Here is a 57,671-nt window from a genome sequence, read left to right as displayed (position 1 = left end):
ACCGTTCTTCTCACGGATAACAAATTGTTGTGGGAAAGGCGGTTTACCCTTTAGAGCAAAGTAAGAAAATATAAACGCAGCTAGTGGGAAGAATGCAGTAACCGCAAGAGCAGCTCTCCATCCATAATGAACCAAAACAATTGGTGCATAAAGATTAATAACTGTTAATCCAAATGAAGTACAAGTATTAAAAATACCAGTTGCAGTGGCTCGCTTCTTAACATCGAACCATTCCGTGATGATTCCCAAACATGCTGACAAATCAGGCCCACTGACAAGCCCTAAGGCCAATCGAAGAATTAATCCATCCCAGTAGCCATGCATGAATACCATTGCAGTCATAACAACCAAGTTCCCTAAAACAGCTGCTAACAGCATTTTCCGATAACCAAACTTATCAGCCAACATACCACCAGGCAGTACAGTGATCGCATATCCAATGTAAAAAGCCGTAACGTATGTGTTACCTTGTTGAACAGTAAAGTGCAGTGAATCGATTGCTGATGGCATAATTGTCGACCAAGACAATCGAGTAATAAAACTAATTAAAAATGCTAGCCAGATTCCGGCTAAGATCATCATTTGTTTTCCAGTCCATTTACTGGATATCGCTTTCATATGATCTTCCATGATTAAGCCTCCCTATAGTTGCTTCCTATTCTTTCCCTAACTTCAAAACAATTTTTCTAACATCTGCTGACTTTCCATCAACCATCCCATTTGTCCGATGCGGTTCATGCATCCCGATCAGTACAAAATCTCCAGCATGTAAAATGACTTTATTATAATGGCTTGGTTCCTTAACATACTGAATATCACGATCCGAATTGTACTCAGTGACAGGGACAAATGCTGTATCAGGAGATACGTCAATCTGTTCTTCCCCACTAACGATGTAGTGTAAATCCAAGCGCTTTTCATGAATTTCAAACTGGAAATTATTGATATCTTCTGTTCGATATTCCAATGTTTGGCAGTAGAATGATTCGCCGGATTGATGACTTCGTCCTAACGGAGTTGTTGTTAGGTCAGTCGTGTTGAGGAAATTAACCGCCTCCAATATTCTCGAATAATCAGAAGCATCAAAGCCCTTGAGGTTTACAAATAGCATTTTTTCAAATCCTCCTAGAAACAAATCAGAGCTTCATCAGCTAACGTAGTTTCCGTTAAACGGTTAACATTATGGCTAATGTTACTCAGTGAACAATAAGTGTAAAATGAGGTCGAACACTTGATATATAGGCCTATATCAGCAGAAATGATTATTAGCTAATTTTATTTTTTCTTACTTAACCGCTTAACCATTTTCTACAATTATGATTGTATGCGTTTTCTTTCGTGAGGTCAAGGCTTTGTTCAATAATTTTCAAGAGATTTTTCTAATTTTATAAATAAAAAGGCCTATATTTACCATTAAATCAGTAAATATAGACCTCAATATACTCATAAAACTTTTTGCTTTAATACCAAAACAATTGCCAGCAATTTCAGTTGCCAAGCATAAAAATAATTACATTCACGCTAATGACACAATCCGTACCGGCTGATCAACTAAATACGTAGGTACTTGGTTCGTTAAGCTATCCACATCAAACGCTCCCCAGAGAGCTCCACATGTCCTCACGCCGGCAGATTGACCCATCTGAATATCGTACTTAGCATCCCCAATCATCATGCTCTCATCTTTCTTTAGATCATACTTTTTAAGAAGCAATACGATGCCATCAGGAGCAGGCTTATAGTTGGTCACCAAATCATAGCCGACAATGTCATCGAAATATTGTCGAATATTCAAATGCTTTAAGTTTCTGTCTAACTCATCGGTTTTCTTGCTTGATACCACGTATAACTTTTTGTCAGCGGATTTTAGTTGTGACAGCATATCTAATATTCCGGGAAATAGTTTTGTATTTGCATCCTCTACCTCGGAATAGATTGATAAGAACTTATTCGTCAATTTCATAATTTTATCATCGGATAATGGCTCTTTAGCCATCTTTTTAAAAGATATTTTGGCTGGAATACCAATATACCCCGAAATTGTATCAGAGTCCGGAACGGTCAAATTCATGGATTTAAACGCCTCTTTAGTAGCAATCACTGAGGAATCGCCACTGTCGGCCAACGTCTTATCAAAGTCGAAAAAGTAATTGTTAATCATTTTCTTCACCTCTATCTGTACAAGAATCATCTTCAACTATTAGTTTATTCTAAAAAAGAGAACCTGCCAAGGCAGGTCCTCTTTGACTATCTGATTAACGATTATTCGTGTTCCGCATGTGACTTTGACTTTGCATTGTTTTGACCATAGTATGCGTTCTTACCATGCTTACGGTAGTAATGCTTGTCAAGCAAGTATTGTGGGACATGGGTTTCATCACGAGTTAATTGCAATGCGTGATAACTGATTTCAGCTGAAACTTCCAATACCTTGGCGTTGTAAACAGCCTTGTCAGCTGTTGGACCCCAAGCAAATGGGCCATGTTGGCTAACCAAGACAGCTGGAACAGCATCTGGGTCAACACCGCGACGTTCGAATTCGTCAACGATGACTTTACCAGTGTTTAATTCGTATGCTTCTTCAATCTGCTTCTTAGTCAAAGCAGGGGCACACGGAATGTCACCGTAGAAGGTGTCGGCATGAGTCGTACTTACAGCTGGAATATCCATCTTGGCTGCAGCAAATGAAACGGCCCAAGGTGAATGAGTATGCACAATTCCACCGATATTAGGAAAATGATTGTACAGGTAAGTATGAGTTGGGGTATCGCTTGATGGGTTCATATCCCCTTCAACAACTTTACCGTCTAAATCAACAACCACCATGTCTGATGGCTTCATCTTGTCGTATTCAACACCGGAAGGCTTGATAACGAATAAGCCCTTGTCACGGTCGATTGCGGAAACATTACCCCAAGTGAATGTAACTAAACCAAGTTGAGGTAAACGCATATTGGCGTCATAAACTTCTTGCTTAAGATCTTCTAACAATGCACTATCCTCCAATTATTTAGCAATAGGTTCCTGTTCAATACCAACTTCAGCAAAAATATCATCAAAGAATTTCTTTGCTTCTTTGACCTTAGCCAAAGGATCATCAGACTTCTCTGACCACATTTCAATGGTATATGCTCCATTATATCCCAGGCGTTTAAGAGTCTGCAAGCAGCCTTTAAAATCAACTGTTCCTTCTCCAAATGGAACATCTCGGAATTGGCCCTTAGAGGTTTCAGTCACAGGCGTTGTATCTTTCAAGTGAACAGCAGCAATGTTGTCGATGTTTGTTTCAAGTTCACGGCCAACATTATTTTCTGGCCATGCGGTCAGATTACCTAAATCAGGGTACGCCTGAAGCCATGGGCTGTGAATTTGAGTTTTGATCTCGGCAATTTTAGTTAATGAATTAATGAACGGATCGTCCATTGTCTCAATATCCAACATAACTTCTTTTTTCGCAGCAATTTCAACAGCTTTTTTGAGGTTTTCCATGAACCATTCACGTGATTGAATAGTCTTTGGCTCATAATAAACATCATATCCAGCAAGCTGAATATTTCTAATACCAAGGTCGCTAGCAAGATCAACTGCCTTTGTCAGCATCTCTAATGAATTTTCACGGACAGCGGGATCTGCAGACCCAAGTGGAAATCGACGGTGCCCACTGAGCATTAAGGTGTGAATTCTAACCCCTGTTTGCCAGCTAGCATCTCTTAGTTCCTCACGCTGTTCTTTTGTCCAATCAAGTCGAGCCAATCTTTCATCACTTTCATCGACCGAAAATTCAATAAAGTTAAATCCTAAATCCTTGGCAGTCTGCAAAGTTTCCTTCCAAGATTTATTCTTGGGGAGTGCTTTTTCATAAATTCCTAATGAGTTCATAACTGACCTATCCTTTCCTGCATATTTCTAAGTTTTGCCCATCCATGATCAAGAGTATGAAGCAAATCAAGATAAACGTCATACTTTTGAGTATAAATTTTGTACTGTTGTTCATCAGGTTCAACCCGGTCTTTCAGTTGTGACATATGCTTTACTGCTTCATCGATATTTGCATATAATCCGGTGCCGACTGCTGATGCCATAGCTCCACCGAGGCCACCAAGTTCAGACCCCTTAACTGTCTCAATCGGTAGGCCCAAAGCGTCAGCAAACATCTGAACCCAGGCTTTAGAATTGGTACCGCCACCAGAAATTCGAATTGCCTTTGGCTTGTGACCGGCTACTTTGAGCAGTTTCTCAATGTGGTAACGATGAGCAAAGATAATTCCCTCATACACGGAACGAATCATTGCTGACTTGGTAGTGCTGCTTTGAATGCCAATGAAGCTACCTTCGGCATCCGGCGCCACATTAGACCCATAAAGAAAGGGGAAGAAAATAGTTTTTGTAAACGTTGCATCTGTATGATCCAAAAACTCTTCTAAGACATCATAAATTGAACGAGAGTGTGCAGTTGCATTCTTAATCTCTTCACTCATCAATGTTTTGATCATAATGTCCAAGTTTCCAGCAGAAGTGGCACTTGAAGCTTCCACTAAATTGGAACCGGTTGGATAGATAGAATTCATCAAGCCACTATCCTGATCTGCTCTAGTTTTAGAAGGGAACACATTGATGTTCCAAGTTCCAACAATCGAACTGAAATAATCATCATTTAAGACACCTGTTGCTAGTGAACAAGCATCAATATCAAACATCCCCGCATAAACTGGGGTACCCTCTTTTAAACCAGTTTCTTTAGCTGCCTGAGGAGTAACTCCACCACAAAAATCACTAAATTTTTTCAAAGATGGCATTTTGTCAAACATTTCAGGAATACCAAAGAAATCAAATAATTCTTTTGAGTATGCCTGCTTATCCAAGTCGACAAAGTTATTTCCAGATGCATCCCCATATTCTTGATTGACATTATCCGTTAACCGGAATCGAATATAGTCCTTAGCAGCAAGAATTGTGCCAATTTGATCATAATCTTGACGTTTGTGATCCTTCAACCAGCGCAAAAGTACTGGAGACTGAGTTTCCATCACATGCTGATGGCTGATAGGATAAATATCTGAAACTTTGTTCTCAAACCTCTCAGCAAGTGATAAAGCTCTTGAGTCAGTTGAAAGGATTCCATGCATGAAAATTTTATGGTCTTTATCTAGTGCGTACAAACCTTTGCCGTGTCCAACACAAGAAATCCCAGCAATCTCGTCATTGGTGATACCAGACTTTGCAATTACCTTGTTGATTGCATTGCTAATTGAACCCCATGATTCATTGAGGTCAATCTCATGAAATCCAGCCTGTTCTTCAATCCGAGGAGTTGGAAAAGCAACTGATCCCATTTGATCTCCGTGATCATTAAAGATTATTGCCTTGGTGTTTGTACCACCATTATCAATTGTTAAAAAATATTTTGTCATTTTAAAATTCCCCGCCTTTTTGCTTAGAAGTCGGTAATGTGATAAATGGCTACCTCATTATGCTCCCGGTTTGCGGACAACAGATATAGTTCATTGTCTTTTGAAAATACCGTGACGTTACTTGGTCCGACTTGCTTATCAATCGTTTGAGTCGTAATTTCACCATCTTTGCTGCTAATCAGTTCCAACTCTTGTGATCCTTGACGCCAACCAAAGATGAAGTACTGTTTATCACCAATACTACCGCCCCAAATTGCGTGGCCAAATGGAGAATTAGGATCGCTGTAATAGATAGATTCAAATCGGTCGTCATAAATTCGAATGTGTGGACCATGGAATCCTTCAATGGCTAAATACTCTGGATGTCCATCACCATTAATATCTGCGGATGCAATATCGCTAGTCTCCTCATTGGAGAATTTAGTCATCATCCAGTCACTATCACGAGTCGGATAGTCTAGACGGAAAACGCCGTCAGCAGAGGTAATCAATGAATACCCATCCATATTCTTGTAGCCATGATTCTTAGTCAAGCGAATATCCAGGGCACGAAGATTTTCAACTTCTTCCTTTTGATCGTTGTAGTCTCCAACCCAAACCTTACCCGGATCAGTCCAATCATCAGTATTTTTCTTTGAGTTAGCAATTGAGCAACCAACAAACCAAAGGCCTTCACCGTGAGGAATAATATCAAACCGATGGACATATGGAAAATCACCAACTACAGATTGATCCCATCCTTCACCGTTAAAGGTTTCTTTAACAATTCGACACTTGGCAGAATTAAACCCAGGATAAAATCTTTGAGTAGCTAAAAAATTCATCGTACCTGGAATTCGAACCAAAGTCATTGTTCCACCTACGTCAGGCCAAACTGTGATTCGTTTAAAGTTGTCATTAAGATCATATGCATAGCAAGGTTGGTTTTCCTCGGATGCAACAATGATATAGTCATGATCATCGTCAGTTAGGCGCATAATTGCGTAGCAATGATCCAGTGTGTCAGAAAAAGTTTTCGTGAATTTCATTTCAGAAGTCCTTCCTTTATTTCAGTTTTCAAATATTTATGTTAACCGATTAACTTAAGATTATCAAAACTTATTTTTGCCATTATGGACAACAGCAATTGTCGTCAGCATATTTTCAAAAAGACGGCAATGAAAAATGATAAATATGGTTAACCGGTTAACTTGATTCTTTTCTTATTGTATTCGCTTTCACAATAGATGTCAATTTCCATTATAAGACCGCATACTAGTATGAGGCACGTATCTTTTCAGTTGTCGGAACTTCAATTAATCTAGGCTCGGCTTCAGTCTTGGAATTAAGTTTATCCAAGAGTATTTCAACTGCCTTTGTACCAATGGCATATGAATCTTGGTGAATACAACTGATGCCGGGCTTCATAATACTCATCCAATCCAAGTCCTCATAACTTCCAACTCCATAATCGATAGGGTACTCCAGTCCAAGAAATTCCATCGCAGCTAACAACCGAATTAGGACACGACCATTCATTGTAAAGAATCCAACCTTTTTTCCAACATTGTCTTCCATAATTTCTGTCAGCTGGTCAACAAACTCACTTGTATCACCAGTATTATGGACTGAGAGATAATGCGTCCCAGATGTATAGCCGGTTGCTTCAAGAAATCCATTATATCTGTTCCAACGGGTACTCACATTTTTTAACGGCCAACTTACGTAATACAATGTGTCATATTCTTCATCCAGCATCTTCGAAACAAACCTTTTGACAGACTCAAAGTTGTCAGTAACAACTGTATCAACTTTAATTTGACTTGCTTGCCGATCAATCATCACAGCATCACGATTCGTAATTGTCTTAAAAATAGGGCTATCACCTTCAACCGGGTCAATGATCAATCCAGAAACCTGCTGATTCTGCAGCTTCGAAATATTGTCAGTCTCACGTGAGGCATCACTGCTGGCATTTGTAAAGAGAACTCTGTACCCATGCTTTCCGCATTCCTCATAAATTCCGGATAAGACAGTTGATGTAAATGGGTTGGTAATATCTGCAACTGAAACACCAATGGTTTTGTTGTCATTTGTCGCTAACCCCCGAGCGACACTACTTGGCACATAATTGGTATTACGAATCATTTCTGCAATTTTGCGTTGGGTTACTGGAGACATCTTGGTAAGATTACCATTCAGGTAATTAGAGACTGTTGCTGTGGAAACACCAACCAGCTTTGCAATGTCTTTAATTGTCATTTTTTCCATTGATATTCCCCCATCATCCGTATCAAATGATACATACCTATTATATATCAAAAGGCATTGAAGCCACGTCTCGTTTGAGCGTACTTCAATGCCTTCAGAACTGTAGCATTAAACTAATCCATATATTTAGCTACTTTGTTAACCATGTTCTTTGCTTTGCCGTCCTTCAGCAATGAAATCAGGTTGCCAGATGCTTCTTCAGCAATGGCGATACGAGCTTCCAATGTCCCAGTACCAGCATGTGGTGACATAATGACGTTGTCTAATTCACGTAATGATTCAGGAACATCTGGTTCAGTTTCATATACGTCTAATCCAGCACCAGCAATTGTGTGGTTCTTCAAGGCATCAATCAAATCGTCCTGCTTAATTAACGAACCACGGGCAGCGTTGATGATGTATGCAGTATCTTTCATTTGCTTGAAAACATCACTATTGAACTTGCCTTCAGTTGATGGCAATGATGGTGCATGAAGTGTAATGACATCTGATTCTTTAACCAGAGTATCAAAGTCAACATATTTAACATTGAGCTTCTTTTCAAGGTCTGCATCCAAATGATGAGCATCGTTATAGATAACTTTCATGCCAAGTACTTGAGCAAATTCACCAACAGTGCTTCCGATACGACCCATTCCAAAGACACCCAAGGTCTTGCCACCTAAACTCATACCCATATATTTAGGTTCACTAACATCAACCCAGTTACCTGAACGGACAATCTTGTCGTATTCGTGTAAGTGACGAACAGTTGCTAACATTAAAGCAATTGTCATTTCAGCAGTTGGAATACGTACACCCTGAGGGGCGTTTGCAACCACAATGCCTTTTTCTTGAGCATAATCGATATCAATATGATCAAAACCAACACCGTTGGCAGTAATAATCTTCAAGTTGGTTCCGGCATCGATCAATTCCTTATCGGCCTTTAAGCCCATCAAAAGCAAGCCATCATATTCATGCAGATGTTCCAACACCCACTCACGTGAAAATGGTTTATCAGGAGAATATGTTACATCAAATGTGTTTTGTAATTCAGTGAGCCCTTGTTCTGGGATGATACCAGTTACTAATACTTTTGCTTTAGCCATGAAATATCTATTCCTTTCTTAGTTAAAATCCAGTAAAATCAAACAATTAATCTTTCATTGCGGGATCGTCAGCTTCTTTAACTGCCTTAATAGCAGAATCTTTGAAGTAAACTTTCATCGCGTTGTTATACATGACATCTTCCAACTCAGAGTCAGAGAAGATCTGTGATTCTTCAAGCCAAGTTGAGAGATTCTTGTATGAGTTGAATGTTGATGACCATGGAGAATCAGTACCCCAAATAATACGACCGGCACCCAAAATGTCTTTAGCCAACGATACATCCTTTTGGCAACGTGGGAACGGGAATTCAGTCTCACCTTCAATATCTTGAATAGCTGAAATGTCAGTGTAGATATTCTTGTAAGGTGCCCATTGCTCTAATGCATTTTGCAAACGATCCAAATGATCAGCGTTAGGGAATGACAGGTGACAAACCACGAAGTCTAAGCGAGGATACATCTTTGCTAAGTTAGCAATTGCTTCTGGCTGGTAACTAAATTGTGAAAAATCACCATAATCAACAGTTACAGTAAAGCCAGGATAATCACTTAGGAAGTGGAAAATTCTACCAATTCGAGGATCAGTGTCAAGACGGAATGGTGTTGTGAAGTGATAACCATGCATCCCTCCACCTTGGCTAATTTCAAACTTCATTGCACGGAATCCAAGGTCTTCAACATGACGCTTTACGATCTTCATATAAAATTCACTAAATGGATCTACTGAAAATGCTCCAATAAATTTGTCAGGGTATTTCTTAATAGATTGATATGAATAATAGTTTTGATAACCGTTCAAACTGCCTTGGAGTAATACGGCTTTATCAATTCCGTTTTCATCCATGACCTTTAAAGCTGATTCAGCAGTGAAATCATCATCGCCCCAGCCATCGGGAATCAGTTTGATAACAGTACCATCGTCCCAAATTGTACGACCTTTGCCAAGTGGTGTCATACGGCCTTTTCCGTTAAAACCAGCAACCGAACGAACTAAATGCAAGTGTCCATCAATTTTTTTCATAATAATAAGCCTCCAAAACTTATATTTACTAACTCAATCAAATAATCCACTAGTCACCGTAGGTAATCTTATCTTTACTACCTTCAAACCCGGCATTCTTTTCAGACATCTTCTTGAGGTAAACCCAAATTTGTGAACGACGAGTTCTGAGAAGCACAGCAAAGGCAATATAGGCAACAATAGTGATCCCAATCCAAATTGGACTTTGACTAATCCATGCAGCAAAGATCAAAGCATTCAAAGGACGAGCCATTAAGTTGAAACTAGTAATTAAAACAATACCTGCTGGAATTGCAACTCCATAGTGTGAAATTGCGCCAGTGTAAATGGTACCAAGCCAGCTGCTTGCGTACAGACCCATACTGAACCAAACAATACCATTGCAGATTACTTTCAGAATATTTCCTCGAGTAACAGCAACAATTGATTCAACCATGAATGGGATGGAGATTAAGTCGACAACTGGCAAGGTCTTGTTTCCTGGGAGCAGGAAAGCAATAACTACCATAATAGGAATCAGTAAAACTCCGGAAATGATTGTGGCTGGTTCACCGTAACCAACACCATCATCAACAGCAAGGAACCAACGCTTCTTGTCATGAATGGCTTCCTCTTCCTCTTCTTCTTCAGACTTTGTGCTGATCTTACGACGCTTATCGATCTCTTCAGCAAGTGGTGAGAATGCTTTTGCAAAGACACCAGTTACCAATGGGAAGATGGTCATAACAGCAGCAAGCTGAATAGCGAAAGTTAAGATTTGACCCCAAGCAGCTAATGTTCCCAGCTTGCCTAAATTACCAAGTACACCGATGATGACACCGAGGATTGCACCTAAAGTGGTCGGCTCACCAAATGCCCCAAGCTTGTTCTTGAAGTATTCAGGTGTCATCTTAACTTTATTTAAACCGAGTAAATTCCAAAGTGGATCCAATAAAATAGCTGGAACGGCTTGTTCCATGTTGTGAATGGAACAAACAGTCGCATTTTTAACGCCATAATAACTAGACCAACGATCAGCCTGCATTTCTGCAATAACCAAAGTGTAGAGGAGCATAAATGACGACAGCGCAAGTGAAAGCCAGAAGTTATGAGTTACATAGAAACAAAGAGTTCCCCAAATCATAAATCCAAAGTTATTCCAAAGGTTTGATGGCATAAAAATCTTTGTAATTCCGGTGAAAAATAATACCAATTCCAAAATAAGCCCGAATACAAAGAAACTCAAACCAACACTTGATCCAAAGGAAGCTAACGAGCCTGCCTGCCAACCAATATCAACAATCGGCAGGTGAATGCCAGTTCCGTTAACCATTTGCTTAATAATCTTAGTAACAACTGGTGTAAACGATGAAATAATCCAAGTAAAACCTGTTAGTCCAACACCTGCGTAGAAGGCACTCATCATTGCAGTCCGAACTCGAACTCTTAAGAACAAAGCAACAATGAAAATCATGATTGGAACAACTACGCTGGCACCGAATGTTTGGAAAATATCATTAAATGTCTGTAACATATTTTTATCTTCCTTTCCAAACTTATCAGCAAACGCTTACAAACGATACGGAAAACGGAGCCTTTAATGTTTAATTTAATGCCATAATTTCATTCAAGTCGTGCTCAATCTCAGCAGATGGAGCAGCATACTCAAAGCCATACTCGTTCACATTAAATTTACTGATTAAAGACTTAATATCAATTTCACCTTTATCTAAAGAAGTTGCAGACTTACTGTTACCAGTTCCAGACTTGTTCTTTAGATGAAGATACTTCGTCACAGAAGCAAGTTGTTCCGCAGCCGTATTAGGCTCCGATTCAGTCCAATACCAGTTAGCAGTGTCAAAACAGAATCCGATCGGTAACTTCGACTTATCAACCAGCTTGAAGAACGCCACAATGTTTTCTAATTCACTTTCTTCAAGTGTTTGATTGTTCTCGACATTGAATTCAAACTCACCATTAGCAGAAATCTTTGCCTTTAGGTCATCTGCAAAGGTTGATGAAATATTATCCACATTTCCAACATTCATCTTCAAATGTGAGGACCCAAGCGCCTTCATTTCACTAATATATCGATCAATATCCGGATTCACTTGCCCCTTTTTGATGAGTGGATCATTAACACTGTAGTACACGCCAATAGCGACCGAATCAGCAGCCTGTTTGATCTTTTCCAATTCAGCAGTACTACCATCCAAAAACTCGTTCCGAATCTCTACAAAGTTAAACCCTGAATTCTTTGCTTTTGAAACCAAATCGGCTTGAGATACCCCCTCATCCAACTGGTCTTTAAAAGCAATTGTATTCAATATATAATGGTTCAAATTCACACCTCCCCTTAATTGATAAATTAGGTTTACCGTTTAACTAATTGAGACAACAGGAATTTCAAAAAGTCCCTAAAAGTCAAGATTAGTCAGACAAAATAAATGGAAAAATAGTTAATCGGTTAACTTAATTTTCAACACAATTGTATGCGATTTCATTCCCAAAGTCAACGAATTAGTCCATTTGTTTTATTCTTATTTTTTGGGTTGAATGTAATTTTTATACACCACTCATCATAGCGATTTGAACAACGCTTAGATTTACACTCATCATATTTTAATGTAAACTATTGAGTAATTTGAAAGAGGAGGAATCCAAAATGAAAAACGGAACTCATATCATTAAGTTAGATAACGGCTACAGCTTATGGACACACACCTGGAACTCTGGTGGCAAAGATCAAATGCTTTGCCTTCACGGTGGCCCTGGGGATACCCATGAAGTGTATGAACAGTTTGGTTCCGAGCTGAAGGATATGGGCATTGAAGTAAACACCTACGATCAGCTTGGATCCTGGTATTCAGATACTCCGGATTGGGATGATCCTGATGTCCGGAAAAAATATCTAAATGAAGACTATTATGTGAACGAAATTGATGAAGTCCGTCAAAAGTTAGGACTTGATAAAATATATCTAGCTGGTCACTCTTGGGGCGGCATGATCGCCATGATGTATGCCCGAAAACATCCTGAGCATCTAAAGGGTCTAATTATCATTAGTATGATTGATAACATTGCTGACTACGGTAAAAGAATGAAGGATATTCGTGAAAAAGAATTCAGTCCTGCCCAGATTGCTTACATGAATGACATTGAGCAACGCGAAGACTTTTCCGATCCAACTTATCGAAAATATATTAAGTATCTGTACAACCAGTATATTCATCGACGTCAGCCAGCTGCCCAAGCACATGTCACGGACATTCAATCTAAGCCGGTGTATAACCATTTTCAAGGCGACAACGAATTTGTGATCACCGGTGATTTGGGAACTTGGGATTATTCTGAAGAAATCAAAAAAATCAATGTCCCAACCCAGCTATTATTCGCGGATCATGAAACCATGCCATTAGAGACCGCCAAACAAATGGCCAAAGACTTTCCTCATGCCCGTCTAGCTGTCACTCCAGACGGCGGTCATAACCACATGGTTGATAACCCAGCCGTTTTCTTCACCAATTTGAGAAATTATTTTAAAGATGTGCGAGCTGGGAAATTTTAAATTCAAAAGGAGACCAAATGTATGGAAAAAGATAATCCAAATTCCACTGCAAAACTATCTGACTTTGGCTATAAGCAACAACTGGAACGTTCCTTAACGTTAAAAGATTTAATTATTTACGGCTTAATTTTTATGGTGCCGATTGCGCCATTTGGAATTTACGGTTCAGTGGTTTCATCATCTCAAGGGATGATTGCCTTAACTTACCTAATTGGGATGGTTGCCATGTTCTTCACGGCAATTAGTTACGGCCAGATGTCTCAAGCCTTCCCAATCGCTGGATCTGTTTACGCCTATGCTCAACGTGGAATTAATAAAAGTGTCGGTTTTCTCGCCGGTTGGATGATTATTCTTGATTATATTTTTGTGCCATCATTGCTATATGTAATTTCTGCCAATTCAATTAAATCGTTACTTCCGGGAATTCCTGTGTGGATTTGGCTAGTATTGTTCATCGCCTTAAACACAATTATTAATGTCCTAGGGATTGAGTTTACTGCGCGGACAAATATTGTATTCTTAGTGGGTGAGATATTAGTTTTACTGATCTTCATGGCCTTCGGGCTTTGGGGGATTACTCATGGTGTTGGTGATGGGTTTACGATCAAACCATTTTTTGATGCTTCGCACTTCAACATGAATTTCGTCCTGACAGCAGTGTCAGTGGCGGTCTTGAGTTTCTTAGGCTTTGACGGTATCAGTACCCTGGCAGAAGAAACCAAGGGTGGCAACAAAACCGTTGGTCGGGCAATTTTATGGGCATTAATGATTGTTGGTGTCTTATTCATCGCTCAAACCTACATCGCCAGTTTGATCATGCCTGACTACAATTCATTTAAGGACTTAGATACTGCCTTCTACGAAATTGCATTTAAAGTCGGTGGACCATTCTTGCAATACCTCACGACAATTGCGACCATCCTTGCTTGGGGGATCGCAAACGCACTTGCTGCTCAAGCTGCCATTTCCAGAATTCTCTTTGGGATGGCACGAGATAAAACTTTGCCGCAGATTTTAGCGAAGGTTCACCCCAAGTTCAAAACACCCTATGTCAGCACTTACCTTGTTGGTGGCATTTCATTAGTCGTTGGTCTAATCTTTATGGATAATGTTGGTGTTTTATCCTCAATTGTTAACTGTGGTGCTTTGACCGCCTTCTTAGTGATCCATGTATCGGTGGTTTATTATTATGTAATTAAGAACGGATCACATCATTATTGGAAACATTTGGTTTCGCCGATTGTTGGATTCATCATCATTGGCTTTGTTATGATCAATCTTGATCCATTGGCTAAAGAGATCGGAATCACTTGGTTGATAATTGGGATTGTTTACTACACCATTTTGAGAATGACGCAGAGAAATACCAATTTGGATTTGTAATTTTACCTTTTTACATCCCCAAATAGCAACATAGCGGTTTATGGGAAAGTCCCATAAACCGCTATTTATTATGAAAAATATACACACGCTACTCCAAACTCTCACTAACAATCGAATCAACAACTTCCTCAATCGCCCCAACCAAAGGACTATCAGGAGAAATCCCAGTCTCAGAAAACCGCGTTTCCCACCAGTTTCGTCTAATGTTTTGAATAACCGGAATCACTTTCTTGCCGGCATCCGTCAAGTTCAACATCATGGATTTCCCACTCCCGGCAGTTTTAGTCAGATAACCCAACTCCTGCATTTTTTTAATTTCACGGGTGGCCAATCCTTTGTCGATCACCAACGATTTGGCGACTTGGTTTTGATTAATTGGCGAGCTGTCGTTGATCGTTAACAAAATGCACGCCGCGGTTGGATTCAAGTCCTGCTCCTTGAACAGCTCACCGGTATCTTTATAGTATTGCCGATGCAAAATTGAAATGTCTTGTGCGAGGTAACCGATATCTTTCAAAATAATTTTCCTTTCGCATTCTTAAATCTTAACGTCAGATTAGCATTTTTTAGTTGACAATTCAACACGATGCCATTATCTTTATACGTAAGTTGAATTGTCAACACACAAAAATGAAGAGGTGTCACTTATATGACAGATAAAAAACGTGGTTCACAGGCTTTAATTCAATCGATGATTAACCAGCAAATTAAATATGTATTTGGCATCCCCGGCGCCAAAGTTGATCAACTATTTGAAGACCTTCAATATAGTGACCAACCCGAAGCACCCAAGCTAATCGTGACCCGCCACGAGCAAAACGCCGCCTTCATTGCGGCCGGCATTGGTCGTTTAACAGGCAAGCCCGGTGTGGTGGCAACCACCTCAGGCCCCGGCGTTTCCAACTTGGTCACGGCCCTCATGACGGCAACCGCTGAAGGCGATCCGGTCATCGGACTTGGCGGCCAGGTTCCCCGTGACGACCTCGCCCGACTCACTCACCAAAGCATCCCCAGCAAAGAACTGATGAGTGTCGCCACCAAAAGCAGCGTGGAAGTTCAGGATCCGGAAAACCTGTCCGAAGTCTTCACAAACGCCTATAACACGGCTATCTCAGGCAAACCGGGCGCTTCATTTATCTCACTGCCGGCTGATGTCTTAAGCGGTGAAGTCACTCGTCCAGAAATGCGACCGCTACAACCAGCGGAGCCTGCTCAAACTGCCACCAAGACCCTCGACAAAGTAATTAAGATGCTCCAGCACGCCAAACTCCCAGTAATTTTAGCCGGCATGCGAGCCTCTTCAGAAGGAGTCACCAATGCGCTGCACCAACTACTGGCAAAGGTTTCACTACCAGTCGTAGAAACCTATCAAGGTGCCGGTGTCATTTCCCATGAATTTGAAAAAAACTACTTTGGCCGCGTTGGCCTGTTCAGAAATCAAATTGGCGATACGTTACTGAAACAAAGCGATTTAGTCATTGCAATCGGCTATGATCCGGTGGAATACGAAGCCCGGAACTGGAATGTTGAACATAATGACCAAATTATCAACATTGATGCCATTGCCCCAGAGCTGACCGTTGATTATCAGCCGAATGTGGTTATCGAATCAGACATCGCTGGCACCTTATCGGCCTTAACCGATGCCTTGCCAGAGGATTATCGGCTTGCTCAATCAGCTGTGGATCAATTAGCCAAGTTACGGGAAGAATTTGATGGTCAAAGCGACGTTGAAATCAACGCTAAACCAGGCACCATGCATCCACTTGATATTGTGAATACGCTTCAGAAAAAGGTCGATGATGACACCACCGTGACAGTCGATATTGGCAGTCATTACATCTGGATGGCCCGCCATTTCCGTATCTACAAGCCTCGTCATCTATTATTTAGTAATGGCATGCAGACCCTGGGCGTTTCACTGCCATGGGCAATCGCGGCCAAGTTGACTCGACCAAACGAGAAAGTCATTTCCGTGTCTGGTGATGGCGGCTTCCTCTTCTCAGGCCAGGAACTTGAGACTGCGGTTCGTCTGAAATTAAACATCGTTCAGTTGATTTGGAACGACGGCTATTACGACATGGTTAAATTCCAAGAAGAAGCCAAGTATGGCAAGAATGCTGGTGTTAAATTCGGTCCGGTGGATTACGTCAAGTACGCAGAAAGCTTTGGTGCTAAAGGGCTCCGCGCCACCAACGCTGATGAGCTGGCAACTGCCCTTGATCAAGCACAAAAAGAAGCCGGCCCGGTCATCATCGACATTCCGGTCGACTACAGTGATAACATTGAGTTGAAGTCAGCATTATTAAAAGATATTTTAAACTAGAAATAAGGAAGTCTTATAATGGGAAAATTTACAACTTTGTATCAGCACGGCACTCTGGCGTTACTGGTCCCCGGCTTGTTGAAAGGCACGCTGACGATGGGTAACCTTCTCAAACACGGTGATACCGGCATCGGAACTGGTGAAGGACTTGATGGTGAGTTAATCATATTAGATGGCAAGCCCTACCAAGTTGATAGTAACGGCAATGTTAATCTGGTTTCAGATTCGTTCATCATGCCATTTGCAAATATTCACTACGCGCAGTATTCACCATTAGTGGAACTGGAGAATGTCGGCCAAGATGAATTGGAAAAACAAATCATTTCCTTAACCCATGCTGCCAACACCTTCTTCTCAATCAAAATTACCGGCAGTTTCTCAAATGTCAAAACGCGAGCAGTGAAGAAATCTGTCCCACCATTTCACACTTTGGCAGAAACCGCCCGCAATCAGAGTATTTTCACGCGAGATCAGGTAGAGGGAACGTTGATTAGTTACTATTCACCTGAACTGTTTGATGGTGCCGCAGTTGCGGGATTCCACAACCACTTTCTGGCAGACGACCACCGGTTTGGCGGCCACTTGTTGGATTTCCATTTAGATAAGGGCGAGGTTTCTTATCAGTTATTTGATACATTTGAACAGCACTTGCCTGTCAGCAATAGTGAATATATGAGCCATGATTTTTCGCGTGATAATATTGCGAATGATATTCATAATGCGGAAGGGTAAACTCGGAATTGATCGGTTACTAGTGATAGATTTTTCTATCACCGGTAACCGTTTTTTCGTATTAAAAAAGAATCAGATTTCTCCAATTCAACGGTTTTAATACATATTCTGCTATTAATCTTACACAAACTGCAATTCAATCGGCACCGCATGCTTCAAGGTCTCATGAACGGTGCAGTCCTTAACCACCGAGCGCATAAACGCCTTGTGCGCCGCCTCATCTAAATTCGTTTCGGCTTCAATCTGAACCACAATTTTGGTCACTGCCGAACGGCCATCTTGATACTGAGTGGTTTCCCCGGTCGTCTTGGTATTGAACTTCTTAATCTGGATTTCAGGGTGCTTCCTTGCGATATCGTTAGCGGTAATGGCCATGCAGCTACCAACCGCTGACAGCAAATACTGCACAGGATTCGGGCCAGCATCCGTTCCATGACCTGCGATTGGCTCATCGACGATAAATTGATGAATGCCTGTTTGGGTGTCGACTTGGGCGCCAACTTTTCTGAGCTTTGATTTCACAATATATTTTCCCATAGTGAACTTCCTTTACTTAAACTTAGAGCCTTGTTTGCACTATTATAGCTGATTTGTAACTGCTTTTGTTGCAAAAGAAGCCCCGATCAGCTATTTCTAGTCAATCGAGGCTTCACAAGTATTTATTTAAATTCGTTTACTTTTCAGCTTCTCCACTCCCTGGTGTCTCCTCACCTTTCTTAACGGTGTAAGATTTGGCACCGGTACCGGCCAAACTACCGCCTTGGGCAATCAGATACTCAGGCCGGATTGGTTTGTCTTCGAGGAAGTCCTCCAAGATTTCACGAGTTCCAGCTGCGTATCGGGCTTGCGCGGACAGCGTGGTTCCGGACATATGTGGGGTCATGGCTTCGTGAGGCATGGTTCGCCATGGATGGTCAGCAGGTGCTGGCTGTGGGTACCAAACATCCCCAGAGTAACCACCGATCTGGCCGGATTCCAATGCACGAACAATCGCGTCTCGATCGACTTCTTCACCACGACTGTTGTTGACGATGTAGGCGCCACGTTTCATCGTAGCAAGCACTTCATCGTTGAACAGATGGTATGTTTGAGCATGAAGAGGTGCTGCCAAGACAACCGCATCAACGACTTTCACCATGTCGTGAACGTCAGGATAGTAGGTTAATCCCAACTCATTTTCAACTTCGTCTGGCAATTGATGACGTTGGTTATAGACTAATTTAACGTCAAACGGTTTCAATCGCTCGAGGACGGCACGGCCAATTCGGCCCGCACCAATGACACCAACCGTCATCCCTTCGATGTCATAGGCTCGGGAAGCGGCGTCAGCGATGTTCCAGCCACCTTCTTTGATGATGTCATGTGCGGGAATAAAGTTCCGGACTAACGCCAGCAGCTGCATGACTTCAGCCTCGGCCACACTAACACTGTTGCTGTATGTGATCTCGGCGACGGTGACGTTGTGCTCGTTGGCTGCGTTCAAATCAACGTGATCGGAACCGATTCCAGCGGTGATGGCTAATTTCAGATTCTTGGCCTTATCCAGTAAATCCTTGGTCAAATAAGCAGGCCAGAATGGTTGGGAAATGACAACATCGGCGGTTGGAAGTTCCTTTTCAAATACAGAGTCGGGGCCTTCCTTGTCCGAGGTCACAACGAACTCCACACCTTTGGATTCAAGAAATTTCTTGAGTCCCAGGCCACCGGAAACACTGCCGAGTAACTCGCCCGGAGTGAAGTCAATCGCTTCAGGAGTTGGAACGGTTGAGCCGTCTGGGTAGTGCGTAATCTTAGGAACGTCATCTCTCACATACTTTGGTGGGAAACCATCTTTAGGATCTGGATAGAGAACTGCTAATACTTTTGTCATGATTATTTGGTCCTTTCATAAACGACCGATCTAAATTTCCATAAACTTCTTGTCTTTATACTCAGGATCTGGATATTTATAGAATCCTTCGCCCGACTCAACACCAAGCTTGCCTTCATCCATCATCTTCTTAAATGCATCGGCAAGTGGCTGTAAAGCTGGATTTTTCTGAGCGCTCGCATTCGTGATGTTGTAGGCGGTCCGAATCCCAACTGCATCCAAAATACCGAATGGTCCCCATGGTGCACCGGTAGCAGCCATCCAGGTACGGTCAATCATCTTGGGATCTGCGATACCTTTCAGCCAGAGCATTCCTGCCGCAGCGTTTAATGGCATCAATAATGAGTTCAGAATGTATCCGGGTTGTTCCTTCTTGAGCTGAATTGGTACCATGCCAATATGGCGGGCATACTCAACGATTTCTTGATAGATAGCCGGATCGGTTTCAGGTGAACCCATGATTTCAGCAGTATTGTTCAGCCAAACCTGGTTCGAGAAATGCATATTCAGAAATTGTTTTGGCCGACCAGTATCCGCCGCAAACATGCTGGGTACCAACGTTGATGAATTACTGGTAAAAATCGCGTTGCTTGGTGCCAGCTTGCTGAGTTTCTTGTAGAAATCATGCTTGATATCTGGATTCTCAGGAATCGCCTCGATGACCAAATCTGCATCTTTAACAGCACCTGCAAGATCATCGGTGAATTGCAATCTTGAAATTCCAGCATTAAATTCCTCGTCCGTAGCGGCGATGTCGTGACGATAAGCATGTCGAAGTCCCTTGATTCGCTCCTCTGCTTTGTCAACGGCTTCTTGGCTAATATCGTAAACAGTCACATCAAAACCTTTAAACGCACTCTGAAATGCAATCTGACTGCCCAAGACCCCACTACCTGCAACAGTCACCTTTCGAATTGCCATAAATTACTCCCCCTCAGGATAAATGTAAACGGTTACAGTTCGAAGCAACTTTATTATCGCAGGTTCCTTGTGAAATGCAACGAAAGGGGCTTGGTATTTTGGTGTTTGTGGATGAGCAAGGAATAGGCCCATAATTGCTGGGATAACAGTAATTATGGGCCCTTAATTTGTGAAGCATATCAATCGTTCTCATGAGCATTCTTCGAGAACTGACTAGAAAGATCGTCCTTCGAATATCCATTTTTCAAAACGGCAAAAAATTCATATCCGCCGTTGCGATAACCATTAATTTCAAATGTATCAATCATGTATAAGAACGGCGGCTTACCCTCACTGATTTGAATTTTGTCGATCGCGCCCAAGACGTCGAACTTCACGCCATCTTTATCGAGCTGCTTCATGGGGATGCTGTCGAAAATGCTGACTACCATGTTATCCAACCTTTCTTGTGAAATACTTGTGTGGTTAATAACCGATTTTACATCAAGATATCTTAAAACTTATGTCATCAACTACAAAATTAAACAAATATATTTCCCAATATTGCAACACATTTGTCATGACATCAATAGCATCATTTCACTGCTATTTCTAACTAAAAGTGATCTGAACAGAATTCTGAAGTTCAGCCAAAGAGTCGATCAAAACTGCTTGATCTTCTAGGTTTCCGATATACAAATTATTGTTATGTTTTTGAAGTCGTCGTTTCATTCCTTCTGATGGGAAAAAAACGTAACGATATTCTTTCTCAATCTCAAATTTCCGATCTTTAACTAAGTTAACTGTTGATATTGCCGATTTCATCCGAGGCTCACCAGGATTTACTTTTTGGGCCAACAACTCTGCATCAATAGCTCGAACATCGCTATAAACCACTGGCCCTTCCAAGTGTTCAGATCCAGACTCAGCAACTATTTTCTCCAGTTTCTTCAAAATTCGACTGTGAATAACATTATAATCTTTGAATAGTACAATTTGTTTGGGGTAATTAGTATCCGACATCAATGACTCATAAAGTCCTTTAATCACTTCGGGTTTAATAAACTCGTTAGTTTCTATACCCGGCCTTAATTGAGTTGTGCAAAATATATTTGCTGGTCGAAAGAAATGAAGCTTTTTTGGAAAATTCACAGTATTTTTGAATATTCCTTTGGTATTGATGAACGGATCGTAGTCCCCTTCTAGTCGATCTCCAATTCCAGAGTTTTTGCCACTATTCTCAATTTCTTGATATTGAACAGTTGTTCCAAAATGTAATTCTCCAACCTTCAGGAATTGATGTAAATGTCGCTTATCAACTAGTTTAATAATCAGTGAATTTGATGACATAATATTATCCTCCAAATAGGCAAGCTGGACTATCAACAAATGATCAATAGACTAAGTCATCAATCCTTCGGTAGTTACTAACCAGATCACGCCTTATTAACATCCTAAAAATAAGTTACTCTCCTGATTCGATCATATTATCAAAATTAAAAATATACACAATAAATTGAGCAATTTCCCCAAAAACATCCATGCGTAGCTCGCCAATTTTTTCGATATTTCGCTTTGGTGAAAGAAAATCAATTGATCTCATCTGAATGGCATTCACTTGGCCATTGATTCCATTCTTCTCATGCACATCAAAAAAACCTGGGCGATTTCGGATTGTACTTGTAATCGGACAAATTTGAATGAAGCCAGTTTTTTTATTGTATTCAGTTGAGCTCACGACTAATGCTGGTCGTCTCTTTTGAATTTCCCTACCTTCTTGTGGATCAAAAGTTGCCCATATTAAATCAGCCTGTTCAGGGGTATAACCATGATATGAGTACTCAAATTCTGTCATATTTCTTCCCGTCCTGTAGTATGGTCGTCAAATTCTTCACTGTTGTGTTCAAAATGAACATTTTCATCTGTAAACGGATTTTTCATCTTGGGAATGTAAGTAAATGAACCATCTTTTCCTTTTACGGCAATCACTTCGGTACCGGACTTAATACCAAACTTTTTAGGGACGGTGACCACAAGCGAATTGCCTTGTTCTCTGACTTTCATAACTTATCCCTCCAATGTATTCACGATGTATTCATTTATATTATATCACGACTTTTGCATTTATGGTTTACAAATGTTTTTTAACAGTATCACAAGAAAAGGTACAGCTCACACTATTCAACTAGTAGAAGCTGCACCTTGATTACGGATGTATAATTAAAAATTCTCAATATTTAAACGTATCGTTATCATCATTATCCCCATAATTCCAGCCATCAATAAAGCCATTGTCGTAGCTGGAGTCACCATCACTGTCCCAGAAACTCGTGTGTTTGGGACCATGATAATTGTGCCGATGACGCAACCACAGGAAGATTCCCAAGAGAATGATCGCCAGAATAACGATGGCCGTCATCTGCGAAAAATCCAACCCAGGTTCGACATCTTTTATGGCAACATATTTATTCGTGAAATGGTACAGGTGGTTAAATGAGCTCATAACGTTATCCGCACTGGTATCCGTGTAATTGAATTGATGCGTCAGAAAAAAGCTGTGGAGCGTTCCATCTGCAATTTCCCCGATCGAGGACAATAATGGCAGCACCGAGTATTTGTAATTGGGATCGACAAAGATAATATTGACCTTGTTTGTCGCGTCATTATTTTTCTGGACACTTTCATAATCATCCGATGAGTATGAAGTATGAGTGTACTTGCTAACCAAAGCATCGTGCAAACCCACGCCTTCCTGCTGCAGATTGGCAAAGTTGAACCCCAGTTCTTTTAAGGAGTCCCAATCCATATAATAATCGCCATTATTGAGATCATCATTTTTCATATCAGTCGAAATAAACCAAATCTGCTGCTTATTAGGCTTGGAAGCCAGTTGCTCGTTAGCATCAGTAATCGCCTGCTTTTGGCTCTCGCTAAGAATTCCCAACTGATCGTCAATTACCGGTGTTATGTCGTAGTCTGCGAATGTGGGCTTGATCAACATCAACATGCCAAATATAACCGAAATGACAAGTAAAATCGGGCGGATCAGCTTACTATTAGTGTGTCGCGCGATCATGGCTAAAGAACTCCCCTCAGTAGTTTATTGGATATGATTTAATAATACCGCTATCGTGGGGAAATAACTATGTGGTTATTGAGAAATGAAAATATTACTTCTTTTGAATAAATCAATAATTTTCTGATTATCCTTGTGCTCACCCTATTCACATAGTTTGCCTTTTCTAGTATAATTATATTTCGTAGAGAAGTTAAGGCGGTGGCTATTTCCTGAAAAAGGGGTGGTGCTTATGGTGTTAAACCGATAAAGCTCACAAATCCTAATGAAAGGAGTAGCCTAAGTGTCCATTTCGGACGCTTTACAACTAGCAATTGGGACTGGTCTGTTGATCATTAACCTGATTGTCTTAGTTGTTGAGTTGATTAAAAATCAGCAAAAAAAATAGCCGCCTTAGCTCTGACCAGCTAGCGGTTATTTTATAACCTGTTCATATGTCACCGTCTTATGCGGCTCTGCAAGGAGAAGCTCTGTTAACCCAGAGCTTCTCTTTTTCTGTCATTATTATAACATGCATGGTAGGGATTGACGAACACATATAATCAAGAAGTCAAAACCAGAATGATATGGTTTCGCCACTTTAATTAATACCTATAAAACATCCCACCATGATACAACCGATTATGAGTCACATACCGCCAAGTATCCGTTGTGTAGTGCTGATACTTCATATCAAACATCTTGAATTTGTATGTATGATGACCGACATACTTGTACTTCAACCGGTTATATCCCTGACCAAATTTACCCCCCGGCGTGTATGAATTATACATATCAATCTCAGATTTCCGAATGTGGAACCAGACCTTGTGAGTACTATCTCGCCAATTACCACGGAGTGCCTTTGGTGTCCCCCGATGCCAAGTAGCAGCGTTGGCAGATGAACTTGTAGAAACTAAGCCGATCCCTAAGCCTATCAAAAGTGTTGCAGTCGTTGCAATGGCCTTTACTTTCATCATAAAATCCTCCCTATCGGTGTTCTTACACATTAATTATACTGCCAGTTCAGAAAATGTACGTAAAATCTTCGCATCCCAGTCGAGATGAAAAGGCTATAATTAAATCGTAAATATTTGAAGGGAGTATGACTCATGAAGAACTTTAAACTAGGATTAGCGTTAATTTCATTGGGATTTGGAATGTTGTTTTTCGCACCACACCAAGCAAATGCCATGATCACGCACACGACGCCACGGGCGATGCGGGGAACTTGGTACGGTTATAGCAAGGATTATGGATTTTGGGAGAAAATTCATGTGACCCGACATTCATATCGATACTCAAGTGAAGGCCAAGGATACAGCTTAAAAGGTCGTAAATTATCAGTTGTTTACGGGCGAAGTCATCGGCATACAATAGTGACGTTTCAGCTGACTGGTCATGTTGCTGCCACCGATTCTTATCACTTCGGCAAGGCTAAGGTAAACGGCCACTATCATACCGCCTTAATTCAAGACGGTACAATTGCCATGTTCCATTCCAAAGTCAAACACTATTACATTCCTCGAGGATACCGATTCATTTAATCTCAAAGTAACAAATCGTAAAAAAGATCAGATAACAATCTGATCTCACAATTCCAAACAAAATTTTCTCAACTCAACCAAGAATCAAACCAAAACTTCTTCTTGGTAATAATGTCCTGCGCCAATTTGGCCAGGGCTTTTTCTTTTGTGTAAAATGCATCCCCATCAACCTTCTGATGGAATTCTGCGGTCAAACTCGCGAGTTCATCTTTGTCGGTGAATACCCATTTCAAGGCGTCCAGCTCTTCTAAAATCATCACTAAACTAATGGCATCTTGGCTGATCTTTGCGGCGCCAATCTGCTTTTGCAAATAATCTCGAACCTGCTTGCGGGCGGCATCCTTTGGCAGATAGATAATATGCGTATCCAAATTTGTTTTAACCGACTTTTTTTCCACCAAACCATCAGCCAGCAACTCCGCGCCAACACCGTCATAAATCTGGTTGGCAATGTCCCAGCTGGTGATAATCTCCAACTGCTTCTGCAGGTCATGCCCCTGTTTGATTTCATCAATCAGCTCTGACTTGAAAACACCAAAGTAGTCCGGTAACTCGGCAAATTTTTGCTCGTCTTTTACTGAAATGGCATCCCCAATTCCCAGAATGCCTTGATCCACCAAATCAAACAAAGCTGCCAAGACAAAATAAGCCTGAGCAGTAAATCGCGTCCGCAGCATGGGCTTCTTGCCGATTCTCTCGGTTAACAATAAATAATTTTTCGCAGTGGTTAGTTGCACGGTGTTACCTCCTCTAACCTAATAAGTTCTACCAACAATCTTACCTTTCCAAAGCTTGATTTTAAAGCACTTCGCCCCTCCAAACACAATTAACCGCTTTCATTCAACACCTTGCAAAATAATGATGATATACTCACCGTATCAAATGCACGAGGGGGAATTTCAATGGGCTCGCATCATCATCACGCCATATATACGCTACTGTTCACGCTATTATTTGTCTTTGTTGGTATCCAACCAGTCCACGCTGCGCCAAAAGTTCGACCGGTAATTTCTGATGAATTGCATCTACTCAACCATGACCAGATTAATGAAATTAAACAAATTAACCGTACTTTGATGAAAGCCAAAAATCCGCAGCAATTATGGGTGGTCACGTCGAATGTGCCTGCTAAAAAAATTGAGGGTGATTATCCAGATTATGAGTCCATTGAAGACTCTGGATTTTCATTAAACAGTTTAAATGATGATGCTAGCGGGGATGGAAGCTACTTCACTCACAAATTCATCAAATATGATGAGGATGAAAATTGGCCAACCAGACAAACTATCCAATACCAAGTAAATATGATTATTGTTGATCCAAATCTTAAGTATCATGTTATGCCATTATTATCATACTCAGTAACTCAATCAATTGGCGACATTCGAAACTACATCCTAACCAAACAGATAAATTTTAATGAAGTCTCAGGTTCAAATACAATGCAAACTGTTAACGTTATTGCTGGACACATTGAAAAACATTTTTCAAATTCTGAGCAAATCAATCCTGGAATGTCGTGGGACGATTTGACTTTTCGAATCATTTTCGCCCTTATTGTCATTTGGATTATCCTCCACATCCGGTACCGCAGAAAGCATCCCAAACGAATTTGGATTGAGGATCCGGATGAACCCCGGCGTGATGACAATTACGACAGTGGCTACCTTGATGGCCACTACATCGGCCTCCACGAAGATGATGATCGTGACGACCACTAACAAAATAGGATTCGCCACAACTTGGTCAATCCAAATTGTAACGGATCCTTTTTAATTTGCTTTAATTTGAGGAAAGGTCTGCTTCAGCGTTAGCCGTCGCAAATTTTTCCACCCTTGCCATAAAATCCGCAAATAATGCATCTTGCTTCTCGTCGGTCCGGAACATGGCTTCAGGATGCCATTGAACACCGATAATCAAGTCATCCTCCTTGCTTTCAACGCCTTCAATCACACCGTCTTTGGCAAGCGCAGAAATGTTGAGCTGAGAAGAAACTGCCTTGACCGCCTCATGATGATGGCTGTTAACCAAAGTCGTGTCATCACGCCCGATGATTTTGGCCAGGTAAGAATCCGGCGTCACAGAAATCGTGTGGGTACCTTGTGGCATCGGCGCTTTCTGGTAGTGCTGGAGAGTTGGCCGATTGCGCTGACTGTATAGGTCTTGGTAAAGCGTGCCGCCAAGGGCAACGTTTAACACCTGAACCCCACGACAAATACCAAAAATCGGTTTGTGCTTGGCGACTGCCAGTTTGACCAGTTCAATTTCACTGGCGTCCAAAAACGCATCGGTGTCGCCTAAATTAGGTACCGGTTCCTCCCCATAAAACTTCGGGGCAACGTCCGGTCCACCTGGCAGTAATAAACCGTCGATCACATCCACATATTGTGCCATTAATTCTGGATTTCGTGTTGGGATGAGGACGGGGATGCCGCCGTGTTTGATGACGCCGGCAACTTCGTCGTTGTTGACAGTGTTGCGATCCAAGTTTTTAATAACTCTGATTTCAGCGGGAATTCCAATTGTATAATGTTTGCCCATGGCGATCACTCCTCGTAAATTTGTTGTTGCAAAAATACTAGCACTGAATCATGGAAATGACCACTACTTAACCTGAACCAACTGATTAACCAACGGTGGGTCTACGTTTCTTAATTGAATTTTCTTGACAAAAAACCGCGGAACAAGTCCACGGTTTCAAACAAAATCAATTTTAATAAGCTGTCCAACCGCCATCTACCGGCAATACAGCACCATTTACATAACGGGCTTCATCGGAAACCAAGAACAGGGCAGTGTTTGCGATTTCTTCTGCGGTTCCGGGTTCAGGTGAGGCACCCATCCCTTGGGATTGACGCTCAAAGCCAAATTTATCAACGTTTTTACCCATTGATTCAGCAATGTTGGTCTTGATCCCACCAGGAGCGATCGCATTAACTCGGATCCCATCATTTTGGTACATATAGGCGGTGTTCTTGGTCAAACCAACAACCGCATGCTTGGAAGCTGTGTAGGCGACTCCGGCACGGCCACCATTTGTTCCACCAACGGAAGCAATGTTCAAAATGACTCCTTGCTTCTTCGGCAAGAATTCTTTGATTGCGGCACGAGTTGAATACATCACGCTGTCTGTGTTGACCGCAAAGACTTTCTTCCACATCTCATCGGTCAAATTGCCAACTGGCGCCATGTTGTCCATGATTCCGGCATTATTAACGACAATATCAAGTTTGCCAAACTCATCATTGGCGAGCTTGAACATTGCCTGAATATCGTCTTCCTCGGAAACATCCGTCTTAATGGCAACAGCCTTGCCACCATCTTTGGCAATATCAGCAACGACTTCATCAACCCGATCCTTGTTCAAATCTGCAGCAACAACGCTTGCACCTTCAGCGGTAAACAACTTGGCCATTGCGGCGCCCATTCCTGAACCGGCACCAGTAATAATGGCTACTTTATCCTTTAAACGATCTGTCATGAAAAAGCCTCCCTTTCTTGCATAAAACGCTTACGACCTCATTATATCTGGTCGGAGATGGGGGTGTAAAAGAAAGGCGTTTGAAATTTACTTTCATAATACGGACCACGCAATGTACAAAATCATCAAAGTTTAGTTAGACAGCCTCATTTATGATACGGACTCCCCTCATTAATCATAAATGCCCGGTAGATCTGCTCGCTCAACACCAATCTCATCAACTGGTGGGGTAAGGTGAATCTGCCAAATGAAATCTGGGTATCGGCACGATCGAGAACGTGCTTCGACAGCCCCAGCGAACCACCAATCACGAAGGTAATATCGGAATGACCATAAGTGGTCAAGTCCGCAATCTCCTTCGCGAACTCTTCTGAAGATCGCTCCTTACCTAGGATTGCGAGTGCATACACGTACTCGCGATCCTTTATTTTGTCCAGGATTCGCGCACCCTCTTTATCCATCACCTCATCCATTTCAGCTTGGCTGAGAGATTCGGGTGCCTTCTCATCGGGAACTTCCACAATCTGAAACTTGCAAAAACGCGACAATCGCTTTGCGTATTCCGCAATCCCCTGCTTAAAATACTTTTCCTTGAGTTTACCAACAACGACCAATTTGATATTCACTATGTAATTTCCTCCAAAAGTTTGATGATCCTGTGTAAAAAACGGTGCTTATGAACAAGTTGTCCACAGAGTTATCCACAGGTTTATGCACCTAATCAATTTTTTGATGACCCGCATTATTTTAAAAATTGTCAAGCCTCAAAAATGTTATCCACAGAACTGTGGACAACATGTGTTCGCAATCTTTCACCGCAAACCCTATTATATCAGTCTTTGTTACGACGAACAAACCCCTTTTTAATGACAAAAAAAGTTATCCACAATTTCTGTGGATAACTTCGCGATTTCGGGGGATAACTATTCAACGTTATTCTACCAATGGATAACAGAACCTTGTGGATTGTCCACAGAGTTATCCACAGCCAAAATGTGGATAGTTTATCAAATCTTTACATCCGCTGAATCTTTTAAATAAAACCGGGGTTGTCGTTCGTATTTATATTATGTGTACGGTACAAGTTCCATGTATTTGGTAAGGTCGTTCGTAAACAGTGATGCGGTCCAATGTTTGCGGACAAATCGTACCAATTTTCATGATCTTACATGATATAACCCGAACAAATCTAGTTTAAAGATTGGAGAATGAGTGATGACAGTTAAATTGATCAATAATGATGGGGAGCTGATATTGCCGATCCCTGGGGATATTTGCCCGAAGCATGAGGCTTATACCGTGTTTCAGACTCAGGATGGTGTTATCTTGTACATTCCTTTGAATACAATCTAACCACAAATCGAAAAAAGTACCCAACAACAAACAATGTGTCGGGTACTTACCTAATCAATTCGTATTAAACCTACTTTGCAGTAGCATTATTATACAATTCCTGTAGTGAACTAACAGCATAGTTTTTGGCATCTAGGTTAATTTTATGCCCATCACTACTGCTGCTTCTTAACGTAATGTCTTTACCAGTAGTGCCAATCGTGACATTACCATCCTTATCAAATAGTGGAGTCGTACCAATTGCAACGCCTTTGTCATTTTCTTTGGCTGTAATTGTCATCTTATAAACCCAAACGTTCTTGCCTTGCCACTTAGAATTAAATATCGAACCAGACGTACCATTTAAATCATCAGCCCCAAAATGAGTTCCACCAAACAGGTAAGGAGGCTTATCATCTTGTGCCGCATAATAAATCGTAGCCAATCCTTGATCTTTTAATGCCTGATTAAATTTAGCAACAGAAACAACGTCACCTGCATACCCATTAAGATTTGAATCTGCAACTAATGCTTTACTAAAGTTTGTATCACTGTCGCGTTTGCCGTTTGAATTTTCAAAATAGTTAACGGGTTCATCCTTGGTAGTAATAATTTCCCAAGCTTGGTCAAAGAAACTAAATTTTGAAGCCAAGGCCTTCACTGGAATCTTAGCAACAATCAACTTAACACTTTGACCATAAGCAGCCTTATTCAACGCAGCCAAATTGGCCTTAAGTTGATCAGCGGTGAGGTCAGTAGTGTAGTATCCCTTAATACCAGCAGCTGCCAATAATGTATCATAGGCTGCCTTTAAAGTATCAGAGTTGGTCGAAGTTGGATCACCTTTGCTGGCAGCTTTAATCGTATCTAAAGCAGTCTTATCAGCAGTAGCTTTCGTCAATGTGGTTGAACCAACAGGGTTTCCAGATTGATCAACAAACGACAACTGAACCTGATTATCCTTAATTGGATTTACAGCAACCGTCTTAATGGAAACTTGGTTACCGAATGTAGTTTGCGCAATTAATGCTTGTTGGTCCGTCGTCAATGTGTTGTTGGCACTTAATGCAAAACCAGTACCTTTCAAAGCATCAACTAATTTTGCCTGAATGGCAGATGAATCAGCTGCGGCCAATGTCCAAGTTGAACCATTCTGGGTTCCAAGAGGTTGACCATTCACAGCGTTAGCATTTGTGTAATCAACGTAATTGATCACATTACCGCTTGGGTCAGTTAAGACAATCCGAACGGCCTTATTAATAGTTGGTTTAACAACTGAGATGGTGACACTTGATCCAAAAGTCCCTTGAGCAATCGCTGCCATTTGGCCTTGAGTCAAGGTAAAGCCGGTGTATCCGCGTGATGAAAGTGCTGAAGCAATCTGTGATTGGATAGCACTAGAATCATTTGAATCCAACTTCCAAGTACCGTTGACGTTGGAACCTAATGTGGCACCTTTGGTAGCGCCATTCTTGGCGTAATCAACGGAGGTAATTGAAGCACCAGTAGCTGAATCAACTAAATTAATGCGAACAGCGTTGTCAGCAATTGGTGAGTTAACATTCGTTGCGGCCTTCAAGCCGGAATATAAAATCCAGCCATCAGCACCGGAGTTACCATTATTAATCGCATAGATGTGAACCCATTGATCGCCTTCACGCGTTCTGGTTCCGGTTTGGTCAATCTTGTAGGTCACATTTGCGTATGGCGTCGAGTCAGTTACCTGACGACCAATCTTATATTGTGTCCAAGCTGGCTGCTTGTATGTAACCGTTTGGTTGTCATTAGCAGTTCCTGGATTAGCAAACTGGAAAGTTCCAGTCGTCATATCATTTGAAAGTGACCCTTGCTGAAAGGTTTGATAAGATTTCAAACCACCGGCAAAGTTAGATCTACTCTTGCCACCGTAAATCCAACCGCGGTCCTTACCATCGAAGGTAACAACCTTGTAATAAACCTTACCGCGGTTAGTTCGGGCAACTCGATATGCACGGACATTTTTGGCGGATCTGGTAGATTTGGCAAGATCCTTCAACGTGAGCGTTGTGGCAACTTTCTTAGCACTCTTCAGTGAAGAAGCCTTGGTCCACAGCGCAGCCTTCCCAGTGAAGGCAACGTTTCTTGATGAAGCGTCCGTCCGTAACTTGACGTTCGAAGTAACTCTTACCCGTGACTTTGCCGAGGCAGTTGCGGATTGCGATATCCCAACTGCAGCAAAGAATCCGAGTGCAGCCATCGAAACAACGACTGATTCCTTAATATGAATTCTCATGTGCATTTCCCCTTTGGTGAATTTGTACTACATCCCCAATTGTATCTCATTCGTGAATTAATTAACATTACACGAATATTAAGTATTACACTTATGTTAAGTAAGCGAACCCACCCAAATCATCTCCAGATATAAAAATAACCCCCGTTCATCACTGAACGAAGGTTATCTGTTTAATCATCACTATTTAGTTGCTTCACTCAAAACTTTGCTGGTTGCTTTTTCGTTCAATGTAATTGAACCAGTCTTCTTGTCACCCTTGTGGTAGTAAGTTACAGAAATCTTGTCACCAATCTTGTGTTTGTATAAGATATCACGCAATTGACTTTGTTGGGTGATCTTAGTGCCATCCAACTCGGTAATGACATCGTATTTGGCCAATCCAGCCCGCTTAGCAGGTGAATTCGAGTTAACATTGAGAACGACTGCACCTTGGGTCACACTCTTAGGCAGCTTCAAAATAGAGCGTTGCTGCTGCTCGGAAATGTTCGACAAGTCTGTGTAGCCAATTCCCAATGCTGGACGGATTACTTGACCGTTCTTGATCAATTGATTGATGATCATAACCACTTCGTTACTTGGAATTGCAAAGCCCATTCCTTCAACACTGGTACCTTGTTGATCAGAAGCCAACTTCATCGAGTTGATTCCAACAACTTGGCCCGCGAAGTTGATTAATGGACCACCTGAGTTACCAGGGTTAATGGCGGCATCAGTTTGAATAACCGTTGCGTTACCAATTTGGGCACCGCTTTCTGAGGTTTGTGGCACTTCCCGTTTCTTAGCGGAAATGATTCCTTGGGTCACTGAAGTTGCGTACTGAGAACCAAGTGGAGAACCAATTGCGAGAACCGGTTCGGCAACCTTGATATTATCAGAATCACCAAACGTAGCGACTTTTGTCACTTTATCAGACTTGATCTTGATAACTGCCAAATCAGAAACGGCATCTTTTCCGACAACTGAAGCGGAAACCTTGGAGCCGTCACTCAAAATAATTTCAAGGGCGTTGGCACCGGCAACCACGTGGTTATTGGTAACGATATAAGCGGTATTGCCGCTCTTCTTATAAATCACACCGGATCCTTCACTTGAGGCTTCAAGTTCGCCGCTGCTCTTCTTGCTACTTGAAGAACCGCCTTGAATTTGACCTAAGATACCAGACAATGTGTCATCATTTGAACTTTGTTTTTGTAAATTAATAACAGAAACGACGGTGCTCTTAGTTGCGTTAAACGCCTTTTCTGCTTGTGTATTGAGGTTCACCTTCACATTGCTGACCTTGGTGTTGCCATTCTTGTTCGTGCCAGAGACCAGCTCTGTTCCAGTTCCGTTATTGTTGTTATTGAAATAAGAAACTCCGCCGTAAGTAATTCCGCCGCCAAGTGCGCCGGCGATTACAGCGGTCGCAATGAATTTTCCAAAACCATTATTTTGTGCCAATTAGTGTGCCCCCTTATTATTTTATATTACCTATAATATACTTTTTTCATGACGAAAGTGTGTTTAAAAGTTTAGAAATATCTAAAGAGTCTTTAAATAATCATTAAAGGTGACGCGTGGTCCTGGGAGGTATCGTACAGTTTGAAATCTTCTCCAACACCCATATCGTGGTCTTCCAAGATAGAAGCAACCGTCAAATGTGCCAAGGTCTTCATATTATTATGAACACTTCGGTGACCCAGGAAGACTTTCTTCGTCCGATGGCCAATAACGTCCAACATGGCATTGGCGCCATCTTCATTGGACAAATGGCCTTGATCGCCCAAAATTCGTTTCTTAGTCAGCCAAGGATAATCCCCGTTTTCCAACATTTCAATATCGTGATTACATTCCAACAGATAACCGTCGGCGTCTTTAATGACGCCTTCCATTCGATCCGAAACATAACCGGTATCGGTCAGGATAACAAAGGACTTGTTGTTATGATGAAAGACATAGAACTGTGGCTCGGCAGCATCATGGGATACTGAAAAGCTTTCAACGTCAATATCACCCATGTCCATGACACTATCTGGTGCAATAATGTTCTTTTGATCATCAGCCACTTTGCCGATTCTAGGCGCCATCGCATTCCAAGTGCCTTCATTGGCATAAACTTGGATACCGTATTTGCGTGCCAAAACCCCAGCACTCAATCGGTGATCAGAATGCTCGTGGGTCACAAAAAGTGAATCAACGTCGCTGAGATCACGACCGATCGATTGCATCAGCGCTTCAATTTTCTTACCACTTAAACCGGCATCGCACAAAATCTTGTGATCCGGTGTTTCAATGTAAGTCACGTTGCCGCCACTTCCACTGGCAAGGATACTGATTTTCATGTCATCATTATTCATAACGGTTCTTCTTCCTAACTTTAATTCATTGATGAGGGATTATTCTTCAAATTCTCGTCGGTTTCCTTGATGATGCCACCGGTAAACGCGTTAATCCGCTTCAACTGAATCTGAGTCGAGTTTTGCGGTCTGATCGCGATAATCCAGGTTGGGATAAAGACGCGATCACCATCAATTGATAATAACTTCGTATATCCCAGGTTTGTCCAGGCAACCGTCGTGTTATTGGGAATTTCATTATATTGATACAGCCAAATCAATGCCCGAGTTTCCGAAATAGTTTCCGAGCTTTCGCGCAGGCTCTTAATCCCCTGTAAATATGACTGGGTATAACTGACAATTTGATGATTCGAATTTAAAGTAAATCTGATTTGGGCCTCAGAGGAATAGATCGAACTCCCCATCGCCTTTTGATTGTATACGATATTGCGGCTGGTTGAAAGGTTTTTGCTGTAAACGTATTGATCGCCGAACAAGACAAACGTTGAATCCGTTAACAGCTTATCAATCGACTTCCGTGGATTGTTCTTATCAACCGTAATCGGAGTTTTGAGTTCACTTTCCAGCTCATGGCCCACAAATTGGGGAGTCTGGTTGGCAAGTTGACCCATCTGGTTACGTAAAACATCGCTTTGTTCACCGGAGATATAGTAGGCATTTTCATTCTTCTTAGATAAATTGCCGACTTTGATCTGGTCATTGCGCATTTCTTTGACGATCACGGAATCCGAATCTCCTTGAGAGACGTTGTCGGCCTGCATATCCATGTTCTTCTTGAACATCCCAAACAGGAAAATGTCGATCGCGATAAAGGTCACCAAAAAGATGATCTCAATTCTTCGAAAGTTCACCAGGCTCCCTCCTTTCCTAATATTGGTTCATAAGTGACGTGTAACTGCGCCATTTATTGTTGTAATAAACGTACCAGTCCGGATTCAAATCAATCAACAATGGTGAGGTTGAATCCTTCTTCCAAGTGTAACCCAAACGGACCTTTTGCAAGTCTTTCAGCTTATAACCATGATTCTCCAGCCGTTTCAACATTGTTTCAGTTGATGGCAGAGAAACATAACCTTTATTACTTGGAAGTGGCACTTCCGGATTATCCAATGAAAATAGTATCCGTTGCGCACTGGAATTCATTGTTCGAGTAGAAACAGTACCAAATCCGTTAGTTCTAAAGATTGGGAACCCTTCTACATAAGTTCGATACGTAACAGTTCGATTGTTGTCATCATAACTGAAGAAACGAACGTTATCCATTGGCAATCCCAGTTTAGTGAGATTCTTATACGAATCGTTGATCGTGGCCGTCAAATTACGCCGGTTATGATTGGGCCGGAAGTCGGAAAATTCAGCCATTCGGTTCTTGGAATTAAACGTTAACTGCAGAGAGCTTTGATCACCATAAATCGTCATGTTCTTTCGGCGCTTGACGTTGATGCTGGTTGAATCTTGTGTGTTTAACAACCGGCTGACGTAATAGTCGTCTGATTGACGATCGATCAAATATTTGTATGGCTGCATCTGCACTGCAGTCGTAACATATACAATTGGTTTATTATTTAACAGTTTAAAACTGGCAGGCTGCGTCCGCATGTCCATCTTCAAGACCTTATTCAAGGACTTGAGACTGTGCTTTTTAACATCTACTTCGTATACCGTGAAATTCTTATCATATAAAAGGTATAGCTTAGTGGAATTATTAGTCGGCAGCACAATCCGATTAATTTTGTAATTCGGTAATTTACGGAAACGATTTTTGACAATTGCGTTCAGAGCTCGCATTGAAACGGTATCTGAATAGTTCAGCATAATCGAATCGGTCTGGTTGGCAATCCGGAAATAGTCGGTTCGCGAATTTTTGCTCAAGGTCTTAATCTTTGGATCCTTGTAGTTATGCATGGTCTTCTTAACTTCAGTTACCGTGTTGACTAACTTGTTCACCAAGATCTGCTGACTGCCGTCCGCATTGGTATGAATAGCCTGAACGGGTGAATAAACGTACCGTTTAGGCTTAATCATCTGCTGCGTCTGGGGCGTTTGAGACGTTTGTTTATTGGTCCGATAGTTGGCTGGATTGGTCCAGAGAACAACCGAGAGCGTTAGACTGACAACCACCGCAATGGTGAGTGCAAGTGGTATTAAGTATTTACTAAACCTCATCCCACAAGTCCTCCTCTTCTACCGGTTCATATGGCAGGGCAATATAGAACGTTGATCCTTTGCCTTCCACACTCTCGGCCCAAATTTGGCCATGCAAAGCTTCGACGGTTTCCTTTGAAATCGCCAATCCTAATCCACTACCACCTTGTTGCCGAGAACGTGCCTTGTCAACTCGGTAGAACCGATCAAAGATATGAGGAATATCCTTTCGTGGAATTCCCAAACCTTGGTCACTGACACTCAAAATGACCTTATTTCTGGTCTCGTAGAGCCGGCAGGTAATCACGCCGCCATCCGGTGAATATTTGATCGCGTTATTCATCAAGTTATCCAAAACTTGAGTGAAACGGTCGGTATCCAAATCGACCCACAGATCACGTTTGGTAAAGTAGCGCTTGATCGTATAAGTCTTTTCTGGATGGTCCTCTTTTTTGAGAATCATATCGAAGCGGTTCAAGACATAGTTGAACAATTCATTGATATTGACCAATTCGACTTCCATCTTCTGAGTCCCGGAATCCATCCGTGACAATGTCAGCAGATCATTGATCATTCGAATCATTCGGTCAGTTTCATCCTGAGTCACTTTTAAGAACTTCGGTGCCAACTTGGGATCCTTCCAAGCACCGTCAGATAAAGCTTCGATGTATGAACGGACACTGGTTAACGGCGTTCTTAATTCATGAGAAACGTTGGAAACGAATTGCTTCCGGTCTTGGTCAATTCGCTGCTGTTCGGTGATATCACGGAGCACACAAACCAACCCACTAATAAAGCCGGATTCCCGCTGAATTAGTGAAAAATGGGCGTGCAAAACAAGACTGTGATCTTCGCTTGAAAAATCAAGAATCAATTCATCCGGTTTTTCCAGCAAATCACGCAGACTGTAATCTTTACGAATATCTAAAACATCCAGAATTGACTTACCCATGGCCTGATTTTCATCGAGGTCCAGGAAGCTGGCCGCTGTTTCATTAATAATAATGACGTTTCCACGACGATCGGTAGCCAACACACCATCGGTCATGTTTGCGAGAACTGAATCCAGCCGGCGTCGTTCAGACTCGGTTGACTCATGGGACTCTTCAACCCTGACAGACAGGTTATTAACCGCACTGGCAAGTTGACCCAGCTCATCGTTTCCATACACATGAACTTGGCCGGAATAGTCCCCACGGGCAATTCTGATGGTCTGTTTCTTCATTTCTTCAATTGGTCGCGTAATCGCTCGAGAAATCACGATCGAGATTAATAACCCCAATATAATAGCAATCGACGCGGCAAACAGATAGATCAGCGTAATGCTGTTAATGCTGTCATAGACGCTATCGAGGTTCGCCCGAGTGTAGACCACCCCGACGACCGTACTATTATTATTGGAGCTCTTAATCAACGGCGAGATCATCGTGTAATAACGCGCACCCGTTGATGAATCATAGGTTGTTTTTTCAAACTTCTTGCCATTGTAGATTGCGTTTTTCACGTTATCATCAGTGGTTTTTTGGCCAACAATCGCCTGGTTATTAATCTGATTGGTTCCACGAATGGTTCCCTTATTATCGATAACCTGAATTTGAGCGGTATTGCCACTGTCGGAATCGTTTAGAATCGTCTTGATCCGACCATTGGCTTTGGTTTCATTGGATTGTGACAGCTGCGTAGTCAATGAATTAGTGACATATGTCTGCAGCTGAATTTGGTTTTTAAAAGTCGCCAAATTTTGGTGCTCCAACTGCCGCACGAAGACCGCACCAACAATTTCCAGCGTTACCAAGAGAATCAGGGCGAAAACCAGCGCTATCTTAAATTTGATTGATTGGTAAAACTTAATTCGATTATTCACAACCGGTTAATACCCCTTATGCATTGATTTCATTGAGATTAAGCTTGATCACTATCTGGGTTGCGTAGGTAATAACCTACTCCACGGCGAGTAACCAGCCAGGTTGGGTGACTTGGGCTGTCTTCGACTTTTTCGCGCAATCGACGGACAGTCACATCAACGGTTCTGACGTCACCAAAATAATCATAGCCCCAAACTGTTTGGAGCAAATGTTCACGGGTCATCACTTGACCAATATGTTGTGCCAAATAATGAAGCAATTCAAATTCACGGTGAGTTAATTCAATGTTTTCACCACGTTTGGAAACCGAGTAAGCTTCTGGATGAATAACCAAATCACCGATTTTAATGTCTTTATTTTCGTCTTCTTCGTTATTGTTGTTACTGTTGGATCCCTGACGGCGTAAGTTTGCTTTCACCCGGGCAACCAGTTCACGGTTTGAAAACGGCTTGGTCACATAATCATCCGCACCGAGTTCCAGTCCAAGAACTTTATCCAATTCAGAATCCTTGGCAGTTACCATAATGATTGGAGTATCCTTGGTTTTGCGCACTTCACGAGCGACTTCCAAGCCATCGACTTTGGGTAACATCAGATCTAGGATAATCAGATCCGGATCAACGTCCTTGACTTGTTGTAATGCTTCTTCGCCATCATAAGCTACAGAAACTTCGTAGCCTTCTTTAGTTAAATTAAATTTTTCAATGTCGACGATCGGTTTTTCGTCGTCTACAACTAATATCTTTTTTGCCATTAACAATTTCTCCTAACATGGATTTTAATATTGTTATTTTCTAAAAATTTGCACACGCCAACATGTTGCTATTATAACACAGACCCATATTGGTCAAATAAAGGCGAATGAAGACCCGCATAGCTTACAAATTGTTTCAAACGACGTGAATGAATTTTTCAGAAAATGGCTTCGTGTTCACTATACCAATTCCAATTAATTTTTATCTCAAAATATCCACTTTTCCGTGTTGCAAATATTTTGCGCATATGCTATTATATTTAAGTCGGTTAGTAATGGGCAGTTAGCTCAGTTGGTAGAGCAACGGACTCTTAATCCGTGGGTCCAGGGTTCGAGCCCCTGACTGCCCATCAATTACATACCATTAAATAACGATCACGCAGCTACTTGTAGCCGTGGTTGTTATTTTTTTATCCAAAAACAGAAAAGCTGTCCGCGGCATCCCTCGATTAGGATGTGGCAGACAGCTTTTTTATGATTTTATATTGCTTAAGATAAACATTACTGTTGCTGTGCATACGAAATCGACGAGAACTTATTATACGACTTCACGAACAGCAATTTAACCGTTCCCCGAGGACCCGATCGGTTCTTTTCAATAATGACTTCAACTTCACCGACGTTATTTTCGTCGTCTTCACCCTCGGAGCCGGAATCATCGCTGTCGTCATCATCTTCATCCCGATAATAATCATCACGGTAAAGAAAGGCAACGATATCGGCATCCTGTTCGATTGAACCGGACTCACGGATATCTGACAAGACTGGTCGTTTATCCTGACGCTGCTCAACTCCACGAGAAAGCTGGGATAGCGCAATGACAGGCACATGGAGTTCTTTGGCCAATTTCTTTAACTGACGTGAAATTCCGGAAACTTCCTGTTGCCGGTTTTCGGCATTGCTGCCTTCAATCAGCTGCAGGTAATCGACAACCACTAAACCCAAGTTGCCGGTTTCTTTAGCTAAACGACGACATTTAGCACGGATTTCAGACATCTTGATACCAGCCGTATCGTCCATGTAGATGTTGGCCCGGGATAAACTACCCATGGCGACAACCAAATTCTGCCATTCGTCTTCGGTTAACTGACCGGTCCGCAAATGGTTGGCATCAATGCTACCTTCCGCACACAGCATCCGGTTAACCAGAGATTCGGCACTCATTTCCAAACTGAAAATGGCCACTGTTTTGTCGGTCTTGGTACCCACATTTTGCGCCAAGTTCAACGCAAAGGCCGTTTTACCAACGGCTGGTCGGGCAGCCAAGATAATTAATTCATCGCTGTGCAGACCAGTGGTGATCTTATCCAGTTCAGGATACCCTGTCGAAAGACCGGTTACGGCATCCCCTTCTTGAGACAAACGATCGATCTCGTTGAAGGCATTGTTCAAGACTTCTTTGATTGGCTTAAATCCAGACATCGTTCGGTTCTCAGCCACGTTCATGATGTCTCGTTCAGCGTCGTCCAAGACCGTTGTCACGTCATCATCAGTATTGTAACTACTGGTAACGATGTTGGTCGCAGTTTGGATCAGGCGCCTTAAAATGGCCTTGTCCTTGACGATTTTGGCATAGTAGGTAACATTGGCAGCGGTCGGCACAGAACCGGCCAGATCGGCAATATATTCCATTCCACCGACGTCTTCCAAGTTCTTTTGTTCAGTTAAAATATTGGTTATCGTCACAACATCAATCGCTTCATCGCGGTCGTTTAACTCAACCATATCTTTATAGATGATCTGGTGAGAATGCTTGTAGAAGTCGTCCGGCTCCAAGAACTCCATGGACTCCACCAAAGCGTCAGTGCTCAGGAAAATTGATCCCAAGACCGCCTTTTCCGCGTCGATATTTTGTGGTGGTAACTCGTTTACAAACTCATTGCTCATGTTTATTCCTCAAATTCGTTCACATTAAAATACAATACATAAATTGTAGCACACAACTATATATAAATCTGATTAGGTTTGATGAGAAAAAGACTCCCCACAAGCACCGTGCTTTGTGGTGAGTCTAGTGTTAGATAATTACTGTTATCTACTCAAACGTGTTCCGACGCAATTGAGGCTAACTTCTAAGGGAGCTTTGATTAAAGTCCCAAAACAAGGGACTTCAACCAAAGCTCCCTTAGAAACCGCCTCACCCATTGCTCGTCACACTCTATTATTTTTCCGAAACATGTACCCGAATTGTTGCAGTAACCTCAGTGTGCAGCTTAACCGGCACGTTGGTATATCCAGCAACTTTAATTGGCTCAGGTAATTCAATCTTGCGCTTATCAATCTTAACACCATACTGTTTTTCCAGTGCGGTGGCAATTTGCTTGCTTGGGATTGAACCAAAGAGACGGCCGTCAGTTCCAGACTTCGCCTTAAGCTCAACGACAGTCTTGTCATCTTCGAGCTTTGCTTTCAACTGTTTGGATTCTTCAAGCTCTTCTTCTTCGCGTTTCTCTTCGGCTTTTTGTTGACCCTTGAGTTGGCTCATGGCGGCTTTGGATGCGGCCTTTGCCTTTCCATTTTTAATCAGAAAGTTTTGAGCATAGCCGTCAGGAACTTCTTTAACTTCCCCGCGTTTACCTTTACCACGGACATTTTCTAGAAAAATTACTTTCATAACAGATCACTCCTACTATCCTCAAAAATTTAAATACCTTTATTCATTATCATCGATATTCTTGATCGTTTCAAGCAGCATTTTTTTCACATCGGCAATCGTCTTGTCGGAAACCTGAGTAGCACCACTGGATAAGTGACCACCACCGCCCATTTGTTCCATAATGACTTGGACGTTGACAGTACCAGTACTTCGAGCGGAGACGCCAATTTGACCGTCGGATCGTTTGGTAATGATGAATGATGCATCGACCCCAGACATTGTCAGCAGTGAATCACAGGCTTGAGCCGCAGTGACTGGATCGTATACCTGATCTTCTTCGCCGACAATCAAAGCCATATTCTTGTGGAAAAATTCGACTTTGGAGATTAAGTGGTTGCGTTGCAGGTAACTATCGATATTTTCTTTCATAAACTGCTGCATCTCATCGGAATCGGCACCCGCTGATCTCAAGTAACTGGCAGCGTCAAAGGTTCTGGTACCGGTTCGCATTGAGAAGCGCTGGGTATCAATAAAGATCCCAGTTAACATCGCAGTTGCTTCAATTCGGTTGATTGGTTCTTCTTCATGAGGCTGATATTCAAACATTTCGGTAATCAGCTCACAAGTTGATGATGCATAGGGTTCGATGTAGACCAACATTGGGTTTTCGGGGAACTCTTCACCACGCCTGTGATGATCAATGATGACCACTTTGGCCGACATCCGTTTATACAAATCTTCAGAAATACTAATCGATGGCTTGGAATGATCCACCATGATTAACATACTACTATCAGTTGCTTTGGAAATGGCTTCAGACGGGGTGATGATTGAATCGGCAATTTCTGGATATTTCTTGGTTGCTTCCAGTAAACGCTGGATATCCGAGTGAACCTTTTCCTTATCAAGGACGATCCAGCACTTTTTATTGTTCATTTGGGCAATTCGCCGGATACCCAAGCAGGCACCCAATGAATCCATGTCGGGTCGCGTATGACCTTGAACAAAGACTTGATCTGAAGCACTCATCAATTCATTCAAGGCTTGAGAAATCATCCGAGCCCGAACCCGGGTCCGCTTCTCCATTGGGTTGGTCTTACCACCATAGAATCGGGCAGTGCCATCCAATGATTTAACAACAACTTGGTCACCACCACGACCCAAGGCTAAATCAAGGTTACTTTGGGCTTGATCTGCCAAATTATTCAAGTCATCTTCGCCATAAGCGATTCCGATACTCAAGGTCAGTGGGAAGTTTTGCTTGGAAGTTGTCTCACGGACAGTGTCCAAAATGTTGAATTTGTCATTTTCGATCGCTGTCAGCGACTTGGAGTAAGCCAGCAGGAAGAAATGATCGTCATCAATCTGCTTAAGATACATCCCGTATTTCTGTGACCAAGTGGCCAACTCGTTGGTGACATAATTACTCAGATTGGAAATTTCCTGGTCGGTCATCGACTGGGTGATTTCGTCATAGTTATCCAAGAAAATCTGGCCAACGGAAATCTGTTCTTCGTTGTACCGTTCCTCGAGATTTGCGTAGCGAGTGATGTCCATCAGGTAAACGGAGTTGTATTCCTTTTGGATCAGCATGGTAAATTTGTGATCGCGCCACGTGATCGTATGGAACTCATCTGATTCGGCGTACTTAGTGATCAACTGCTGGAGATCATGATCAATATCGTCGATCTTTCGGCCCAGTAAATTTTCATCCTTAAAGTACTTCACCATATAGGGGTTTGCCCACTCTACCAAATCATCGTCATTTAAAATCATGACCCCAATCGGCATTTCCAGGAGCGATTCCTGTTCGCCACGGTGGATTCGATACGATAAGTCGGTAATATAACGGTTAGTATCCGAGCTGATTTCGTTCATCATCACGATGGTGAAAATCAGACCAATGACACTGATCACGATTAGAATGAGGGAAGCCACGATGTTATATAAAAATGAAATAACGATGCCATAAATCACGATTAACGAGATAAAAATCATGATTCTCCTGAGGCGTCGGTTATGAACAAATGGTGGCAATTCACCACTGTTGTTTGTAAACCAATTTTTCATGTTAATTCCTCTTCATCAATAGCTTAATGGTCTTATTTTACCATAAATCCGGGCTCCTTTTATTCATGCGACTGTTTGTGGTTATTAACATCTCAATTTATATCGTTTAAAAATCAAATATTGCGCTTTGGCTGTCAGTTTTTCGCTTGGCTCCGCCTGCCATAGTGGCCCGGATTTCGAGCCTGTAGTCTCGAAATACCGGGGTGCTGTAATCGCTGCTTTCAGCCGCTCAACAGCACTTTCACTATGACTGGCAATGCCAAGCGAAAAACTTTATTGGGTGGGAATGATAACTTTGGAATACTAAATGGTATTAAATGGCCTGGGGAATTCTTGAACAGATGGCACTAAAATGGACTAGAAAAATTCCCGCCAATCGTTTGACGGGAATTCTTGAATTTATTTTATTGGAGGAAACAGATCTTTAGTTTTATTCTACTTGGGTTTTCATAATTCTATTGATCTGTGTCGGGAACCAATTTTCGTTGATGAAGATACGTTACACCACCGAAGACTGCGGTCCAGATGATGGCACCAACTGCGCCAATGATATCTTCTGGAACGAAGAACAATGATCCAAAGATGACCACGAAGAACGCGATCGTCAGTGGGCTCATAATTTTGTATGCGGGCATTAGAAACCCATTTGGCAGGAAGTCAGCAGATTGACGATACTTTCTGTGGGCCAGCATTGCCAATGTATAAACGATAATATACATATCGCTGGAAATCCCAGTTACAATGGTAAATACTGACGCTAAGCCATTCGTTAAACTAATCAGTGGCGTTATGAGGACCAGGGCAGCCGAGAAGATAATAGCTGGGGCTGGAACACCATTTTTGGAAATTTTGGCAAACGTTTTTCGCATCCAGCTGTCTTCCGGAACTTCTGTAGCCAACTGATAGAAATGTCGGCCGGCAGAGAAAATACAACTGTTTAACGATGAGGCTGCAGAGGTCAAAACAACGAAGTTAATAACCGCCGCTGCAGCTGGGAGTCCTGCTAATTTCAATACCTGAACGAAAGGACTGCTATTAGGCGTAATTGATGACCAAGGGATGATTCCCATGATAACCGTCAACGCACCTATATAGAAGATTAAAATTCGAATCAGTGTTTCATTAACAGCCTTTTTGATAACTGTTTGTGGGTTTTTAGCCTCACCAATTGTGATACTAACAAATTCAATTCCCATAAAAGCGAAGAAAACCATTGGGAATGCGGCAATAAAGTTCACACCACCATGAGGGAATAATTGAAAATTGCTAAAAAGATTACTAATTGTGGCATGGCCAACCGGAGTGACGGTATGGCGGAACATCATGAAAATTCCTGTGAAAATCAAGGCTAAAATCGCAATTATTTTGATCATGGCAAACCAGAATTCTGCTTCACCGAACAATCGTGCAGCAATTAAGTTAACGCTGGCTAGAATTGCCAGGAACACGACTTCAATAATCCAAGCCGGAATCGAGGGGAACCAGAATTTGACATATGTGGCAGTCGCACTGAGCTCAGCCATACAAACGAATACCAAACCGATCCAGTACGTCCAGCCGGTAAAGTGGCCAACCGTCGGACCTAAGTAACGGGAAATAAATGACACAAATGTATGCTGGGACGGATCGGAGTAAAACATTTCACCGATTCCACGCATCATGAAGAAGAAAAAGAGTCCGAGGACTAAATAGATCAGCATTACTGATGGACCAGTCTTACTGATGGTACTCCCAGATCCCAGGAACAACCCAGTACCAATCGTTCCACCAATCGCGATCATCTGAACGTGACGGTTACTTAAAGCTCGCATGGTTCCATCTTGGTTCTCTTGAATTTTTGACTTCATAGGCATCCTCCTAAATAAGAGCAACATAAGAATTAGATTAAAAGGTTCTAATGAGAATGCATTTATATTATCACAAAACAGACTTTGATGTTAGGTTTGGTTACATTTCGTTGTTTAAAAAGGTGAAAATAAGATTTTTTTGGATATTATTAGGCGAAAACGGAATATTTGTTTAGATTATTTAGAATAATGACTATTTTTTGGATCATTACACTAATGTCCGACAGGATCGGAACAAAGAAAACATTTCTTGCAATTAATCTCATCAAGTTTTATACTCATTCTAATAATTAAAGTCGAATTACATGAAGTAGTTCCTTATCTGGGCGTCAGGAAGTTGGTGGTTGCTGCGAACCAATCAGGGTAAGGTCACGAAATACCGTAATATTACGACAATGGTCAATAACTAGAATCCATTATCTTCTAGTGAGCGGTGTATTTTTGATACACAAGTTGGGTGGTACCACGGTAAAAATCGTCCCTATTGCATTTAGATGCAGTAGGGACGATTTTTTTATTGACTTAAGGGGGATTTAACATGAAAAGAACAACGAATGGCGGCCTGCCACGATATTATGGTCAACTGAATTTAATATAGAAACTAAAAATTTGAAAATAAAAAGAGGTTGGCATCATGAGAAATAGTAAAGTTAGTTTGAGAGAATCAATTTTGGTCTTAGTTATTGCTTTAGCAATTATGGGAACCGGCGTTATCGGCCTGGGATTATCGCCACAAGTTCCAGTATTATTAGCCATTACCGTCACCATTTTCTGGGCAAAAATCACTGGATTTAGTTGGGATGAAATTAATGCCGGCATCAAAGATGGTATTGATAAAGGTATTATTCCCATTGTGATCTTCATTTTAATTGGGGCGATGATCAGTACCTGGATCGCCGCTGGAACGATTCCAACTCTGATGGTTATCGGTTTTAAAGCCATCAGTGCCCAATGGTTCCTACCCACTGTCTTTCTGGTATGTTCATTAGTTGGTGCCGCAGTTGGTAGTTGTTTCACAGTTGTCTCCACCGTCGGGATTGCCTTCTTTGGCATCGGAGTAACGATGAGCTTCAACCCAGCACTAGTTGCCGGCGCAATTATTTCAGGCGGGGTCTTCGGCGACAAGTGTTCACCACTTTCTGAAACCAATAACTTAGCAGCAGCGGTCGTTGATACCGATTTGTTTGATCATATGAAAACAATTCTTTGGTCAACCATTCCCGCCGCAACGATTTCGACCGTCGCTTTCGCTGTTCTGGGTATGGGACATAACCACGCCGATATGAACAAAATCAATACCACGGTTGCGGCATTGAACAGCGACTTTCATATTTCAATTGTGGCGTTAATTCCGATTATTTTAGTGTTTGTCTGTGCCGGTTTCAAAATGGCAGCTATTCCTACAATGCTCCTAAACATCTTTGTTTCAGCTGGGATGATGTTTGTGAACAATCCTGGTTTGAATGTCACCAAAGCCAGCACAATTATCACCAATGGCTTTATTGCCAAGACTTCCAACAGCGAAGTTAACCTATTACTTTCTAGAGGTGGGATCGTCAGCATGATGCCCACGGTTGCCTTGATTGTTTTGACGTTATCTCTTGGTGGTTTATTAGTCCATTTTGGCCTTATCAGCGCGATCATGTCACCATTGGCTACCAGGTTGAATAACCCGGCTAAATTGGTTACAGCTGCTTTAGGAGCCTGCATTGGGGTCAATATCTTCGTTGGTGAACAATTCCTGTCAATCATCTTACCAGGACGGGCATTCAAAAAGACCTTCAATAATGGTAGCCTTGCCAGTCGTGCCCTTGGTCGGGTTCTCGAAGATGGCGGAACTGTTTTGAACTACCTGGTTCCTTGGGGCGTTGGTGGTGTCTTCATCGCCAACACACTGGGAGTTCCTACTATTCAATACCTGCCATTTGTCTTTTTCAGTCTCCTTTGCCCAGTCTTCTCATTGTTGAGTGGATTCACCGGAATTGGTTTGAAGAAATTAGGTCCAGATCAACCAGTTCAAAATGCCAAAGCTGTTACTGGTGAAAATTAAATTATGTAGAATAAGTCGTCTTCCTTATATTAATTTAGGAAGGCGACTTTTTTAGACAGCAAAAAAGCCATCCCTAAAAGGATGACTTCGATAAATCATTATTAGTCGGCAGAAACGAAAGGCATCAAGCCCATGATCCGTGCACGTTTAATAGCAATTGTTAAGCTACGTTGGTTCTTTGCGCTAGTTCCAGTAACACGACGTGGAAGAATCTTTCCACGTTCTGAAACAAATCGCTTCAATAAATCGATATCTTTGTAGTCGATGTATTCGATGTGATTTGCAGCAATAAAATCAACTTTACGACGACGACGACCGCCGCCACGTCTTTGAAATGCCATAGTTTTTCCTCCTCGAAAATTTACTTTACCAATTCATTAGAATGGTAAATCATCATCGGAAATGTCAATCGAATCCCCGGAATTAGCGAACGGATCATTGGGATTACTGTTCCCACTGTTGCCATTATTTCCACCATTGTTGTTGGTAGGTTTACTACCGGCATTATTGTTGGAATTACCGCCATTACCAGGATTTGAATTATTATCAAATGGATTGGCATTGCCGTTATTTTGTTGAGGAGCGCCATTTTGCTGACCGTTTGAGTTGTTCCTTGCAGAACGGGGCTCAAGCAGGGCAAAATTCTCTACTACAACTTCGGTCACATAAACACGTTGTCCCTGTGCGTTTTCATAATTTCTGGTCTGAATACGACCATCAATTCCAACAAGAGAACCTTTATGAACGAAGTTGGCAAAGTTTTCAGCGGATTTACGCCAGATTACGCAGTTAATGAAATCAGCCTCTCGTTCCCCCTGTTGATTGGTAAATTGCCGATCAACGGCAAGTGAGAACGAACCGACAGCGGTTCCGCTTTGAGTGTATCGTAAATCAACATCGCGGGTTAGGCGACCCGTAAGAACTGCACGATTAAGCATGCTGAATTTGCTCCTCTCATATTAGAATCAATTATTAGTCGTCACGAACAACGATCATATGACGTAAGATATCGCCATTGATTTTTGAAAGACGATCAAATTCGTTGAGTGATGTGTCTGAATCAGTAGTTAAAGTAACAATATGATATGTTCCTTCGTTGAAGCCACCGATTTCGTAAGCAAAACGACGCTTTGACCAGTCTTTTGAACTTAAAACCTTAGCACCATTGTCAGTCAAGATCTTGTCGAATCGTTCGATCAATGCAGATTTTGCAGATTCTTCAATATCAGGACGGATGATGTAAGTAATTTCGTATTTCTTTTCTTCCATGATTTGCACCTCCTTGTGGACTTATGGCCCTCTTCCCGAGAGCAAGGAGAGTTTCTGTTTTTACCCAGATACTCACAATATAAAATAATACCACGTGTGGACCTAAATATCAATTGCCTAATGATGATTCACGATACACTTATTATATACGATGGAAATCGTCAGGATTATTTTTTCTGGTAAAAGTTTTTTGCCAATGAATTAAATAATTCCTTAATAATTTGGTAGCCCTTGCTGCATCAGCGTTTGAACAACTTTTGCAATAAAGAGGTCCCTTAGTCGCTTGACTCTTCCCAATTAGGCAGTACACTAGTATCAATTCCAAATATATTAGGCAGATTGGAAACGCTTTTCTGCACGTGTCCCATGACTTAAACAAAAATAAAGAAACGAGGAATTCAATGACACTTTTAATTTTAACCATCGTTGGGCTTTCAGCATTCTACTACTTCAGAAGTTCCCAATCAAATAACCATTCAAATCGTTATCAAAACAGCCAGGATCCTCACGCTTACGCATATGCGCGCAATGAACATCCAGAAATTTTGGATAAGGGTCAAACAACTGGTCGACCACGAAAAAATATTAACTAATTAAAATCAGCTTCAAAAAAACGGTGTCCCTCAACAAATGAGGAACACCGTTTTTTAACATATTTTTGGGGAAAAGAACACGGGGAATGTTCTAATACTGTGCAGCACTCATGGGTATCCTCTAAGGCTAATTCCCATCACGAGAGCAGAAACAATTCTGTAGAGGATATCCAAGATAGGAAGTTGCACCCAGATTAATATTTAATGTTTAAGAGATCAGTCTTCTTAACATCATCAATGGTCTTTGTTCCAGCCAATTGCATGATGGTCTTTAATTCATCACCGAGATGTTCAAAAACTGCTTGAACACCTTCAGCACCACCAAGAGCCAAACCATAAATAACTGGACGGCCCATAGCAACCAAATCGGCACCTGAAGCGAGTGCTTTAAAGGCATCTGATCCACGACGAACCCCGGAATCAAAGATAATTGGTACACGGCCGTTAACGGCTTTAGCAACATCTTCCAAAACATCAAATGATGCTGGACCACCGTTTAATTGACGGCCACCATGGTTAGATACATAGACACCAGCAGCACCGGCACCAATTGCGTAAAGGGCGTCTTCTGGTGATTCGATTCCTTTAACAATAACTGGTAAATCAGTGTAGTCAGCAATCTTCTTGACGTCGTCTGGTCCAATCTTTTGGGCAGCGGCAGCGTAAATTTCACCGATTCCCTTACCTTTTCCATCGCCTTCACTGAACTTAGTCAGGTTAGCCATTGGAATTGGGAATTGGAAGTTATTCTTGATGTCGTCTTCACGATAACCATCAACTGTGGCATCAACTGTCAAAATAATGCCCTTAACGCCAGCCTTTTTAGCTTCGTCAAGTAATGAATAGTTAAAGTCCCAGTCTTTACTCATATAAAGTTGGAAAAACTGAGGTGCTCCGTTACCAGCTGCAGCAGTATCAGCAATTGAGACTGATGAGTAGGTACTTTGTGCCATCAAACCACCGACAGCAGCAACACCCTTAGCAGTATCTTTTTCACCTTGTGAGTGAGCCAAACCTTGAGCAGCCGTTGGGGCCATCATAATCGGAGTCTTCAATGGAATGCCAAACACGTTAGTATCCAGTTGAGGGTCTTCAATATTGCTCAAAGCACGAGGAACAATCTGCTTGTGAGTGAATGCTTGACGGTTTGCTTTTAAAGTCCAGTTGTTTTCTGAACCGCCAGCAATATAACCAAAACCGCCAGTTGGAATAATTTGCTTAGCTCTTTCTTCGAGCTCTTCCAAGTTTAAAATATTAATTTTTTCTTCGTTATCGTTTTGTTTGTAACCATTAACAACAGTCATGAATTAACAACCTCCAGGTAATTGTTTTGTTTTTTTATTCTTAACAAAAGTGTATCACTTACGAAAAGTAAGTCAAAGAATTCGCTCACTTTTTTCATGACAATTTTCATAATTCATTCACGCGAAAATCAATCTGGATTGTTTCACGTGAAACGAAATCAAAAAACCGGCATGAGCTAAGAGCTCACACCGGTTCATTAATTCAATGTTAAGTTTTTATTCATTATCTGAATTAGAATCTTGATCGGTACCTTGGTCAGAATTATCAGAAGCTTGACCTGCATCAGATTGGTCATCCTTTGCCTGATCATCATCTGAATCATCCTGCTTTTCAACCTTAGCCATGGTTGCCACTTTGGCGTCATCTGTCATTCTGATCAGATGAACACCCAGTGTTGCCCGGCCAGTCTGAGAAACATCCTCAACACTGAATCGAATCATCACACCTTGATCGGTAATCAGCATGATATCCTCTTCACCGGTGACTGTCGTTAATCCGGCAAGCGGCCCATTCTTTTCAGTAATATTGGCAGTCTTGATACCTTTACCACCACGACCCTTGATTGGATATTCAGCAGCTGGGGTACGTTTACCATAACCATTTTCAGAAATGATAAAGACTTCGCTGTCAGATTTCAAGATGTCAGAGCCAACGACATAATCGTTTTCACGAAGGCGAATTCCGCGAACACCTGTAGCTGAACGTCCCATTGAGCGAACATCGGCAGCGTTAAAGCTGACCGCGTAGCCACGATGAGTGCCGATAATGATGTTTTGATCTTTGTCAGCGATTAACACGTTGCTGACCTGATCGTCATCCTTGAGGTTAATGGCTTTGAGACCATTGCTACGAATATTAGCGAAATCCGAAACCGGCGTCCGCTTAACCGTTCCCATCAAAGTGACGAAGAAAAGATCTTTTTCAATATCTTTGTTCTTATCTGAAACATTAATGACAGCTTGAATCTTCTCGTCATTATTAATGTTTAACAGGTTGATCACAGGAATTCCCTTGGCGGAACGGCCGTATTCAGGAATTTCGTAACCCTTCATCCGGTAGACTTTACCGGCATCAGTGAAGAACAACAGCACGTCATGAGTTGAAGTTGAAACTAGATGTTCCACAAAATCATCGTTATGAACACCCATTCCTTGGACACCACGACCGCCACGGTTTTGCGCCTTAAACTCTGAAGTAGGCAGACGTTTGATATAACCATTATGGGTTAATGAAATAATGACGTCTTCTTCTTCGATCAGGTCTTCATCCTCAAGACTGAGAACTTCACCAACTAACAATTCAGTTCGACGTGGGTCACCAAATTTGTTTTGGATTTCCAGTAATTCTTGATAAATGATTTCATTAACCCGTTCACGGCTGGCAAGAATCGCTTTGTATTCTTCAATGTCCTTCATCAATTGATTGTATTCTTTATCAATCTTTTCGCGTTCCAAACCGGTCAAACGAACCAGACGCATATCCAAGATCGCTTGGGCTTGTTTGTCATCAAGACCGAAGCCTTCAATCAATTGGTTTTTGGCAACGTCACCAGTCTGTGACCCACGGATGATCTTGATGATTTCATCAATATGATCCAGGGCAATCCGCAATCCTTCGAGAATATGGGCTCTTGCTTGAGCCTTGTTTAACTCGTATTTGGTCCGTCGTTGAATAACTTCAACTTGGTGCTCCAAGTAGTAGTTCAAAATTTCTTTCAAACTCAAAATCTTAGGAGTCCCTTTGACGATGGCCAACATGTTGAAACTAAACGAGGTCTGCATCAAGGTTAATTTGTACAAGTTATTCAAGATAACTTCTGCACTTGCATCCCTGCGAACATCAATCACAACCCGCATTCCTTCACGGTCGGATTCATCGTTGATATCGGTAATTCCTTCGATTCGCTTATCACGAGCGAGTTCGGCAATTCGTTCAATCAACTTGGCTTTGTTAACCATGTATGGTAATTCAGTGGCAATAATCCGTTGCTTGCCGCCGGCTTCACCTTCAATTTCAACTTTAGCACGGACAATAATCGTTCCTTTACCAGTCTCATAGGCTTTCCGAATACCGGATTTACCCATGACAACCCCACCAGTTGGAAAATCAGGTCCTGGCAAAACTTCCATCAAATCTGCAGTTGTTGCATCAGGATTCTTCATCAAAACATGAATCGCACTGATTACTTCAGCCAAATTGTGAGGCGGAATGTTAGTTGCCATACCAACAGCGATTCCTGACGCTCCGTTAACAAGTAAATTGGGGAATCGTGATGGCAGAACGGTTGGTTCCCGCTCCGTACCATCATAGTTGGGTTGGAAATCGATGGTATCTTTGTTGATATCACGCAGCATTTCCATGGCAATCTTGCTTAAACGAGCTTCGGTATAACGCATCGCAGCAGCGCCATCACCGTCAACTGATCCAAAGTTTCCGTGACCGTCAACTAACATGTAACGGTAACTGAAGTCTTGGGCCATTCGAACCATTGACTCGTACACAGCCGTATCGCCATGGGGATGGTACTTACCTAAAACATCTCCAACAATTCTGGCTGACTTTTTATAAGGTTTGTCAGGTGTAACACCCAGTTCATGCATATCATACAAAATACGACGGTGAACTGGTTTTAAACCATCACGGACATCAGGCAGCGCACGGGCAACGATAACACTCATGGCGTAGTCAAGAAATGAAGTTCGCATTTTTTTAGATAGATCAACGTTGGTGACTCGACCAGCAATTGGTTCATCATGGTTATCTTTATTCGCCAAATTATTTACCTCCATTCATGGGTTTGGGTGGTATGTTTCATGTGAAACATTTTATGATTTTTGTTATTTTTAGATTGGTTTTTTGTACCGTCATTCTACCTAGTGGAAACGTGTTTCGACGACCCTGACCCCTACTGTGTAAGCCAAAAATTTAAACGATGAACAAAAACCATTCATCATTTAAATTTCCGGCTTACACTCCGGGGCCAACCCGGGTCTCGTCACACTCTGGGTTTTACACATCCAAATTCTCCACAAACGTTGCGTTATCCTCAATAAATTCACGACGCGGTTCCACCTTATCGCCCATTAACATTGAGAAGACCTTATCTGCTTCGGCTGCATCTGATGACTCAACTCTCAGCAAATGGCGGTTTTCTGGATTCATTGTGGTATCCCACAATTGTTCAGCATCCATTTCACCTAAACCTTTGTATCGCTGAATCACAGGTTTTGGTGATGGCTGCAACGTTCCCAGGAAGGAACTCAAGTCATCATCGGAATCGATGTATCGAGACATTTTTCCTTGGCGGACCTGATACAACGGTGGTTGGGCAACGTAAACAAAGCCGGCGTCAATCAATGGACGCATGTAACGATAAATCAATGTCAGCAGCAATGTCTGAATATGCGCACCATCAACATCGGCATCTGTCATGATAATCAGTTTGTGGTAATTGATCTTGGATAAATCAAAGTCTTCACCAAATCCGGTTCCCATGGCAGTGAATAGTGAACGAATTTCTTCGTTGGCTAAAATCCGATCCATGCTGGCTTTTTCAACGTTCAAAATTTTCCCACGAATTGGCAGGATGGCTTGCGTTAAACGTGATCGGCCTTGCTTTGCTGAACCACCGGCAGAATCACCCTCGACAATGAATAATTCAGAAATCTTAGGATCTTTACTGGTATTATCAGCCAATTTGCCAGGCAGATTACTGATCTCCAAGCCACTCTTTTTCCGAGTAACTTCACGGGCACGTTTAGCTGCAGAACGCGCCTTGGAGGCTAACATCCCTCGGTCAACAATTTTCCGGGCCATCTTAGGATTTTCCATCAGGAATTTCGTAAAATGATCACTAAAAATTCGATCAGTAACAGTCCGAGCATCGGAGTTACCTAATTTGGTCTTAGTCTGACCTTCAAATTGAGGATCCGGATGCTTGATGCTGACAACCGCAGTGGTTCCTTCACGGACATCCTCACCGGAAAGGTTCGGCTCATTGTCCTTCAAGAGTTTGTTCTTGCGGGCATAATCGTTAATTACCCGGGTTAAGGCTCGCTTGAAGCCTTCCTCATGGGTACCACCTTCATAAGTATGGATATTATTAGTGAAGGTCATTAATGTATTGTGATAATCGTTTGTATATTGAATAGCGACTTCAACAGTAATGCCATTCATGACGCCTTCAACATAAATTGGCTCATCTAACAAAGTGTCTTTGCCGTTATCGAGGTATTCAACGTAATGTTTAATACCACCTTCATACATGAAATCTTGTTCAGTTGGCTTTTCCGGACGGAGATCGCGGATGACAATTCGTAACCCTTTGTTCAAGAATGCCAATTCACGCAAACGGGCAGTCAATATTTTGATGTCATAGGTTGTCGTTTCACGGAAAATATCTGGATCTGGCAGGAAATGAACCTTGGTTCCATGAAGATCGTCAGATACTTCGCGGACAACTTTCATCTTGGTCTTTACATGACCGCGGCTGAAGTCCATATAGTAAACTTTACCATCACGGGTAACTTCAACATCCAGTTCGGACGACAGGGCGTTAACAACTGACGCACCAACACCATGCAGACCACCGGAAACTTTGTATCCGCCGCCACCAAATTTACCACCGGCATGAAGAATCGTGAAAACTGTTTCCAAAGCGGGCTTCCCGGTCTTCTTCTGAATATCGACAGGGATTCCTCGACCATCATCGGTGACAGTAACACTATTGTCTTTTTCAACAGTAACGGTGATTTTGCTGGCAAATCCAGCTAATGCTTCATCAATTCCGTTATCGACAATTTCCCATACCAAATGGTGGAGTCCTTGTGAACTAGTGGTTCCGATGTACATACCGGGACGTTTACGAACAGCTTCCAGTCCTTCAAGAACTTGAATTTGGCTCGCATCATATTCGTGAGCTAATTCTTTTTTAGTTTCTTTTTCGTCAGCCATTTTGATTCTCCTTCGCTATTTTTCCATTGTCACATTACCTTCACTAATCCGAAAAATCCGGGGATTGGTTAGTAACTCCTGCTGAACACCACTCAAACTGGTAGTGGTCAGAAATGTTTGAACTTTATCCTGAATTGCAGTTAATAAATGAGTTTGCCTAAAATCATCAAGTTCAGAGAGCACGTCATCCAATAAAAGAATCGGGTACTCATCTGTCTGTTCCTTCATCAGGTCAATTTCAGCGAGCTTAACTGAAAGTGCGGTGGTTCGTTGTTGGCCTTGGGATCCAAACGATTGAACTTCTTTGCCATTGATCACAAAATGCAAATCATCACGTTGTGGGCCAATTAGTGTAGTTGACCGCAAAATCTCTTTGTCTTTGATCTTGGCAAAATGCTTCAATAAACTTTGATAAATTAATTCCACTGAACCAAGTTGGTCAGCCTCAACCGTGGTGCGATAGTCGAATGCCAACTTTTCTTTTCCTTGTGAAATCTCAGAATGAACATTCTGGGCAAACTTCTCCAGCTTTTTAAGTAACTGGAGTCTTTGATAAATAATTTCTGCACCGTACGCCGACAACTGATCGGATAAGACATCCAAGTACACCCGATCTTTCTGCCGTTTATAATGCAAATCTTTCAAATATCGATTACGCTGTTTTAATATTTTTTTGTATTGGGTGGAATTGTACAAATACCGGTTACTCATCTGGGCAAATTCCATATCCATGAATCGGCGGCGAACTTGTGGGGCTCCTTTGACGATTGATAAATCTTCGGGCGCGAACAAAATCACATTCAACTGCCCAATGTACGTGGACAACTTCGCCTGCTCCAAATGATTAACCTTCGCTCGTTTTCCTTTGGGACCCAGATCCAACTCAATGGGAACAGTTCCCAGACGTTTTTGAAGGCGACCCTTAATTTGAGCAGTCTGGCTTTGCCAATTGATCAATTCTTTTTCATTATTGGTCCGATGACTGCGCGTGAGTGCTAAAACATAGATTGCTTCAAGTAAATTTGTCTTACCCTGGGCATTTTCACCAAGAAAAACATTGATGCCATCGGAAAATTTGAGCGTTTGATCAACATAATTACGAAAATTATGAAGTTCAATTTCCGTTAACTTCATTCATTTCCCTGCTTTGAGTGAATAAAAAATAAGCCAACATCTAGAACTTCAACGTGATCACCGTCATACAGCTTCCGACCACGGCGATTGTCAGGTTCGTCATTGACATTAACTGTCGTTTCTCTTAAAAACCATTTGGCTTGGCCACCGCTGGCAATGATTGATTCTTCTTTGAGCATCTGTCCAAGAGTGATATATGGCGTATCAATAAAAACATCTTTTTTCACAATTTCACCCACCTTTTTACTTACTTCATTATACCTCTTTGTTTACTAAAAGTACACGTCAATGACGATTCTCGGGCATTTTGAGCCGTTTTACAGATTTTTGATATTTTTGCATTAAATTAGCGAAACTTGCTAAAAAGTCCGTATATGAGCTTCTAACGAATTATCAACGTATTTTTTGATAGCCAAACAGTTTGTAAATGGGTGACTGATTTTGGTGAACAAATGAATTATAATTTGTGTTTTTTTGCACTTGAATTTACACTTTAAGTGCAACACTAATTAAATAAAGAATGGCCCATGGCC

At 41.8% G+C, this 57,671-nt stretch carries 55 protein-coding genes and 1 tRNA gene (1 of these 56 running past the window's edge); 11 read left to right on the top strand and 45 right to left on the bottom strand.

The genetic code is table 11. The features are described from left to right. From FD05_RS00675 to FD05_RS00620, 12 genes are all read right to left on the bottom strand, one after another. A protein-coding gene (locus FD05_RS00675; protein WP_020281492.1) for an MFS transporter crosses the window boundary here: on the bottom strand, positions 1 to 630 show its beginning. 651 nt of this gene lie to the left of the window's left edge; only the first 630 of its 1,281 coding nucleotides appear in the window; its start codon is at positions 628 to 630; the stop codon falls past the left edge of the window. A 25-nt stretch (positions 631 to 655) separates the two neighbouring features. After that, a complete protein-coding gene (locus tag FD05_RS00670; protein WP_081637870.1) occupies positions 656 to 1,111 on the bottom strand; it encodes a NanQ anomerase/TabA/YiaL family protein in 456 nt (151 codons plus the stop codon). 405 nt (positions 1,112 to 1,516) lie between these two features. After that, a complete protein-coding gene (locus tag FD05_RS00665) occupies positions 1,517 to 2,161 on the bottom strand; it encodes an HAD family hydrolase (protein ID WP_020281490.1) in 645 nt (214 codons plus the stop codon). A 101-nt stretch (positions 2,162 to 2,262) separates the two neighbouring features. Further along, on the bottom strand, positions 2,263 to 2,991 hold the full coding sequence (locus FD05_RS00660; RefSeq protein ID WP_020281489.1) for an L-ribulose-5-phosphate 4-epimerase: 729 nt from the start codon (positions 2,989 to 2,991) through the stop codon (positions 2,263 to 2,265). A gap of 15 nt (positions 2,992 to 3,006) precedes the next feature. Further along, positions 3,007 to 3,879, bottom strand: a complete 873-nt coding sequence (locus FD05_RS00655; protein ID WP_020281488.1) for an L-ribulose-5-phosphate 3-epimerase — start codon at positions 3,877 to 3,879, stop codon at positions 3,007 to 3,009. Then, complete coding sequence (locus FD05_RS00650) at positions 3,876 to 5,411, bottom strand: FGGY-family carbohydrate kinase (RefSeq protein WP_020281487.1); 1,536 nt, start codon at positions 5,409 to 5,411, stop codon at positions 3,876 to 3,878. The genes FD05_RS00655 and FD05_RS00650 overlap by 4 nt, the downstream gene beginning before the upstream one ends. 23 nt (positions 5,412 to 5,434) lie before the next feature. Continuing rightward, the gene (locus tag FD05_RS00645; protein ID WP_020281486.1) at positions 5,435 to 6,439 is read right to left on the bottom strand and encodes a hypothetical protein; all 1,005 of its coding nucleotides are present in this window, start codon (positions 6,437 to 6,439) and stop codon (positions 5,435 to 5,437) included. A gap of 226 nt (positions 6,440 to 6,665) precedes the next feature. Continuing rightward, a complete protein-coding gene (locus FD05_RS00640) occupies positions 6,666 to 7,661 on the bottom strand; it encodes a LacI family DNA-binding transcriptional regulator (RefSeq protein WP_020281485.1) in 996 nt (331 codons plus the stop codon). A 113-nt stretch (positions 7,662 to 7,774) separates the two neighbouring features. After that, positions 7,775 to 8,752, bottom strand: a complete 978-nt coding sequence (locus FD05_RS00635; protein WP_020281484.1) for an NAD(P)-dependent oxidoreductase — start codon at positions 8,750 to 8,752, stop codon at positions 7,775 to 7,777. Positions 8,753 to 8,798: 46 nt separating this feature from the next. Then, a complete protein-coding gene (locus tag FD05_RS00630) occupies positions 8,799 to 9,773 on the bottom strand; it encodes an amidohydrolase family protein (protein WP_020281483.1) in 975 nt (324 codons plus the stop codon). Between the two features lie 49 nt (positions 9,774 to 9,822). After that, the gene (locus tag FD05_RS00625; protein ID WP_020281482.1) at positions 9,823 to 11,286 is read right to left on the bottom strand and encodes a PTS galactitol transporter subunit IIC; all 1,464 of its coding nucleotides are present in this window, start codon (positions 11,284 to 11,286) and stop codon (positions 9,823 to 9,825) included. 70 nt (positions 11,287 to 11,356) lie between these two features. Next, entirely contained in the window at positions 11,357 to 12,094 is a 738-nt protein-coding gene (locus FD05_RS00620) for a sugar phosphate isomerase/epimerase family protein (protein WP_051990629.1), read from the bottom strand. A 323-nt stretch (positions 12,095 to 12,417) separates the two neighbouring features. Here FD05_RS00620 and FD05_RS00615 point away from each other — a divergent pair, with 323 nt between their 5' ends. Next, entirely contained in the window at positions 12,418 to 13,320 is a 903-nt protein-coding gene (locus tag FD05_RS00615; RefSeq protein ID WP_020281480.1) for a proline iminopeptidase-family hydrolase, read from the top strand. 21 nt (positions 13,321 to 13,341) lie between these two features. Then, positions 13,342 to 14,703 carry an APC family permease gene (locus tag FD05_RS00610; RefSeq protein WP_020281479.1) on the top strand — a complete coding sequence of 454 codons (1,362 nt, stop codon included), beginning with the start codon at positions 13,342 to 13,344 and terminating at the stop codon, positions 14,701 to 14,703. A gap of 88 nt (positions 14,704 to 14,791) precedes the next feature. Here the strand turns inward: FD05_RS00610 and FD05_RS00605 are convergent, their stop codons facing one another. Further along, complete coding sequence (locus tag FD05_RS00605) at positions 14,792 to 15,220, bottom strand: MarR family winged helix-turn-helix transcriptional regulator (RefSeq protein WP_020281478.1); 429 nt, start codon at positions 15,218 to 15,220, stop codon at positions 14,792 to 14,794. A 132-nt stretch (positions 15,221 to 15,352) separates the two neighbouring features. On the opposite strand from FD05_RS00605, the gene alsS reads away from it, so the two are divergent. Together alsS and budA are read left to right on the top strand one after the other, a co-directional pair. Then, positions 15,353 to 17,029, top strand: a complete 1,677-nt coding sequence (alsS, locus tag FD05_RS00600; protein WP_020281477.1) for an acetolactate synthase AlsS — start codon at positions 15,353 to 15,355, stop codon at positions 17,027 to 17,029. Positions 17,030 to 17,047: 18 nt separating this feature from the next. Beyond that, positions 17,048 to 17,761, top strand: a complete 714-nt coding sequence (gene budA / locus FD05_RS00595; RefSeq protein WP_020281476.1) for an acetolactate decarboxylase — start codon at positions 17,048 to 17,050, stop codon at positions 17,759 to 17,761. A gap of 120 nt (positions 17,762 to 17,881) precedes the next feature. Here the strand turns inward: budA and FD05_RS00590 are convergent, their stop codons facing one another. The 8 genes from FD05_RS00590 to FD05_RS00555 form a co-directional block, all read right to left on the bottom strand. Continuing rightward, complete coding sequence (locus FD05_RS00590; protein ID WP_020281475.1) at positions 17,882 to 18,298, bottom strand: OsmC family protein; 417 nt, start codon at positions 18,296 to 18,298, stop codon at positions 17,882 to 17,884. Between the two features lie 136 nt (positions 18,299 to 18,434). Beyond that, positions 18,435 to 19,631, bottom strand: coding sequence for an NAD-dependent formate dehydrogenase (locus FD05_RS00585; protein ID WP_020281474.1), 1,197 nt, complete (start codon positions 19,629 to 19,631; stop codon positions 18,435 to 18,437). A 30-nt stretch (positions 19,632 to 19,661) separates the two neighbouring features. Further along, the gene (locus FD05_RS00580) at positions 19,662 to 20,552 is read right to left on the bottom strand and encodes a 3-hydroxyacyl-CoA dehydrogenase (RefSeq protein ID WP_020281473.1); all 891 of its coding nucleotides are present in this window, start codon (positions 20,550 to 20,552) and stop codon (positions 19,662 to 19,664) included. 179 nt (positions 20,553 to 20,731) lie between these two features. Further along, a complete protein-coding gene (locus tag FD05_RS00575; protein WP_223602641.1) occupies positions 20,732 to 20,983 on the bottom strand; it encodes a hypothetical protein in 252 nt (83 codons plus the stop codon). A 160-nt stretch (positions 20,984 to 21,143) separates the two neighbouring features. Further along, positions 21,144 to 21,881 carry a hypothetical protein gene (locus FD05_RS00570; RefSeq protein ID WP_020281471.1) on the bottom strand — a complete coding sequence of 246 codons (738 nt, stop codon included), beginning with the start codon at positions 21,879 to 21,881 and terminating at the stop codon, positions 21,144 to 21,146. 115 nt (positions 21,882 to 21,996) lie between these two features. Continuing rightward, positions 21,997 to 22,386, bottom strand: a complete 390-nt coding sequence (locus FD05_RS00565; protein WP_020281470.1) for a type II toxin-antitoxin system PemK/MazF family toxin — start codon at positions 22,384 to 22,386, stop codon at positions 21,997 to 21,999. Continuing rightward, positions 22,383 to 22,595 (bottom strand): type II toxin-antitoxin system PemI/MazE family antitoxin, encoded by a 213-nt coding sequence (gene mazE, locus FD05_RS00560; RefSeq protein WP_020281469.1) that lies wholly within the window; start codon positions 22,593 to 22,595, stop codon positions 22,383 to 22,385. Before mazE ends, FD05_RS00565 begins: the two co-directional genes overlap by 4 nt. A 166-nt stretch (positions 22,596 to 22,761) precedes the next feature. Then, positions 22,762 to 23,607: a hypothetical protein gene (locus tag FD05_RS00555; protein WP_039933033.1), complete on the bottom strand. Its 846-nt coding sequence runs from the start codon at positions 23,605 to 23,607 to the stop codon at positions 22,762 to 22,764. Between the two features lie 283 nt (positions 23,608 to 23,890). On the opposite strand from FD05_RS00555, the gene FD05_RS00550 reads away from it, so the two are divergent. Further along, positions 23,891 to 23,995, top strand: a complete 105-nt coding sequence (locus FD05_RS00550; protein WP_039933032.1) for a putative holin-like toxin — start codon at positions 23,891 to 23,893, stop codon at positions 23,993 to 23,995. Between the two features lie 196 nt (positions 23,996 to 24,191). On the opposite strand, the gene FD05_RS00545 is transcribed toward FD05_RS00550, so the two are convergent. Beyond that, on the bottom strand, positions 24,192 to 24,566 hold the full coding sequence (locus FD05_RS00545) for a hypothetical protein (protein ID WP_152436181.1): 375 nt from the start codon (positions 24,564 to 24,566) through the stop codon (positions 24,192 to 24,194). A gap of 132 nt (positions 24,567 to 24,698) precedes the next feature. Between FD05_RS00545 and FD05_RS00540 the strand changes: the two genes are divergently transcribed. Further along, positions 24,699 to 25,133 (top strand): hypothetical protein, encoded by a 435-nt coding sequence (locus FD05_RS00540; protein WP_020281466.1) that lies wholly within the window; start codon positions 24,699 to 24,701, stop codon positions 25,131 to 25,133. 68 nt (positions 25,134 to 25,201) lie between these two features. Here FD05_RS00540 and FD05_RS00535 read toward each other — a convergent pair whose 3' ends face one another. Next, positions 25,202 to 25,870 (bottom strand): hypothetical protein, encoded by a 669-nt coding sequence (locus FD05_RS00535; protein ID WP_020281465.1) that lies wholly within the window; start codon positions 25,868 to 25,870, stop codon positions 25,202 to 25,204. Between the two features lie 165 nt (positions 25,871 to 26,035). Here FD05_RS00535 and FD05_RS00530 point away from each other — a divergent pair, with 165 nt between their 5' ends. Beyond that, on the top strand, positions 26,036 to 26,854 hold the full coding sequence (locus FD05_RS00530; RefSeq protein ID WP_020281464.1) for a hypothetical protein: 819 nt from the start codon (positions 26,036 to 26,038) through the stop codon (positions 26,852 to 26,854). Positions 26,855 to 26,915: 61 nt separating this feature from the next. On the opposite strand, the gene FD05_RS00525 is transcribed toward FD05_RS00530, so the two are convergent. From FD05_RS00525 to rlmH, 3 genes are all read right to left on the bottom strand, one after another. Continuing rightward, the gene (locus FD05_RS00525; RefSeq protein WP_020281463.1) at positions 26,916 to 27,674 is read right to left on the bottom strand and encodes a gamma-glutamyl-gamma-aminobutyrate hydrolase family protein; all 759 of its coding nucleotides are present in this window, start codon (positions 27,672 to 27,674) and stop codon (positions 26,916 to 26,918) included. Positions 27,675 to 27,846: 172 nt separating this feature from the next. Further along, positions 27,847 to 28,614: a glucose 1-dehydrogenase gene (locus FD05_RS00520; protein ID WP_020281462.1), complete on the bottom strand. Its 768-nt coding sequence runs from the start codon at positions 28,612 to 28,614 to the stop codon at positions 27,847 to 27,849. 146 nt (positions 28,615 to 28,760) lie between these two features. Beyond that, the gene (gene rlmH, locus FD05_RS00515) at positions 28,761 to 29,240 is read right to left on the bottom strand and encodes a 23S rRNA (pseudouridine(1915)-N(3))-methyltransferase RlmH (RefSeq protein WP_020281461.1); all 480 of its coding nucleotides are present in this window, start codon (positions 29,238 to 29,240) and stop codon (positions 28,761 to 28,763) included. A gap of 589 nt (positions 29,241 to 29,829) precedes the next feature. Between rlmH and FD05_RS11595 the strand changes: the two genes are divergently transcribed. Beyond that, entirely contained in the window at positions 29,830 to 29,967 is a 138-nt protein-coding gene (locus FD05_RS11595; protein WP_020281460.1) for a hypothetical protein, read from the top strand. A 70-nt stretch (positions 29,968 to 30,037) separates the two neighbouring features. Here FD05_RS11595 and FD05_RS00510 read toward each other — a convergent pair whose 3' ends face one another. The 7 genes from FD05_RS00510 to yycF all read right to left on the bottom strand — a co-directional run bounded on the left by FD05_RS00510 (position 30,038) and on the right by yycF (position 39,321). Next, on the bottom strand, positions 30,038 to 32,218 hold the full coding sequence (locus FD05_RS00510) for a hypothetical protein (RefSeq protein WP_020281459.1): 2,181 nt from the start codon (positions 32,216 to 32,218) through the stop codon (positions 30,038 to 30,040). Positions 32,219 to 32,401: 183 nt separating this feature from the next. Further along, positions 32,402 to 33,661 (bottom strand): S1C family serine protease, encoded by a 1,260-nt coding sequence (locus FD05_RS00505; protein WP_020281458.1) that lies wholly within the window; start codon positions 33,659 to 33,661, stop codon positions 32,402 to 32,404. A 92-nt stretch (positions 33,662 to 33,753) separates the two neighbouring features. Continuing rightward, positions 33,754 to 34,557, bottom strand: a complete 804-nt coding sequence (locus FD05_RS00500; protein WP_020281457.1) for an MBL fold metallo-hydrolase — start codon at positions 34,555 to 34,557, stop codon at positions 33,754 to 33,756. A 20-nt stretch (positions 34,558 to 34,577) separates the two neighbouring features. Further along, positions 34,578 to 35,408 carry a two-component system regulatory protein YycI gene (locus tag FD05_RS00495; RefSeq protein ID WP_020281456.1) on the bottom strand — a complete coding sequence of 277 codons (831 nt, stop codon included), beginning with the start codon at positions 35,406 to 35,408 and terminating at the stop codon, positions 34,578 to 34,580. Positions 35,409 to 35,424: 16 nt separating this feature from the next. Further along, positions 35,425 to 36,723: a YycH family regulatory protein gene (locus FD05_RS00490; protein WP_039933030.1), complete on the bottom strand. Its 1,299-nt coding sequence runs from the start codon at positions 36,721 to 36,723 to the stop codon at positions 35,425 to 35,427. After that, complete coding sequence (walK, locus tag FD05_RS00485; protein ID WP_039933028.1) at positions 36,713 to 38,566, bottom strand: cell wall metabolism sensor histidine kinase WalK; 1,854 nt, start codon at positions 38,564 to 38,566, stop codon at positions 36,713 to 36,715. Before walK ends, FD05_RS00490 begins: the two co-directional genes overlap by 11 nt. A 38-nt stretch (positions 38,567 to 38,604) precedes the next feature. Beyond that, complete coding sequence (yycF, locus tag FD05_RS00480) at positions 38,605 to 39,321, bottom strand: response regulator YycF (RefSeq protein ID WP_020281452.1); 717 nt, start codon at positions 39,319 to 39,321, stop codon at positions 38,605 to 38,607. Positions 39,322 to 39,598: 277 nt separating this feature from the next. Here yycF and FD05_RS00475 point away from each other — a divergent pair. After that, positions 39,599 to 39,671: transfer RNA gene (locus FD05_RS00475), tRNA-Lys, on the top strand. 151 nt (positions 39,672 to 39,822) lie between these two features. On the opposite strand, the gene dnaB is transcribed toward FD05_RS00475, so the two are convergent. From dnaB to FD05_RS00455, 4 genes are all read right to left on the bottom strand, one after another. Then, complete coding sequence (gene dnaB / locus FD05_RS00470; RefSeq protein ID WP_020281451.1) at positions 39,823 to 41,208, bottom strand: replicative DNA helicase; 1,386 nt, start codon at positions 41,206 to 41,208, stop codon at positions 39,823 to 39,825. A gap of 274 nt (positions 41,209 to 41,482) precedes the next feature. Continuing rightward, positions 41,483 to 41,935 carry a 50S ribosomal protein L9 gene (gene rplI / locus FD05_RS00465; RefSeq protein WP_020281450.1) on the bottom strand — a complete coding sequence of 151 codons (453 nt, stop codon included), beginning with the start codon at positions 41,933 to 41,935 and terminating at the stop codon, positions 41,483 to 41,485. A gap of 39 nt (positions 41,936 to 41,974) precedes the next feature. Then, on the bottom strand, positions 41,975 to 43,987 hold the full coding sequence (locus FD05_RS00460) for a DHH family phosphoesterase (protein ID WP_191980526.1): 2,013 nt from the start codon (positions 43,985 to 43,987) through the stop codon (positions 41,975 to 41,977). Positions 43,988 to 44,442: 455 nt separating this feature from the next. Beyond that, positions 44,443 to 45,834: an amino acid permease gene (locus FD05_RS00455; RefSeq protein WP_020281448.1), complete on the bottom strand. Its 1,392-nt coding sequence runs from the start codon at positions 45,832 to 45,834 to the stop codon at positions 44,443 to 44,445. Between the two features lie 634 nt (positions 45,835 to 46,468). Between FD05_RS00455 and nhaC the strand changes: the two genes are divergently transcribed. After that, entirely contained in the window at positions 46,469 to 47,884 is a 1,416-nt protein-coding gene (nhaC, locus tag FD05_RS00450; RefSeq protein WP_020281447.1) for a Na+/H+ antiporter NhaC, read from the top strand. A 101-nt stretch (positions 47,885 to 47,985) separates the two neighbouring features. Here nhaC and rpsR read toward each other — a convergent pair whose 3' ends face one another. Genes rpsR through rpsF form a run of 3 tightly spaced genes read right to left on the bottom strand, consistent with a single transcriptional unit; the run spans position 47,986 to position 49,153 of the window. Continuing rightward, the gene (gene rpsR / locus FD05_RS00445) at positions 47,986 to 48,225 is read right to left on the bottom strand and encodes a 30S ribosomal protein S18 (protein WP_020281446.1); all 240 of its coding nucleotides are present in this window, start codon (positions 48,223 to 48,225) and stop codon (positions 47,986 to 47,988) included. Between the two features lie 36 nt (positions 48,226 to 48,261). Next, on the bottom strand, positions 48,262 to 48,822 hold the full coding sequence (ssb, locus tag FD05_RS00440) for a single-stranded DNA-binding protein (protein ID WP_020281445.1): 561 nt from the start codon (positions 48,820 to 48,822) through the stop codon (positions 48,262 to 48,264). A 34-nt stretch (positions 48,823 to 48,856) separates the two neighbouring features. Continuing rightward, positions 48,857 to 49,153, bottom strand: a complete 297-nt coding sequence (gene rpsF, locus FD05_RS00435; protein WP_020281444.1) for a 30S ribosomal protein S6 — start codon at positions 49,151 to 49,153, stop codon at positions 48,857 to 48,859. 401 nt (positions 49,154 to 49,554) lie between these two features. On the opposite strand from rpsF, the gene FD05_RS00430 reads away from it, so the two are divergent. Then, the gene (locus FD05_RS00430; protein ID WP_020281443.1) at positions 49,555 to 49,746 is read left to right on the top strand and encodes a hypothetical protein; all 192 of its coding nucleotides are present in this window, start codon (positions 49,555 to 49,557) and stop codon (positions 49,744 to 49,746) included. Between the two features lie 194 nt (positions 49,747 to 49,940). Here the strand turns inward: FD05_RS00430 and FD05_RS00425 are convergent, their stop codons facing one another. The 5 genes from FD05_RS00425 to yaaA form a co-directional block, all read right to left on the bottom strand. After that, positions 49,941 to 51,050: a lactate oxidase gene (locus tag FD05_RS00425; RefSeq protein ID WP_020281442.1), complete on the bottom strand. Its 1,110-nt coding sequence runs from the start codon at positions 51,048 to 51,050 to the stop codon at positions 49,941 to 49,943. 216 nt (positions 51,051 to 51,266) lie between these two features. Then, positions 51,267 to 53,840 (bottom strand): DNA gyrase subunit A, encoded by a 2,574-nt coding sequence (gene gyrA / locus FD05_RS00420; RefSeq protein ID WP_039933025.1) that lies wholly within the window; start codon positions 53,838 to 53,840, stop codon positions 51,267 to 51,269. Positions 53,841 to 54,060: 220 nt separating this feature from the next. Further along, positions 54,061 to 56,004, bottom strand: a complete 1,944-nt coding sequence (gene gyrB / locus FD05_RS00415; RefSeq protein ID WP_020281440.1) for a DNA topoisomerase (ATP-hydrolyzing) subunit B — start codon at positions 56,002 to 56,004, stop codon at positions 54,061 to 54,063. 15 nt (positions 56,005 to 56,019) lie between these two features. After that, on the bottom strand, positions 56,020 to 57,138 hold the full coding sequence (gene recF, locus FD05_RS00410) for a DNA replication/repair protein RecF (protein WP_020281439.1): 1,119 nt from the start codon (positions 57,136 to 57,138) through the stop codon (positions 56,020 to 56,022). Next, positions 57,135 to 57,377, bottom strand: coding sequence for a S4 domain-containing protein YaaA (yaaA, locus tag FD05_RS00405; protein WP_020281438.1), 243 nt, complete (start codon positions 57,375 to 57,377; stop codon positions 57,135 to 57,137). The genes recF and yaaA overlap by 4 nt, the downstream gene beginning before the upstream one ends. Positions 57,378 to 57,671 lie beyond the last annotated feature (294 nt).

Source organism: Lentilactobacillus otakiensis DSM 19908 = JCM 15040 (assembly GCF_001434145.1).
Classification (GTDB): domain Bacteria; phylum Bacillota; class Bacilli; order Lactobacillales; family Lactobacillaceae; genus Lentilactobacillus; species Lentilactobacillus otakiensis.
This window is presented reverse-complemented; position numbering and strand designations above follow the sequence as displayed.

Bases quoted from the DNA above. Each gene is read 5' to 3' on its own strand.
- FD05_RS00670 (WP_081637870.1), bottom strand. From the start codon at position 1,111: ATGCTATTTGTAAACCTCAAGGGCTTTGATGCTTCTGATTATTCGAGA.
- FD05_RS00665 (WP_020281490.1), bottom strand. From the start codon at position 2,161: ATGATTAACAATTACTTTTTCGACTTTGATAAGACGTTGGCCGACAGT.
- FD05_RS00655 (WP_020281488.1), bottom strand. From the start codon at position 3,879: ATGAACTCATTAGGAATTTATGAAAAAGCACTCCCCAAGAATAAATCT.
- FD05_RS00650 (WP_020281487.1), bottom strand. From the start codon at position 5,411: ATGACAAAATATTTTTTAACAATTGATAATGGTGGTACAAACACCAAG.
- FD05_RS00645 (WP_020281486.1), bottom strand. From the start codon at position 6,439: ATGAAATTCACGAAAACTTTTTCTGACACACTGGATCATTGCTACGCA.
- FD05_RS00640 (WP_020281485.1), bottom strand. From the start codon at position 7,661: ATGGAAAAAATGACAATTAAAGACATTGCAAAGCTGGTTGGTGTTTCC.
- FD05_RS00635 (WP_020281484.1), bottom strand. From the start codon at position 8,752: ATGGCTAAAGCAAAAGTATTAGTAACTGGTATCATCCCAGAACAAGGG.
- FD05_RS00630 (WP_020281483.1), bottom strand. From the start codon at position 9,773: ATGAAAAAAATTGATGGACACTTGCATTTAGTTCGTTCGGTTGCTGGT.
- FD05_RS00625 (WP_020281482.1), bottom strand. From the start codon at position 11,286: ATGTTACAGACATTTAATGATATTTTCCAAACATTCGGTGCCAGCGTA.
- FD05_RS00615 (WP_020281480.1), top strand. From the start codon at position 12,418: ATGAAAAACGGAACTCATATCATTAAGTTAGATAACGGCTACAGCTTA.
- FD05_RS00610 (WP_020281479.1), top strand. From the start codon at position 13,342: ATGGAAAAAGATAATCCAAATTCCACTGCAAAACTATCTGACTTTGGC.
- alsS (WP_020281477.1), top strand. From the start codon at position 15,353: ATGACAGATAAAAAACGTGGTTCACAGGCTTTAATTCAATCGATGATT.
- budA (WP_020281476.1), top strand. From the start codon at position 17,048: ATGGGAAAATTTACAACTTTGTATCAGCACGGCACTCTGGCGTTACTG.
- FD05_RS00590 (WP_020281475.1), bottom strand. From the start codon at position 18,298: ATGGGAAAATATATTGTGAAATCAAAGCTCAGAAAAGTTGGCGCCCAA.
- FD05_RS00585 (WP_020281474.1), bottom strand. From the start codon at position 19,631: ATGACAAAAGTATTAGCAGTTCTCTATCCAGATCCTAAAGATGGTTTC.
- FD05_RS00580 (WP_020281473.1), bottom strand. From the start codon at position 20,552: ATGGCAATTCGAAAGGTGACTGTTGCAGGTAGTGGGGTCTTGGGCAGT.
- FD05_RS00575 (WP_223602641.1), bottom strand. From the start codon at position 20,983: ATGGTAGTCAGCATTTTCGACAGCATCCCCATGAAGCAGCTCGATAAA.
- FD05_RS00570 (WP_020281471.1), bottom strand. From the start codon at position 21,881: ATGTCATCAAATTCACTGATTATTAAACTAGTTGATAAGCGACATTTA.
- FD05_RS00565 (WP_020281470.1), bottom strand. From the start codon at position 22,386: ATGACAGAATTTGAGTACTCATATCATGGTTATACCCCTGAACAGGCT.
- mazE (WP_020281469.1), bottom strand. From the start codon at position 22,595: ATGAAAGTCAGAGAACAAGGCAATTCGCTTGTGGTCACCGTCCCTAAA.
- FD05_RS00555 (WP_039933033.1), bottom strand. From the start codon at position 23,607: ATGATCGCGCGACACACTAATAGTAAGCTGATCCGCCCGATTTTACTT.
- FD05_RS00545 (WP_152436181.1), bottom strand. From the start codon at position 24,566: ATGATGAAAGTAAAGGCCATTGCAACGACTGCAACACTTTTGATAGGC.
- FD05_RS00540 (WP_020281466.1), top strand. From the start codon at position 24,699: ATGAAGAACTTTAAACTAGGATTAGCGTTAATTTCATTGGGATTTGGA.
- FD05_RS00530 (WP_020281464.1), top strand. From the start codon at position 26,036: ATGGGCTCGCATCATCATCACGCCATATATACGCTACTGTTCACGCTA.
- FD05_RS00525 (WP_020281463.1), bottom strand. From the start codon at position 27,674: ATGGGCAAACATTATACAATTGGAATTCCCGCTGAAATCAGAGTTATT.
- FD05_RS00520 (WP_020281462.1), bottom strand. From the start codon at position 28,614: ATGACAGATCGTTTAAAGGATAAAGTAGCCATTATTACTGGTGCCGGT.
- FD05_RS11595 (WP_020281460.1), top strand. From the start codon at position 29,830: ATGACAGTTAAATTGATCAATAATGATGGGGAGCTGATATTGCCGATC.
- FD05_RS00510 (WP_020281459.1), bottom strand. From the start codon at position 32,218: ATGAGAATTCATATTAAGGAATCAGTCGTTGTTTCGATGGCTGCACTC.
- FD05_RS00500 (WP_020281457.1), bottom strand. From the start codon at position 34,557: ATGAATAATGATGACATGAAAATCAGTATCCTTGCCAGTGGAAGTGGC.
- FD05_RS00490 (WP_039933030.1), bottom strand. From the start codon at position 36,723: ATGAGGTTTAGTAAATACTTAATACCACTTGCACTCACCATTGCGGTG.
- yycF (WP_020281452.1), bottom strand. From the start codon at position 39,321: ATGGCAAAAAAGATATTAGTTGTAGACGACGAAAAACCGATCGTCGAC.
- dnaB (WP_020281451.1), bottom strand. From the start codon at position 41,208: ATGAGCAATGAGTTTGTAAACGAGTTACCACCACAAAATATCGACGCG.
- rplI (WP_020281450.1), bottom strand. From the start codon at position 41,935: ATGAAAGTAATTTTTCTAGAAAATGTCCGTGGTAAAGGTAAACGCGGG.
- FD05_RS00460 (WP_191980526.1), bottom strand. From the start codon at position 43,987: ATGAAAAATTGGTTTACAAACAACAGTGGTGAATTGCCACCATTTGTT.
- FD05_RS00455 (WP_020281448.1), bottom strand. From the start codon at position 45,834: ATGAAGTCAAAAATTCAAGAGAACCAAGATGGAACCATGCGAGCTTTA.
- nhaC (WP_020281447.1), top strand. From the start codon at position 46,469: ATGAGAAATAGTAAAGTTAGTTTGAGAGAATCAATTTTGGTCTTAGTT.
- rpsR (WP_020281446.1), bottom strand. From the start codon at position 48,225: ATGGCATTTCAAAGACGTGGCGGCGGTCGTCGTCGTCGTAAAGTTGAT.
- ssb (WP_020281445.1), bottom strand. From the start codon at position 48,822: ATGCTTAATCGTGCAGTTCTTACGGGTCGCCTAACCCGCGATGTTGAT.
- rpsF (WP_020281444.1), bottom strand. From the start codon at position 49,153: ATGGAAGAAAAGAAATACGAAATTACTTACATCATCCGTCCTGATATT.
- FD05_RS00430 (WP_020281443.1), top strand. From the start codon at position 49,555: ATGACACTTTTAATTTTAACCATCGTTGGGCTTTCAGCATTCTACTAC.
- FD05_RS00425 (WP_020281442.1), bottom strand. From the start codon at position 51,050: ATGACTGTTGTTAATGGTTACAAACAAAACGATAACGAAGAAAAAATT.
- gyrA (WP_039933025.1), bottom strand. From the start codon at position 53,840: ATGGAGGTAAATAATTTGGCGAATAAAGATAACCATGATGAACCAATT.
- gyrB (WP_020281440.1), bottom strand. From the start codon at position 56,004: ATGGCTGACGAAAAAGAAACTAAAAAAGAATTAGCTCACGAATATGAT.
- recF (WP_020281439.1), bottom strand. From the start codon at position 57,138: ATGAAGTTAACGGAAATTGAACTTCATAATTTTCGTAATTATGTTGAT.